We start from the raw sequence: 56,876 nt of genomic DNA on the forward strand, positions 1-56,876 counted from the left end.
AACAGCACTCCGCGAACGTTAGTGCCGAAAATCCGGTCAAACTGCTCTTCGGTGATCGCGCCCAGCGGCAGCATATCGCCGCCACCGGCGTTGGCGAACAGGATATCAAGACGGCCTTCATCTTTGGCTATCCGGGCATAAACCTCATCCAGATCGGCAAGCTTTGAGACGTCCGCGCGAATGCCCGTTGCGGTTGAAGCAATTTCCGCCACCGCCGCGTCCAGCTCGGCCTGGCGACGCCCGGTGATGTACACCTTCGCGCCCTGCGCCGCCAGCTCCTGCGCCGTGGCAAGACCAATGCCGGTGCTGCCGCCGGTGACCAGTGCAATTTTTCCTGAAAGAGTCGTGTTCATGTCATTTACCTTTTGTTGGGTTTGCGTTGGAAAAACTTTAGCCCTTGCGGCATTAGTGAAAAACGGGCAAAAATGAAAATGACTATTCACAAACAGAAATAATCGGAGGTCATCATGGACCAGCTCATGGCGATGCGCGCCTTTACGCGGGTCGTGGAATCCGGCAGCTTTACCCGCGCGGCGGACTCGCTGAATATGCCGATCGCCACGCTGAGCAAGCTGGTTAAATCGCTAGAGTCGCACCTGGAGATACGCCTTCTGCACCGCACCACTCGCCGGGTGGTCGCGACGCCTGAAGGGATGGAATACTATGAAAAAGCGCTCAGGGTACTGATTGATATCGAAGATATCGACACCTCGTTTCGCGTTTCCCGCGCGACGCCAAAAGGGCATTTGCGGGTTGACGTGGGCGGCTCCACCGCCCGGGACGTGCTCATCCCCCTGCTTCCGGAATTTATGCAGCGCTACCCGGAGATCCGCATCGATCTGGGCGTGGCCGACCGGCCGGTCGATCTCATCAGCGGTAACGTAGACTGCGTGATCCGCGGCGGGCCGCTGGACGACTCAACCCTCATCGCCCGTCATCTCGGTAACGCCGAAATGGTCACCTGCGCGACGCCGGGTTACCTGAAAAATCACGGCGTCCCGGCCTATCCGCAGGAGCTGCGCAACGGCCACAAGCTGATTAGCTATCTCTCGCCCGTCACCGGACGGCCGTTTCCGTTTCGCTTCCGGCAGAACGGCGAGGCGCTGAAAATCAACATTCCGCACTATCTCGGCGTCAATGAAAGTAATGCCCATCTGGCGGCTGCCGCGGCGGGGCTGGGGATCGTTCAAACCTTTGAGTATTCGGCAAAGTCGTATTTGCAGGCGGGCACGCTGGCGGCGATCCTGGGCGACTGGCGCCCTGCCGCGTATCCGTTTCATGTGGTTTACCCGCAGAACCGGCATTTGACGCACAGACTAAAGGTATTTATCGCCTGGCTGGCGGAGGTGTTCCCCGCCGCGCTGAAGGGGTAGCCGGGCGCAAACCCGGCTGTGGCTTAATTGAGCTTATAGTCCAGCGTAATCTCAGCTTTCAGGAGCTGCGAGACCGGACAGCCCGCTTTTGCTTTCTGAATAATGCCGTCGAACTGCTGCGGGGCGATGCCTGGAACGGTCACCTTGCTTTTCAGGGCAACCTTAGTGATGGCAAAGCCGCCGTCGGTTTTATCCAGAGAGACGTCCGCCGTGGTATCAATGGAATCGGCGGTATAGCCCGCTTCACCGAGCATCAGCGACAGCGCCATCGAGAAGCAGGCCGCATGTGCCGCGCCAATCAGCTCTTCGGGGTTGGTCCCCTTTTCGCCCTCAAAGCGGGTATTGAAACCATAAGGCTGCTGATTGAGAACGCCGCTCTCGGTGGAAACCGTTCCTTTTCCGCGCTTAATGTCGCCAGACCAGTGTGCCGAACCGTGCTTATGAATAGTCATTCTTGCTCTCCTTTTGGCTTACAAAGGGTTAAGTATAGACTACGCATCTGACCCTCCCTGGAACACAGACAATTCCAGGACTTTCACCTGCTGTACCGACAAAAAGGATAATGATATGGCGCTAAAAATCAGGATGGCCGTTGCCGTCACCACGCTGGCTCTGTCGCTCTCTTCACTGGCGAAAACGCCGGAGAACTTTATCTATACCAGCTCGGGCGATCTCGACGCGGCGTTTCCGCTTGTTGCGCGAAGCGATATCGGCGGCGTGCAGATCGTTTACAACTGGCGCCAGCTGGAACCCGAGAAGGACAGCTATGACTTCTCGCGGATTGAACAGGATCTGGCGCGCGTTAAGGCCGCCGGAAAAAAACTCTTTATTCAAATCCAGGATCGTTTCTTTGAGCCGGACGCCCGCTACGTTCCGGACTATCTGATGCGCGACACGCAGTACGGTGGCGGGATTGCGCCGCAGTTCGATAACCCCGGCGAAGGCAAGCCGGTCGGTTCAGGATGGGTGGCGCGTCAGTGGGATCCCGCCGTGCGCCAGCGCTACCAGGCACTGCTGGCCGCACTCGCGAAACGCTTTGATGGCGAGGTGTATGGGGTAAACCTGCCCGAAACCGCCATTGATCTCGACGAAAAAAATCCGCCCGTCGGGTTTACCTGCGACAGCTATTTCGCGGGTGAAATGGAAAACCTGGCCTTTGCGCGTAAGGCTTTTCAGAAATCACACGTGGTGCAGTACGTGAACTTCTGGCCGTGCGAATGGGATAACGACCACAACTATATGGGGCGTCTGTTTGCGTATGCCAGCGCTAACAATATCGGCCTGGGTGGGCCGGACATTGTTCCTAACCGCAAGGCACACATGAAGAATGCCTATCCCTTCTTCCATAAAAATAAACAGACGCTGCCGCTCATCGCCATGGCGGTTCAGGAGCCGACCCTGACCTATAAGGATCCTCAGACCGGAAAACCGTTCACCAAAGCGGAATTTGTCCGCTTCGGCGAAAGTTATCTCGGTGCCGATATTATTTTCTGGAGCACGACGTCTCCCTGGCTAAAGGCGAAGTAATCCTTTCTTATGCCAGGTAGCGCGACAGTTCGTCAAGGAACACGCGCAGCGCGGCAGGCTGGTATTCCCGGGACTGATAAATGCCATGGATGGCAAGCGGTTTCGGTTCAAGCGCCTCCAGTACCGGCACCAGCAATCCCTGTTCCAGAGCGGCAGACGCTTCGCGCTCCGGCAGCATGGCGATACCGCAGTGCTTAATCGCCGCGTCCATCAACAGCGAAGAGATGCTGGCGCTCAGGTTGCCGCCGACGGCCACGCTCAGGCTTTCCCCTTCCGGCGTCAGAAAGTGCCAGGATTGCCCGGCAAAAAAGCTGTAGTGCAGACAGTTGTGCTGCGCTAATTCTTCAGGGCTGACGGGGATACCGTGCTGTGCCAGATACGCCGGCGAGGCGCAGAGCACCGAGCGACACTCCCCCAGCCGTCGGGCAATCATGCCGGGTTCGGGGTTGTCGGTAATGCGCACGGCGACGTCAATGCGCTCTCCCACCAGGCTGACCGGGTGGTTATTCACGTCCAGCTCGATGCGCAGCTGCGGGTAGCGCAAGAGCAGACCGGGCAGGACCGGCGCAATCAGGTGCATGGCGGTAAAATGGGCGCAGGCCACCCGCAGCGTGCCGGACGGCAGATCTTTCTCCGACTGGCCCTCGATTTCCTGCGAAATCTGCGAGAGCGTCCGCGTTTTTTGCAGCACCTTTTCCCCTGCCGCGGTCAGCGTCAGCTTGCGCGTGGAGCGGTTTACCAGCCGCGTTCCCGCCCACTTCTCCATTTGTTCAAGGTAGCGGCTCACCATCGGTCGGGAAATGCCCAACGCGCGGGCCGCCGCGCTCAAACTGCCCAGCTCGCATATCCGGTTGTAGACCTGAGCGGCGATAACGCGATCCATATAAGCTCCATTTGCTCGATTTATGAAACTAAGCATGTCTTGTTTCAGGAATTCTGGCAAATGAGAATACCCGTACAATAGACATATTCCTGAACAACAGAGACAACAGCATGAAATTCACTCACCTTGCCCTGCTTTCCACCCTTTTCACTCCGGCGGTTTTTGCCGCGCCGTTGACCATTGATACCTATAACCCGCAGGAAAAAGGCATTTTCCCGGTCTCCTCCACGCTGGTTTCCGGTCCGAAAGAGGCGGTGCTGTTTGACGCGCAGTTCAGCGTGAAGGATGGCGAAGCGCTGGTAGAGAAAATTCGCCGCAGCGGTAAAACCCTGAACAAGATTGTGATCACCTCCGGCGATCCGGATTTCTATTTTGGCCTGCAGCCGCTGGTCAAAGCCTTCCCGAATGCCAAAGTGGTGGCCACGCAGCATGTGGTTGACCATATTAAAGCCACCAAAGACGCCAAGCTCGCCTTCTGGGGGCCGCAGATGAAGGACGGCGCGCCAACGGAGCTGGTCGTCCCGCAGGTACTTGCCTCCACCACGTTCATGGTTGACGGGGAAAAGATCGATATCGAACAGCCAGACAGCTACGCGGCCTATGTGTGGATCCCGTCAGCAAAAACGATCCTCGGCGGCACCGGGGTAGCCTGGGGTATTCACGTCTGGACGGCAGACACCCAGACGCCGGAAAGCCGCAAGCAGTGGCAGGAAACGCTGGAGAATATGGCCGCGCACAAACCTGAGCGCGTGATCCCGGGCCACTATCTGGGCACCCCACCAGCGGGCACTGGCGCGATTGAGTTTACCCGCGACTATCTGCAGCGCTTTGAAAAGGCTTTAGCCGCGCATAAAGATTCCGCAGGCGTTATCAATACCCTGAAAAAACAGTATCCGGGCCTGGCTGATGAAAGCTCGCTGGAATTAAGCGCCAAAGTGAATACTGGCGAAATGAAGTGGTAATTTAAAAACGGCTCCTGCTATATTTTTGCGATAGCAGGAGCACCGCAAAAATATCCCCGCCGTTACCCGTCGATATAGCCACACCTTTTAAAAGCGCATAAAAGCATGCACTTATGTCATTTTTATTTCTAAGATGAATCTGAACCACAACCGGGAAAATATTTGCCATTCTGTTTATGAATTAAATTTTTTGCGAGCCGTACCATTAAACAGACAACGACACGGAGGCAGCATGTTTACTTATTACCCGGCTAATACTGCAGCAGCACAACCTGAACTCGTTAACGCGATTGCGCAGGGTCTTCACGCCGAGCACGGTGCTGTGACTGAAGATGACATTTTGATGGAACTGACCAAATGGGTGGAATCCACGGATAATGACATCCTCAGTGACATCTACCAGCAGACCATTAACTACGTCGTCAGCGGGCAAAACGCACCCTTGTAAAAACCTGCTAAGCTGGATCTGCAACCTAAGGGGTTACATTTCGTTTGCGTGAGCAAACTGGTCCTTAAAACTATCAACAGGATTGAGGAGTTAACATGAAATCGAACCGTCAGGCACGCCATATTCTGGGACTGAACTACAAGCTTTCAAATCAGCGTAAAGTGGTGATTGAAGGCGACCACGAAACGCAGGTCACTCACGCCACCGGCAGAAAACGCCACGCGGGCAAGTAAGTTCCAGACTGAGATCCAGAACACCATCGGTAATCCCGATGGTGTTTTTGTTTATGTGTTGCGGTAATTAATATTTAGCTCCTTTATAATACCGCCTGACCGCACCCCATCGCACAGGCCAGAAAGATGACAAACAGCAGTGTCAGGGACGGATCTTCATAAAAAGAGTGAGTGACATGGACAATAAACTGAAAAAACATCGTTCCTTATACATCCCATACGCCGGACCGGTTTTACTCGAATTCCCCCTGCTCAACAAAGGCAGCGCCTTCAGCATGGAAGAGCGCAGCAGCTTTAACCTGCTGGGTTTACTGCCCGAAGTGGTTGAAACCATTGAAGAACAGGCGGAGCGCGCGTGGATCCAGTATCAGGGTTTCAAAACCGAAATCGACAAGCACATCTACCTGCGCAACATTCAGGACACCAATGAAACCCTCTTCTATCGCCTGGTGCAGAACCATCTCGAAGAGATGATGCCGGTGATCTACACCCCGACGGTGGGTGCGGCCTGCGAGCGTTTCTCAGAGATCTACCGTCGTTCACGCGGGGTATTCATCTCCTATCAGAACCGTCACAACATGGACGATATTCTGCAGAACGTGCCAAACCACAATATCAAAGTGATTGTGGTGACCGACGGCGAACGTATTCTCGGCCTCGGCGACCAGGGCATTGGCGGGATGGGGATCCCTATCGGTAAACTCTCTCTCTACACCGCCTGCGGCGGCATCAGCCCGGCGTATACCCTGCCGGTGGTGCTGGACGTCGGGACCAACAACCAGCAGTTGCTCAACGATCCGCTCTACATGGGCTGGCGCCATCCGCGCATCACCGACGACGAGTACTATCAGTTTGTCGACGACTTCATCCAGGCCGTGAAGCACCGCTGGCCGGACGTTCTGCTGCAGTTTGAAGACTTCGCGCAGAAAAACGCGATGCCGCTGCTGAACCGCTATCGCGATGAGATCTGCTCCTTTAACGACGACATCCAGGGCACCGCGGCCGTGACCGTGGGTACGCTTATCGCTGCCAGCCGCGCAGCCGGCAGCCAGCTGAGCTACCAGAAAATCGTCTTCCTGGGCGCAGGCTCTGCGGGCTGTGGTATCGCCGAGCAGATCATCGCCCAGACGCAGCGCGAAGGCTTAAGCGAAGAGCTGGCCCGCTCCCGCGTCTTTATGGTTGACCGTTTCGGCCTGCTGACCGACGCTATGCCGAACCTGCTGCCGTTCCAGAACAAGCTGGTGCAGAAGCGCGATAACCTGAAAAACTGGGATACCGACAACGAAGTCCTTTCCCTGCTGGACGTGGTGCGCAACGTGAAGCCGGATATTCTGATCGGCGTTTCCGGGCAAACAGGCCTCTTTACCGAAGAGATCATTCGCGAGATGCACAAGCACTGCGAACGCCCTATCGTAATGCCGCTTTCCAACCCGACCTCCCGCGTGGAAGCGACCCCGCAGGACATCATCGCCTGGACCGAAGGTAACGCGCTGGTCGCGACCGGCAGCCCGTTCGACCCGGTGGTGTGGAAGGATAAAACCTATCCGATCGCCCAGTGCAACAACTCTTACATCTTCCCGGGGATTGGTCTGGGCGTGATCGCCTCCGGCGCGTCCCGCATTACCGACGAAATGCTGATGTCGGCGAGCGAAACCCTCGCGGGCTACTCGCCGCTGGTCAACAACGGTGAAGGGCTGGTGCTGCCGGAGCTGAAAGACATTCACAAGGTGTCGCGCGCTATCGCGTTCGCGGTAGGTAAAATGGCGCAGCAGCAGGGCGTGGCGGTGAAAACCTCTGCCGACGCGCTGCAGCAGGCCATCGACGACAACTTCTGGAAACCTGAATACCGCAGCTATCGTCGTACCTCGATTTAATCCGCTCCGACCGGTCCCTCTCCCTTCGGGAGAGGGACTTTCAATAAATTCATTAACCAGTAGCGATTCAGATTCTCGAAGCGAAATGATTAACTTGCAGCCACGCCCTGGTCCGGCTGTAAATCGCCGAGGCGTTTCCTGCAGGCCGGGGCGAGGCGCAGGGATGCGCCGAGAGGGCGGGCTTTACAGGGATGTTACCTCCGCCCATCCCCGATAAGCCGGAAGGAATAAGCCGAGGGCACCGCGAAGCGGCGATTTACCGCCGGGAGCCCGGGTCGCCAGGGTGGTGGCGACTGAGCCACCCTGGCACGTTCACAGGTCATGTCGTTACAGAGTAGCAAGGAACATAAAGTGAACGGAATGACCACTACAGCCGTATGTTCCCCTCACCCTAACCCTCTCCCAAAGGGAGAGGGAATTAGATTCGCCCCCCTAGCCAAACCCCTTTTCCCCCGCTACACTCCTTTCACCCATTAACCTACTGAATATATAAGGAGGCCAATTATGCTGTACTGTGAAATTTTCAATGTTTCACATACATTTGGTGATCGCACCAGCTCAAGCGTTATCGGTATCGTGCTGCGATAACTTCTGCTTGAGCGAAGACACCAACCCCTGAAATCCCTTCTCTCGGGCTTACTGAGTTATCGTCAGCGATGTTTGACGAGGCATAAACATGCCTGTAACTCTTGGGTAAGCAACAATGAGCACTTTACTCACTGCACAATCTTTACGCGTTGATACGGCGTTTGGCACGCTCTTCGACTCGCTCTCCTTTACGCTGAAAAAAGGCGACCGCATTGGCCTGCTGGGCGACAACGGCTGCGGCAAAAGCACGCTGCTGAAGGTGCTGGACGGCACTGACTCCCCCGCCGCCGGAACGGTCGCGCTGGCCGGGCACTGCCTGATGGCGCGCGTGGAGCAACATCTCCCGGACGCCATTTTCCCGTTGACCATGCTGGATGCCGTACTCGCACAGCTGCCTTTAGCCGAGCGCGATAGCCTGCGCTGGAAAGCCGAAACGCTGCTGGCAGGCATGGGCTTCACGCCGCAGGATATGGCGCTGCAATCCGCCACGCTGAGCGGCGGGCAGCACACCCGCCTGCTGCTGGCGCGGGCGCTGATTCATGAGCCGGATCTGCTCCTGCTCGATGAACCCAGCAACCACCTTGATTTGCCGACCATGCTCTGGCTGGAACACTTTCTGCAGAACTGGTCAGGCAGCTTCGTGCTGGTCTCGCACGACCGACAGCTGCTGGATGCCGTCACTAACGGCAGCTGGATCCTGCGCGATAAAACGCTGCACTACTTCGCCCTTCCCTGCACGGCCGCCCGCAAGGCGCTAGAAGCAAAGGATGAGAGCGACGCGCAGCGCCACAAGGCGGAGCAAAAGGAGATCGACCGCGTGACTGCCAGCGCCAAGCGGCTGGCGACCTGGGGCAAGGTTTACGACAACGAAGACCTGGCCCGCAAAGCCAAACAGATGGAAAAACAGGTCGAACGGCTGAAGGAGAGCCAGACGGCGCTCACGGCAGGCAGCCCGTGGACGTTAACCCTGCGCGGCGACGCGCTGCGGGCCGACCGTTTGCTGGAAATGGAAAATCTCGACGTACCTCCTGCACCTGGCCTGCCGGCGTTGTTCAGCATCGAAATGGCGCGGCTAAAAAGCGGCGATCGCGTGGCGATTGTCGGTCGTAACGGCTGCGGCAAATCGTCGCTGATGAGGCTTATCTGGCAACAGTTTGCCGATGAGACCACAGACAGCGGGTTGAAAATCCATCCGCGCGTGTCGCCAGGCTATTACGACCAGACGCTTCACCAGCTTGCGGACAACGCCACGCTGCTCGACGCGCTGGAGCCTTTCGCGCCGGATCCGCAGAACCGCAAAATGGCGCTGATAAGCGCGGGTTTCCCGTGGGCGCGTCACGGGCAAACGGTCAGCACGCTCAGCGGCGGCGAGCGCTCGCGCCTGCTGTTCGTTGGCCTGACGCTTGCCCGCTACAGCCTGCTGATGCTGGATGAGCCGACCAACCACCTCGACATGGAAGGCAAAGAGGCGCTGGCGCAAACCCTTCAGCAGTTTGAAGGCGGCGTTCTGCTGGTCAGCCACGACCGTCAGTTAATTAGCCAAAGCTGCAACCGTTTCTGGCTGATTGAAGAGGGAAAGCTGAGCGAGTGGCACGATGCAGAAGCGGTGTTTGAGCGCCTGCGTGAAAGCGCGGGGCTGGCGACATCCACCGCGCCCACCATCGACGCGGCGACGGTTCAACCCTCGCCGTATGACGATCTGCTCGAACGGCTGGTCGCGCTGGAAACGCTGCTGGAAGACGATCTGGCGCGTAAGCCGAAGCATCAAAAGCCGCAGCTGCAGGCGCAATGGCGTAAAGAGATTGAGGAGATAGAGGCACAGCTGTAAGTCTGCGCCCGGCGAGTCTCTCGTCGGGCCAGTATTTTCCCCCTAAATTATTAGAGGAACGCCGTATTCTTATTCTGAAAATGGATTAAATAATGACATTATGTTGCCGTTGCCTTGCATTACAGCGCCAAACCACTAATCCTTGAGGGGTATTACACCTGCTATGCAGATACTCATCATGAACAAGGAGATACACATGAAGGCTGCTGTTGTCACTCAGGATCATCAGGTCAATATCACCGAAAAAACCTTACGCCCGCTAAAGCACGGGGAGGCCCTGCTGAAGATGGAATGCTGTGGCGTATGCCATACCGATCTCCACGTGAAGAACGGTGATTTTGGCGATAAAACCGGGGTTATCCTGGGCCACGAAGGGATTGGTATCGTAAAAGAAGTCGGCCCCGGCGTGAAGTCGCTGAAAGTCGGCGATCGTGCAAGCGTGGCCTGGTTTTTTGAAGGCTGTGGCCACTGCGAATACTGTAATACCGGCAACGAAACCCTGTGCCGCGACGTGAAAAATGCCGGTTACTCCGTTGATGGCGGCATGGCGGAAGAGTGCATCGTCACCGCGGATTACGCGGTAAAAGTGCCGGACGGTCTGGAATCCGCTGCTGCCAGCAGCATCACCTGTGCCGGCGTTACCACCTACAAAGCGGTGAAGGTGTCCGAAATCAAACCAGGCCAGTGGATCGCGATTTACGGTCTGGGCGGGCTGGGCAACCTCGCGCTGCAATATGCCAAAAACGTCTTTAACGCCAAAGTCATCGCTCTCGACGTTAACGACGAACAGCTGAAGCTGGCTGCCAGCATGGGTGCAGATTTAACCATCAACTCCCGCAGCGAAGACGCCGCGAAAATTGTGCAGGAGAAAACCGGCGGCGCGCATGCCGCAGTCGTTACTGCCGTCGCAAAAGCCGCATTCAACTCAGCCGTTGACGCCGTGCGTGCCGGTGGCCGCGTGGTCGCCGTTGGCCTGCCGCCGGAAGCGATGAGCCTCGACATTCCGCGTCTGGTGCTGGACGGCATCCAGGTGGTGGGTTCCCTGGTCGGCACCCGTCAGGATCTGCAGGAAGCCTTCCAGTTCGCCGCTGAAGGTAAGGTGGTGCCGAAAGTCACGATGCGTCCAATCGAGGACATCAACGCCATTTTTAAAGAGATGGAACAGGGCCAGATCCGCGGCCGTATGGTGATCGACCTACGTTCATAATCGTTCATCTTTCATTACCGCTCCTCGCTGGGGCGGTTTTTTTATAGCCATTTTCCGGCAATCCTTATCTTAATTCCTTGGTTCCCTTGTTTTCCCCCGCGCCCGATGATGAATCCGACGCTAACAAGAAGATAACAAAGGAATTCACCATGCAAACCCCATTTCGTCTGCCGCTGCTGACGGCGCTGATTCTGGCGACAACCGCAGCCTGGGCCGCAGATGCGCCCGTCAAAGGCGGCACGCTGATTTATCTGGAGCAACAGGCGCACACCAACCTCTATCCGCCTGCCGGTGGCTTTTACCCGAACGGCGGCATTCTGAATCAAATCACCGACAAACTGACGTGGCAGAACCCAAAAACGCTGCAGGTGGAACCCTGGGTGGCCGAAAGCTGGACCACCAACGCCGATAAAACCGAATACACCTTTAAGCTTCGTCCCGGCATCACCTTCTCCGACGGCACGCCGCTGGACGCCAACGCCGTGGCGAAAAACTTTGATACCTACGGTTTAGGCAATAAGGCGCAGCGCCTGCCGGTGTCAGAAGTGATCAATAACTACGATCGCAGCGAAGTCATCGACCCGCTGACCGTGAAGTTCTACTTCAAAAAACCGTCGCCGGGGTTCCTGCAGGGCACCGCCACCATTGGCTCGGGTCTGGTCTCGCTCAGCACGCTGAAGCGCAACTTCGAAGAGCTGGGAGATGCCCGCCACATCATTGGTTCCGGCCCGTTTGTGGTGAAGGACGAGAAGCTGGGTCGTGAAGTGACGCTCGAAGCGCGCAAAGACTACCAGTGGGGGCCGAAAAATCTGGCGCAGCAGGGGCCAGCCAATCTCGACGGCATCAAGTTTATCGTGACCCAGGAAGACAGCGTGCGCGTGGGCGCCCTGCTGGCCGGTCAGGCCGACTTTATTCGCCAGGTGCAGGCGTATGACGAAAAGCAGGCGACCGATCGGGGCTATAAGATCTACGCCGCCCCGACGCGCGGGGTGAACGACAGCATCAGCTTCCGCCCGGATAACCCGCTGGTCTCCGATATTCGCGTTCGCCAGGCGCTGCTGCATGCCACCAATGCAAAACAGGTGGTCGAGACCCTCTTCTCGGCCAACTATCCGCAGGCGAAGTCCGTGATTGCCGGTTCCGCCGCAGGCTTTGTCGATCTCAGCGACAAATTGACCTTTGACCCGGCAAAAGCCAACCAGCTGCTGGACGAGGCGGGCTGGAAAGCAGGCGGCGACGGGATCCGCGCCAAAGACGGCCAGCGTCTGGCGCTGACGGTGTATGAATCCCTGCCGCAGCCGCAAAACAAAGAGGTTCTGCAGCTGGTTGCCCAGCAGTGGCGCCAGGTGGGCGTGGCGCTGAGCGTCAAAGCCGGAGACGCAGGCAGCCGCACGCTGGATAACCTTGACCCGCTGAAAACCCCGTTAACCGTCTCCGAAGTGGGCCGCGCCGATCCGGACGTGGTGAAAAGCATGTTCTACCCGGCTAACCGCGACGCGCTGCTGCAAAAAGGCGGATCCAGCGACAAGGTCAAAAACTTCCGTGACGACAGGCTGAATGCGCTGCTGGTGAACATTTCGGCTGAGGTCGACCCGCAAAAACGCCTGCAGCTGGCGGGGGACGCCCAGCGCTACCTGCTGGATAACGCCTACGTCATTCCGATTTTCGAAGAGCCGCAGGTCTTTGCCGGTGCGCCGTGGCTGAAAGGCGTCAATTTTGAAGCGGTAGGCCGCCCGTCGTTCTACGGCGCGTGGATTGAGAAACACTGAGGAGCTGACGATGCGCCACGCACTTCTTCAACGCTTTGGGCACGGGCTGCTGGTACTGTGGGCCGCCTTTACCCTCTCGTTCGTGTTGCTCCAGGTGCTGCCGGGCGACGCGGTGCTGATTAAATTTCAGAACCCGGACCTGGGCTTAAGCCCGGCGCAAATCGAGGAGATGCGCGTGGCCTACGGCGCGGACAGCCCGCTGTGGCAGCAATACGGCCACACGCTGCTGGCAATGCTGCGCGGGGATTTCGGCTATTCGCTACAGGCAGGCGTGCCGGTCAGCGAGCTGATTGCCAGCAATCTGCCGGATACCCTGAGCCTCGCCCTGCCCGCGTTTGTACTCGCGGTCCTGCTGGCCTTTGCGCTGGCCTTTGCATCGCGTCTGCCGGGTCTGCGCTGGCTGAGCAATACCCTTCAGTCTCTGCCGGTCCTTTTTATCTCCTTACCGACGTTCTGGCTGGGGATTGCCCTCATCCAGCTCTTTTCTTTTCAGCTGCGGCTGATCCCGGTGATTAACCCGACGCCGCTGCAGGGGCTGATCCTGCCGATCGTGACCGTCGCGATCCCGATCTCCGCCCCGCTGGCGCAAATTCTGATGCGCAGTCTGGACCAGGTGGCGACGCAGCCTTTTGTCGCCGTCGCCCGTGCCAAAGGGCTGAGTGAAACCGCCGTCCTGTGGCGTCACGTGACCGGCAACGCCCTGCTGCCGGTCCTGAACATTGCCGGGCTGCTGCTGGGCGAGCTGATTGCCGGGGCGCTGATCACCGAAACCGTTTTTGGCCGCAGCGGGCTCGGACAGCTGACCCAGCAGGCGGTGAATAACCAGGATATCGCCGTACTTCAGGCGGTAGTGATGATTTCCGCCCTCGGTTTTGTCCTGATCAATCTGCTGGTGGATCTGCTGATGCCGCTGCTGGATCCCCGTCTGCAAACCGTTACCGGAGGTGCATCATGAGTCTGGTCGATTACGCTGCCGCCGCGCGAAAACGCGTTCCAGCCTGGCAGGCCGTGGAATGGCAACCGGGACTGTGGCTGGCGTGGGGGGTGATTATTCTCGCCGCTTTTGCCGCCGTAGCGCCCGGCCTGTTAACCCACTACAGCCCGATTGAGGGCATCGCCGGGGCACAGCGCCTGGCACCGCAGGCGGGACACTGGCTCGGCACCGATCAGCTTGGCCGCGATGTTTACACGCGTATTGTCTACGGTGCATCACACTCCCTGAGCGCGGCGCTGGCCGCCGTGACGATGGGGCTGGTGGTCGGCACCGGCTTAGGGGTGATCGCCGGGGCGTTCGCCGGGCGCGTCGAGTCTCTGCTGATGCGCTTCGTCGACGTGTTGCTCTCCATCCCGTCTCTGCTGCTCTCGCTGACGGTGATTATTCTGCTCGGTTTTGGCACCGTTAACGCCGCGATTGCCGTCGGCGTTGCCTCCATTGCCAGCTTCGCCCGCCTCGCGCGCGGTGAAGTCGTGCGTATCCGCCATACGGATTATGTCGAAGCGGCGTTCGGCAGCGGCGGGACGTTTTTCGCCGTGCTGTGGCGACACATCCTGCCCAACGCGTTAACCGCCGTCCTCGCCTTTGCCACGCTGCAGTTTGGTCAGGCAATCCTGGCGCTCTCCACGCTGAGCTTTCTCGGCTACGGCACCCCGCCGCCCGTGCCGGAATGGGGCTTACTGATTGCCGAAGGCCGTAACTATCTCTCTACCGCCTGGTGGCTCACCACCTTCCCCGGCGTGGTCGTCATCGCCGTGGTGCTGGCCACCAACCGTATCAGCCAACAGTTCAGCGGAGGTCGCTAATGACCGTTCTCTCAGTGGAAAATTTGACGATTAGCTACCGTTCCGCTCGCCAGTGGCGAGAGGTGGTGCATAACGTCAGCTTCACGCTCGGACGAGGGGAAATGCTGGCGTTCGTCGGCGAATCCGGATCCGGCAAGACGACCACGGCGCAGGCGATCATTGGCCTGCTGGCCGATAACGCCCGGCGCGATGCGGGAAAAATATCGCTCAACGGCGAGGAGATTAGCCGATGGTCCGCGAAGCGCCTCGATACCCTTCGCGGCGCGCGAATTAGCCTGGTACCGCAGGATCCGGGTAATTCGCTCAACCCGGTGAAGACCATCGGGGCGCAGGTCGGAGAGATCGTTCAGCTCCACCAGAAGGTGACCCGCGCCGAGCGCGACGAGCAGGTGCTCGCCCTGCTGACAAAGGTCGGCCTGAGCCACCCCGAACAGCGCATGACGCAGTATCCCCATCAGCTCTCCGGCGGGATGAAACAGCGCGTGCTGATTGCCATCGCGATAGCGCTGCGCCCGGACGTGATCGTTGCCGATGAGCCCACCAGCGCGCTGGATGTGACGGTGCAAAAACGTATTCTCGATCTGCTGGATATCCTGCGCCGGGAGTCGGGTACCGCCGTTCTGTTTGTCACCCACGATCTGGCGCTGGCCGCACAGCGCGCGGACAGGCTGCTGGTGTTTCGCGATGGCGAGGTTCAGGAACAGGGCAACACCGGCGATATCGTCCGCACGCCGCAGCACGCCTACACCCGCCAGCTGTTGAGCGATCTCCAGGGCCAGCGCCTGACCATCGCCCCGGTAGCCGGTCTCCCGCTCGCGTCGCCGGCCATTCGCGCCCGCGCCATCAGCAAGCAATTCTCCCTGGGCAAAGGTCATCAGCTTCAGGCGCTGGATCGGGTGACGTTTGACGTCAGGCGCGGCAGCACGCATGCGCTGGTCGGTGAATCCGGCTCCGGGAAAACCACCCTCGCCCGTATTTTGCTGGGTTTTGAACAGGCCGACAGCGGACAGGTCATCATTGATGATATTGATGCCACCACGCTCAGCCGCGAGGCCCGCCGTCAGTTGCGCCAGAAGATCCAGTTCGTCTACCAGAACCCGTTTGCCTCTCTCGACCCGCGACAGACGCTGTTCGAGATCATCGAGGAGCCCCTGAAGAACTTTTCTCGACTCAGTAAGGCGCAGCGAAAGCTCCGGGTGGAGACGGTGGCGCAGCGGGTTGCCCTGCCCGTCGAATTCCTGACCCGCACCGCCCGGGAGCTTTCAGGCGGACAGCGCCAGCGCGTTGCCATTGCCCGGGCGCTGATCCTGGAGCCGACCATTCTGGTGCTGGACGAAGCCACCTCCGCGCTGGACGTCACCGTGCAGGCGCAGATCCTGGCTCTGCTTCAGCAGCTGCAGCAGCAGCTGGGATTGACCTACCTCTTTATCACGCACGATCTGTCAACTGTCCGCCGGATCGCCCACAGCGTCACGGTGCTGCGCGGCGGTCAGGTGGTCGAACAGGGCGACGTCGGAACCTTATTCGCGTCGCCGCAGAACGACTATACCCGCGAGCTGATTGACGCCATTCCCCATTTTTCACCCGCTACGGAGGAGTTCGCATGACGCGAAAACGCCTGGGATTTTTCACCCGCCTGCTTGACGACGCTGCGCCGAAGGAGCGCTATCGTCTGGCAACTGAACAGATCCGCCACGCCGAACGCCACGGTTTTGACAGCGCCTGGATTGCCCAGCACCACTTCCACGAAAGTGAAGGCGGCCTGCCGTCGCCGCTGCTGTTTCTGGCGCACGTCGCCGCGCATACCGAAACCATCCGTCTGGGCACGGCCATCATTACCCTGCCGATGGAAAACCCGCTGCGCGTCGCGGAAGATGCCGCCGTGCTCGATTTACTCGCCGATGGTCGTCTTGAGGTCGGTTTTGGTTCGGGCGGCACACCGACCTCATTTCTGCCGTTCGGCCTGACGTTCGAGGAGCGCGGCGCGGCCTTTGCTGACCATTTGCATGTGATCCAGAGCGCCTGGCGCGGGGATTCGCTTACCCATCCGGATAACCACCTTTACCCGCCTGCGCCACAGCTGGCCGACCGTATCTGGATTGCCACCTTCTCTGTTGACGGAGCCGTTCGCGCCGCCCGGGCCGGACACGGTTTAATGCTCTCCCGCACGCAGCCGCGCCCGGCAGATCGGCTGGATTTAACGCTCGACGAGATCCAGAACCCGATTGTGGATGCCTACCTTGAGGCGCTGCCTGCGGGCATCGCACCGCGCATTCTGGCCTCCCGTACGGCGTTCGTCGCCGACAGCGACGACTATGCGCTCAGGGTCGCAACGCCGGGCCTCACGAAACAGGCCCAGCAGCATCGCGCTGCCGGGCACGTGGTTAAAGGTGACAACGTCACTGATTATCGCCGCCAGTTTGACGCGCATATTGGTTCGCCCGACACGGTGCTGCATTCGCTGAATGCTGACTCCATTCTCAGGCGCGCCACGGATATCTCATTCCAGGTCCATTCGGTCGAACCCACGCATCGCGACACGCTGCGGTCCATCGAACTGATCGCCGAACGTATTGCCCCCCACATCCTTTGAGGAGACACCTATGTCGTTAAGTCAGGACATTCTCGCCGAGCTGGCGGAAATTAAACCCGGTTCCCCTCTGGCAGAGGCGCGCGCCACGCGTGATGCCGCCACGCGCCACGCGCAGGGCAGCTACGAAATTCTCTTTAGCCAGCAGAATGCTGATTTTGCACTCGACGAGCGCTTCGCCGTGGCGGCAAAAGTCGCCAGGTGGCACAGCGCTGAGGCGCTGGCCGCGCACTATGCGGGGTTTGGCCTGGCCGACCCCACCTCAGAACGCCTGACCCCGGCGCTGAATTTCGCGCGGCTGCTGACGTTCTCCCCCGTCGAAGCGACGCCCGCAGCGTTAAGGGCGCTGACCCAGGCGGGATGGAGCAAGGAAGGCATTGTTACCCTGGCGCAGCTTATTGCGTTTGTGAGCTTCCAGAGCCGACTCATCACCGGGCTGCGGCTGCTGAATGACAGGCCCGTCGCCAAAAGCGATGCGCCGGTGGCGGCAGGCATCTGGCACACGACCGCAACAACGGTCACCGGAAAGGCGGCCCCCGTCGCGTTCACCCAGCAGGAGCTGGGATGGGAACCGTGGATAGCGGCCAAACCGCTGGCGGATTTCAGTGACGATGAGGTTGCCATCCTGGCGAAATTTGGCCATACCGATTCCGAGTACTTCCGCCTGCTGGCGCGCAACCTGCCGGTGCTTGAACAGCGCACGTTAACGGATAAAGGCATTTTTTATACATCGGGGGGATTGCCGCGCGCCGAGCGCGAGCTGGCCGCAACGGTCGCCAGTAAAATCAACGGCTGCATTTACTGCGCATCTGTCCATGCGCGTAAAGCCAGCCAGCTGTCAAAGGATGACGCGGCGGTAGAAGCCCTGCTGGCCGTGAGGCCGGGGCGGTCCCTGAGCGAGGGGCAATCCGCACGCTGGCAGGCGGAAATCGATTTTGCGGCGGCGCTGTCGGTCACGCCGCCTGCCGCCTCGCCGCTGCACCTTGCCGCGCTGGAAAAAGAGGGGCTGGATACCTTAGCGCAGCTCGATCTGGTGCAATCCGCCGCGTTCTTCGCCTGGGCCAACCGCCTGATGCTGACCCTGGGTGAGCCCTGGCTTGCCTGAAGCCTGTCAGGCTAGCGCGCGAGCGTTAGCCTGAGCCCGTCTGGCCCGCAGGTGACCATAGATCAGCAGTGCACTCATGGCCGAGAAAGAAAGTATTGCCGCCGGCAGCGTGACGTAACGCCAGCTAAAGCCGAGGACAATCATCATTCCGCCAAAGTACGCGCCAATCGCACTGCCGAGATTAAACGCCATCTGTCCCCCTGCCGCACCCAGCATCTCACCGCCCTTCGCATTTTGCAGAAGCAGAATTTGTAGCGGCGCAGAGAGCGCGAACAGCCCGGCACAGCAGATAAAGCCCATGATCAGCGAGGCCGTTTTCAGTTCACCAAAGGCGAAAAGCAGCAGCAGCGAGGCGACAATCACCATGTCGGTGGTGGCCGCAATGCGCAGCGGGCTAAAACGCCCCGAGAGCTTACCGCTCAGCAGATTGCCCAACACCATGCCAAGCCCCATCAGCATCATGATGGCCGTCATCATCCCTTCTGAAAAACCGGAGACGTTGACCATAAACGGCTTAACGAAGCTAAACCACGCGAACACCCCGGCGTTGCCAAACATCGTGGCGGCAAAAATCAGCCAGGGTTCTGGTTTTTTCAAAAAGTGGAACTGCTCGGTCAATTTAATTTCTGATTTGTCATGGATGTCCGGCACCCAGAGCAGCACTGAAAGGATCACCAACGCATTGAACACGGCAATCAGGAAAAAGGTATAGCGCCAGCTGAACTGGTGCCCAAGCCAGGTGCCCAGCGGAACGCCCACCAGGTTAGCCACGGTCATACCGGCGATCATCCCCGCCACCGCGACCGTCACCTTACCCGGCGGCGCAATTTTGGAGAGGATAATCGCCCCGACGCCAAAAATGGCCCCGTGCGGAAAACCGGAAATCAACCGTCCCAGCGCCAGCCAGAAGTACGACGTTGAGAACGTAAACAGGCCGTTGCCGACAGCGGACATCGCCACCAGAAACAGCAGCGTGGTTTTTAACGAGAACTTGCCTGAGAACAGCGCCACAATCGGGGCGCCAATCACCACCCCGAACGCATAAAACGAGATCATATTCCCGGCAGAAGGAATCGAAATACCGGTGTCATGTGCCAGTTCGGTGAGCACGCCCATAATGCCAAATTCAGCCATTCCGAGGCCAAAGGTGCCAAGCGCCAACGAAAAAATTGTCTTTTTCATACTTCAACCACTGGTTAATCACTCGCGACGGGCATTATTGAATAATCTTGTATGGTGAGCCAGTTCAAATCCGTTGGCTGGCAGGTTAATCCATTAATTCAGGTGGATTACACTTCATAGTGCGGCCTCGCTTTTTTCCGCGCCGGACAATCTGAGGATGACCATCATGGGAAGCAAAAAGAAAACCAGTGTCGCTGTTGATGTCGTAAAGAATGCTCCGTTAAAGACCAAAGAGTATGAACAAGAGCTACGTCGCCTCCACGTTGAACTGGTTAAGCTCCAGCAGTGGGTCGTCGCCAAAGGGCTAAAAGTGTGTATTGTTTTTGAAGGACGCGACGGAGCGGGTAAAGGTGGCACCATTAAAGCGATCACCGAGCGCGTCAGCCCTCGCGTGTTTCGCGTTGTTGCCCTCCCTGCACCCACCGAGAAAGAGAAAACCCAGCTCTATTTTCAGCGTTATGTTCCCCATCTGCCTGCCGCCGGGGAGATCGTCATTTTCGACCGCAGCTGGTACAACCGCGCGGGTGTCGAGCGGGTAATGGGATTCTGCACCCCCGAGCAGGTTGAGAAGTTTCTTGATGGTGCGCCGGTGATGGAAAAAGCGATGGTGGATGCCGGGATTATCTTGCTGAAATACTGGCTGGAGGTCACGCCTAAAGAGCAGGAGCGCCGCCTGCGCGACCGTATTAACGATGGTCGTAAAATCTGGAAGCTATCGCCGATGGATATTAAGTCCTTTAACCTGTGGGACGAGTATACCCTCGCGCGCGACGCCATGTTTGAAGCGACAGATACCGCCTGGGCGCCGTGGTTTGTAGCGCGTTCAGAAGATAAAAAACGCGTGCGCCTGAATATTATTTCGCACCTGCTCACACAAATTCCCTATAAAGAAATTCACGTCGAAAAAGTGGATTTACCGAAACGTAAAATAGGCAAAGCCAAACCCACAAAATATCCATTCCGGTATGTGGAGGAGCGGTTCTGAAATTACTGGAATACGCCTCGCAGAATGTAGATTACCAGGGGATACGGTATTGTTTTTTGTTGGCTGCGGTTGATAATGACCGCACCAACAAAGGAGATACAAATGAAGCCAAACCGAAGCAAAGACTATGGCAAAAGGGAGAGCATAGCGAGTGGAGTCTCCCGTGAAGCCCGGACGCCAGAGACTCGAAGACGAGATCATCAGCAAGATAAAGAATTCATAAAAGCCATAAATGAATTTACGGCTAAAGCGGGATTATTATCAGACGATCCTTTCTTTGGAGGGATTTAATGTGCTTTCAGTTTGACATTTACCGTAACCCTTCAGAAAGAACACGGGACTACCAGCCTTATTTTATGATAATTCAACATGACTATTATGATGATTTATCAACAAGACTGATTATTCCATTGAGCTACCATAGCTATCTACGTGGACATATCAATGCCGCGATGCCTTTAGTGAATATTAATTTCGAGCGATATTTCCTTAACACCGCTGGCATAACACACGTGGAAAAACAGAAACTAAATAATAAAGATTATGTATGTAACCTTCGCAGCGCGAGAAGTACTGTTATCGCGGCGATAGATGCGTTAGTGACCAATACATAACGTAGGCCCGCGCAAGCGCAGCGCCGTCGGGCAAAGCCGACGGCGCAGGTCTTACTTCATTCCTTCCGTGCTTTCCTGTTTCGCTTCCAGTCGTTCCACATCACGATACCAGCGCGGGTGGTGTTTCTGCGCCCAGCGGCGGCTCACCTTCCCTTCAATCATCCCTTTAATCGATCCCTTTACCCAGAACGCCATATACATATGGATCAGGATGGCGTGGATCAGAATGATGGCCGAGGTGGCGTGGATCAGCAGCGCGTAGCGAATCACCTGAATCGGAAAATAGTGCGCAAAATACGGACGCCAGATAATCACGCCGGTCACCAGAAGCACAAAAATCATGCTCATGATGGTCCAGAACATCATCTTCTGCCCGGCGTTGTATTTCCCCACCTTCGCGACCTTATGCTCGTTGCCCTTCAGGACTTCGACGATCCCTTTCACCCACGGGATATCCTGCCTGTCCGGGATGTTGTGGTGGACAAAGCGCACGAACATAAACATCAGCACCACGAAAATCAGCACGCCGAAGAACGGATGCAGAATGCGCCCCATCTGCGGCGTGCCGAAGGTTTCGGTCAGCCACTGCAGCGTCGGGAAGAAGAACGAAATCCCCGACACCGCCACCAGGAAGAAGCAAATCACGACCGTCCAGTGACAGGCGCGGTCAACAAACTTCGTGCGCACGATCGTTTTCGACTTACTCATGATGCTCCTCCTCGTCCTCATCCACCTCTTTGTTTGGCCCGATACCGATGTAGTGATAAATCAGCCCGGCAAAGGTGGCGATAAAGCCCGCCGCCAAGAGCGGCTTAAGCGCCCCTTTCCAGAGGTTGATGGAGGTATCGATCGCCGGATCCTTCGGCAGGTTGTGGTACAGCTCCGGCTGGTCGTTATGGTGCAGCACATACATCACGTGCGTACCGCCCACGCCCTGCGGGTTATAAATGCCCGCATTCTCGTAGCCGCGCGCTTTCAGCTTGTCCACGCGCTGTTGCGCCACGTCCAGCATCTCTTTTTTGGTGCCGAAGTGGATCGCCCCTGTCGGGCAGGTTTTCACACACGCAGGCTCCTGCCCGACGCTGACGCGGTCCACGCACAGGGTGCATTTGTATACCCGGTTATCCTCTTTATTGAGGCGCGGGATATTAAACGGACAGCCCGCGATGCAGTACCCGCAGCCGATGCAGTTGTCCTGCTGGAAGTCGACGATACCGTTGGCGTACTGAATAATCGCGCCGGCAGACGGGCACGCCTTCAGGCAGCCCGGATCTTCACAGTGCATGCAACCGTCTTTACGGATGAGCCATTCCAGCCTGCCGTTCTGGTCGGTTTCGCTAAAGCGCATCACCGTCCAGGATTTGGCGCTCAGATCCGCCGGATTGTCGTAGACCCCCACGCAGTGCCCCACCTCGTCGCGGATATCGTTCCACTCCGAGCAGGCCACCTGGCAGGCCTTACAGCCCACGCAGGAGGAGACGTCGATAAGCTTAGCGACCTCTGCCTTGTAGTCCCGCGCGCGGGGCGCGGGGGTAATCGGGTTTGTCGCGGAGCGTTTGATAACGTCTTGTGTTTCCATCGCCATTGAATCGCTCCTTACGCTTTCTCGATGTTGACCAGAAACGCCTTGTACTCCGGCGTTTGCGAGTTGGAATCGCCGACGTTTGGCGTCAGGGTATTGGCGATGTAGCCTTTCTGCGCCACGCCCTCAAAGCCCCAGTGCAGCGGGATCCCGACGGTTTCCACCTGCTGGCCGTGCACGTTCAGGCATTGAAGACGACGGGTCACCACCGCCACCGCGCGAATAAAGCCGCGCTTGCTGCTTACCTTCACGCGGTCGCCGTTGGCGATGCCTTTCGCCTTCGCCAGCGTCTCGCTGATCTCCACAAACTGTTCCGGCTGCGCGATGGCGTTAAGCCGCGCGTGCTTGGTCCAGGTGTGGAAATGCTCGGTCAGGCGATAGGTCGTCCCTACGTACGGGAACTTGTCCTTTTTACCTAAGCGCAGGACGTCGTCTTCGTAGATACGCACCACCGGGCTGGAGACCACGTTCGGGTGCAGCGGGTTGGTGCCGAGCGGCGTTTCCATCGGCTCGTAGTGTTCCGGGAACGGCCCTTCCGCCAGCTTGTTGAGGGCAAACAGGCGTCCCAGCCCTTCCGGCTGCATGATGAATGGCCCGGTGTTGCTGCCCGGCGCGGCGGTGTTGTAGTCCGGGATATCGTTCCCCGCCCACTTCGCCCCGTTCCACTGGATCAGCATGCGTTTCGGATCCCACGGCTTGCCGTTTACGTCTGCAGACGCGCGGTTGTACAGCACGCGACGGTTCAGCGGCCACGCCCATGCCCAGCCCAGCGTATTGCCCAGCCCGGACGGGTCGGCGTTGTCGCGGTTGGCCATCTGGTTGCCCTGCTCCGTCCAGCTGCCGGTGTAGATCCAGCATGACGACGCCGTCGTGCCGTCATCGCGCAGCAGCGCGAAGCTGTTCAGCAGCTGGCCTTTCTTCGCCACCAGGTTGCCGCTGGCGTCATAGAGATCCGCCAGCGCCACGCCGTTGTTCTCTTTGGCGACTTCCTCTGACTCAGGATGGTCAGGCTGCCTGTAGCTCCAGCCCATCTTCAGCAGCGGCTCAGCGCCCTTGCCGCCTTCGGTGCGGTACATTTCGCGCAGGCGATGGTAAATCCCGGCCAGGATTTCGCCGTCGTTACGCGCTTCGCCCGGCGCATCCTGGCCTTTCCAGTGCCACTGCAGCCAGCGGCCGGAGTTGGCAATCGAACCGTCCTCTTCCGCAAAGCAGGTGGACGGCAGGCGGAACACTTCGGTTTGAATCGACGCCGGATCGACATCGTTCGATTCCCCGTGGTTCTGCCAGAAGGTGGACGTTTCGGTCACCAGCGGATCGATAACCACCATGTACTTCAGCTTGCTCAGGCTGCGAACGACTTTGTTCTTGTCCGGGAAGGAGGCCACCGGGTTAAAGCCCTGGCAGATATACCCCGTGACGTCGCCCTTATCCATCATGTTGAAGTACTTGATGACGTCGTACGCCTGGTCCCACTTCGGCAGCCACTCAAAGCCCCAGTCGTTCTCCTTCTGCGCCGCGTCGCCGTAGAAGGATTTCATCAGGCTGACGTAGAACTTCGGATAGTTGCTCCAGTAGTTCACCTGATCCGGCAGCGTCGCTTTCGGCGTATTGGCCTCAAGATACGTTTGCAGATCCGCCTGCTTTTCCGACGGCAGCGTCAGGTAGCCGGGCAAGCTGGTGGAGAGCAGACCGAGGTCGGTCAGCCCCTGAATGTTGGAGTGACCGCGCAGCGCGTTTACGCCGCCCCCCGCCATGCCCATGTTGCCGAGCAGCAGTTGGATCATCGCCATGGTGCGGATGTTCTGCGCGCCGACGGTGTGCTGCGTCCAGCCCAGCGCGTAGAGGAACGTGGTGGTTCTGTCGGCGGCGCTGGTGGAGGCCAGCACTTCACACACCTTCAGGAAGTCCGCTTTCGGCGTGCCGCAGATGTTTTCCACCACCTCCGGCGTGTAGCGGGAAACGTGCTGTTTCAGCAGGTTCCACACGCAGCGCGGGTGCGTCAGTGTTTCATCACGCAGCGCATAGCCGTTTTCATCGAACTGATAGTTCCAGGACGTTTTATCGTACTGGCGTTTTTCGGCGTCATAGCCGCTAAACAACCCGTCATCGAAGGCAAAATCATCCCGCACCAGCAGGTTCGCGTTGGTGTAGTGCTTAACGTATTCCGCGTTAATTTTGTTGTTTTCGATCAGGTACAGCAGCACGCCGGACAGGAACGTAATGTCCGTACCGGAGCGGATTGGCGCATAGATATCGGCCACCGATGCCGTACGCGTAAAGCGCGGATCGACGACGATAAGCGTCGCATCGTTGTTATTTTTCGCTTCCATCGCCCAGCGGAACCCCACCGGATGAGCTTCAGCGGCGTTACCGCCCATCACCACCACGACGTTAGCGTTTTTGATATCAACCCAGTGGTTGGTCATCGCACCGCGACCAAATGTTGGAGCAAGACTTGCTACCGTTGGTCCGTGTCAGACGCGCGCCTGGTTGTCTACCGCCAGCATGCCGAGAGAGCGCACAAATTTTTGCGTCAGCATGCCGGTTTCATTACTCGCCGCAGACGCGCACAGCATCCCGGTGGAAAGCCAGCGGTTAACCGTTACGCCCTGGGCGTTCTTTTCAATAAAGTTGGCGTCGCGGTCGGCTTTCATTAATTTGGCAATACGGGAGAAGGCCTCATCCCAGGAGATACGCTGCCACTTGTCGGAACCCGGCGCGCGATATTCCGGGTAGCGCAGGCGGTTTTCGCTGTGAACGTAGTCCAGCAGCCCCGCCCCTTTCGGGCAAAGCGCCCCGCGGCTCACCGGATGATCCGGGTCCCCTTCAATATGGTAAATCGCTTCTCTGGCGTTCTTCGCGCCATCGCCCAGGCTATACATCAAAAGCCCACAACCTACGGAGCAGTATGTGCAGGTGTTACGGATCTCTTTTGCGCGCAGCAGCTTATAGTTGCGTGCCTGAGCCAGCGCCATTTTGGGAGCAAATCCCAGCATGGCTGCCGTTGTTCCGGCCATACCGCCCGCGCAGATTTTAAAAAATTGTCTGCGGCTGACGTCCATTGTTGTCCTCGTTTTCATATAAGACTTCGCGCCGCAAACTAACAGCAAAGCCCCTGTTTTTTTTGCGTCAAATCAAGGTCATCTGCCTTCACCCCCTTAATAGTCACCCCCGGAACCTTTAAATACTCCTTTTTGATTAACGGTTTAAGAGAATAATTGGCGACAGCGTCAGGATGAATGCGATACATTTTTCCTCTGATTTTTATTGCAATGGCGAAGTAATGGACAGAAAGAGAGCAACGCTTATTGGGCTGGCGGCAATACTGTTATGGAGCACCATGGTCGGCCTTATTCGCAGCGTGAGTGAGGGACTGGGCCCGGTAGGCGGTGCGGCGATGATCTACACGCTGAGCGGATTACTGTGTCTGGTGACGGTAGGATTTCCTGATATCAGGCGGTTTTCACCCCGCTATCTTATTGCCGGCAGCGTTTTATTTGTCAGCTACGAAATATGCCTGGCGCTGTCGCTGGGCTATGCCGCAACGCGATCGCAGGCTATTGAAGTGGGCATGGTCAATTACCTTTGGCCGAGCCTGACTATTGTGTTTGCCATCTTGTTCAACGGGCAGAAATCGACCCTGTGGGTGATCCCCGGCTTAGCCGTCTCATTGCTGGGCGTATGCTGGGTATTGGGCGGTGAACAGGGTTTACATCTCGATGAAATAACCCGCAACATCGTTTCCAGCCCGCTGAGCTACGCGCTGGCGTTTGCCGGCGCCTTTATCTGGGCCGCCTACTGCACGGTCACCAGCAAATTTGCGAAAGGACAAAACGGCATTACCCTGTTTGTTTTGCTGACCGCGCTGAGCCTGTGGGTGAAATATTTCCTGAGCGATCAGCCCGAGATGGTGTTCACGCTTCCTGTGGTCGTGAAACTCGTCATGTGCGGTATTGCGCTTGGGTTTGGTTACGCCGCATGGAATATTGGCATCCTTCACGGTAACGTCACGGTACTCGCTGCCGTATCCTATTTTACCCCTGTCCTCTCCGCCGCGCTTGCCGCCGCAGTGCTGAGTTCGCCCCTCTCATTCTCGTTCTGGCAAGGCGCGCTGATGGTCTGCGCCGGGTCGTTGCTCTGCTGGTACGCAACAAGAAAATAATGCTTCTCTAACGGCCGGGCGAATTTCAGCCCGGCAACATAATTAACATTAATTTAAAGTGTGATGGCTCCTCAGAATATTTATCATAATTATCGCATTTCCGTTTAAATTCGGTTTATATTCACCGCCTTCTGTAAACGGCAGAAAAGATAATTGACACAAACTGACAACACTATGGAATTAATTAACTGCGAATATTAACGTCATGGATAGCATTGAGTGCAATAATTCATTTCTGACGTGTTCATGACAATATTCGCAATATACGTTGTAATTTACCCCTAACCTATTGTTATTAAGTCAAAACAGTAATAACAACCCCCTCAAAACATCGACAATACCGAAATCTAACGCAATAGACTAAAACACGCAGAAATTATAGCGATAGCAATAGTCCCGCAGAACACATAATTATTAATCGTATGAAATTCGATCGCATTGTTTGAATAATCGCCTTTTTGCACGATCGAGATCACACTAATTGAAATTATCTCTAATGTTTTGAAACTTATTATTGAAATAAGACTACGAGATTTTTAAAAATAGCATGCCATTGACGAGCAGCCTCGTTTAGAAATCGTTCACAGTGGTTCAGGAAATACTCAAAAAAAATTATAAGGAACATTTAAGATGAAACTTAAATTAGTTGCAGTGGCAGTCACTTCCATGCTGGCAGCAGGCGTTGTTAACGCTGCCGAAATTTACAACAAAGACGGTAACAAGCTGGATCTGTACGGTAAAGTAACAGGTCTGCACTATTTCTCTGATGACGCTGGCGCAGATGGCGATAAAACCTACATGCGTATCGGCTTCAAGGGCGAAACTCAGGTTAACGACCAGCTGTCCGGCTACGGCCAGTGGGAATACCAGATTCAGGGCAACCAGGAAGAAGGCGACAACAAGTCCTGGACCCGTGTGGCGTTTGCCGGTCTGAAGTTTGCGGAAGCAGGCTCCTTTGATTACGGTCGTAACTACGGCGTAATTTACGACGTGACCTCCTGGACCGACGTCCTGCCAGAATTCGGCGGCGACACCTACGGTGCCGACAACTTCCTGCAGTCTCGTGCAAACGGCGTTGCGACCTACCGTAACCAGGACTTCTTTGGTCTGGTTGACGGCCTGAACTTTGCTCTGCAGTATCAGGGCAAAAACGGCAGCGTAAGCGGTGAAAACACCAGCGGTCGCAGCCTGCTGAACCAGAACGGCGACGGTTACGGCGCGTCCCTGACTTACGATCTGGGTGAAGGCTTCAGCGTGGGTGGCGCAATGTCCTCTTCACGTCGTACCGCTGACCAGAATGCGGCTGGCGTATACGGTGAAGGCGACCGCGCTGAAGTGTACAGCGGTGGCGTGAAATACGACGCGAACAACATTTACCTTGCTGCACAGTATTCTCAGACCTATAACGCAACCCGCTTCGGTACCTCTAACGGTAATCGCAGCGACATCTACGGTTTTGCAAACAAGGCGCAAAACTTCGAAGTTGTGGCTCAGTATCAGTTCGACTTTGGCCTGCGCCCATCCATTGCTTACCTGCAGTCTAAAGGTAAAGACATCGAGAACTTCGGCGACCAGGATCTGGTTAAATACATCGATGTTGGCACGACCTACTATTTTAACAAAAACATGTCCACCTACGTGGATTACAAAATCAACCTGCTCGACGACAACCAGTTCACTCGCCAGGCAGGCATCGGTACCGACAACATCGTTGCGCTGGGTCTGACCTACCAGTTCTAAATCTTGTCTGTACAAAAGCCAGCTGAATAAGCTGGCTTTTTTTTATCCGTCACTTTTACCCGGCTGACGGCTCCCCGCTCGCCGCCCGACGCAGCCAGTTTTGCAGCAACTTACCGTCCTCGGTCATCTCTGAATCCGAACGCACGCAGAGGTGATAGTCGCGCCCGTCATCAATGGCTAAGTCAAATATCTTCACCAGCTCGCCGCTCTCAAGATAAGGCGCGATCAGCGGCTCGCGCATCAGCGCGCAGCCCAGCCCGGCCTGCACGCCCGCCAGCGTTAACAGCCCGTCTTCAAACAGGGGGCCGCTGCGCCGAAGAGGACGTTTTACCCCCTGCAGCAGAAACCACTGCGGCCACGTGGTGCGCTCTTCATCATGCAGCAGCGGCATTTGCAGCAGTTGCTCAGGCGTGTCGATATGGCCATGAATGCGCAAAAACGCGCGGCTGCACACCGGCACCATCTGTCCGGAAATCAGCTTTTCGCTCTGATAGCCCGCCCACTGGCCGTTACCAAAACGAATCGACATATCCGATGCATCGCTCAGATAGTTACGGTGGTTGGCATACACTACGTTGATCTCGGTCTGCGGATTGGCACGCATAAAATCAGGCAGACGCGGGATAAACCACCCCATGCCAAAAAGCGGGATCAGGCTGATGGTGACCTGACGCGTTTGCGCCTGCCCGGCCAGATGCTCCGTTGCCTGGCGCAGGACGTTAAACGCCGCACGGATCGAACGGTAATATTCCCGTCCGTGCTGGCTCAGCACCAGCCTGCGCCCCTGACGCTCCGTTAGCGGCATTTGCAGATACCCTTCGAGCACCTTGAGCTGATGGCTGACCGCCGACGGTGAGATATCCAGCTCCTGCGCGGCCAGCGTAACGCTGCCCAGCCGGGCGATGGCCTCAAAGGCACGGACGGCCCGAAGCGGCGGATCGTTTGCCAGGCGACTGTCTGCATACGCAGGCAAACCCGCCGATTGTTCTGTTTTATTCATATATTGATTTCTTTAGGCTTTTCACCAGAGAACGCGATTACATTATCTTTATATAAATCATTAAGATAAAACAATAGCGGTTTATCATAAGAAATAATATATGTGTATTTTACAATTAAATTCATTTATCGGATGGTAGCCGCAGAAAGAAGACTTTGCGGGAACAGACGTTGGATACACTCATACAACAACTGATCAACGGTGTGATGCTGGGCAGCATTTACGCGCTGATCGCGCTGGGCTATACCATGGTGTATGGCATCTTGCGCATTATTAACTTTGCTCACGGCGATATTCTGATGGTCGGTGCGCTCACCACCCTTTCCGCCATTAACGCCCTGAACGCCACCTTTCCTCACATGCCGCTGCTGTTGCAGCTTGGCGTTGCCCTGGCGATTGCCATGGCCGTTTGCGCCCTGCTGGCAATGGCCGTAGAGCGCTTTGCCTACCGTCGACTGCGCAACGCCCCGCGCCTGGCACCGCTTATCTCAGGTATCGGCGTCTCGGTCCTGCTGCAAACCGTGGCGATGATTATCTGGACGCGCAATCCGCTGATGTTCCCACAGATCCTGCCCATGGAACCGATCGCCGTGACGTCAGGAAGTGAACAACATCCCCCCGCCATTGTGACCGTCACCGGCATTGTTACCGTGGCGCTGGCGCTTGCGGTGATGACGGGGCTATGGCTGCTGGTGGAATACACCCGCCTGGGGCGCGGCATGCGCGCCGTGGCGGAAAACCCGCGCGTGGCCACGCTGATGGGGGTTAACCCCAATGCCATTATTACCCTGACGTTCGCCATCGGCGGCGTATTTGCCGCGCTGGCAGGCGTCATGATGGCCAGCAACTACGGCAACGCCAGCTTCTCGATGGGCTTTTTACCCGGGATCAAAGCCTTTACCGCCGCCGTGCTGGGAGGCATTGGCAACATTCGTGGCGCCATGATTGGCGGGATCCTGCTCGGCATTATCGAAGCGCTGGGCGCAGGTTACCTGGGTGAACTGACCCACGGCGTCTTTGGCAGTAACTATCAGGACGTCTTTGCCTTCATGGTCCTGATTCTGGTGCTGGTCTTCCGTCCGGCAGGCCTGCTGGGCGAGCGCGTAGCGCACAGGGCGTGAGGGAAACAATGACAACGCTTCAACTACAAACCCCGGCGGCGACGCGCAAATTCTGGTCAGGCATGGTCCTGTTCTGCCTCGCGCTGCTGGTTGCTCCCGTTGTGGCCACGCAGCTTGGCGGCAACTACTGGGTGCGCGTTATTGACTTCGCCCTGCTCTACATCATGCTGGCGCTGGGACTCAATATTGTGGTGGGCTATACCGGCCTGCTGGATATGGGGTTTATCGCCTTTTACGCGGTCGGCGCCTATCTCGCCGCGCTGATGGCGTCGCCACACCTGCTGGAGGTTTTCCCGATCCTCAACGTCTGGTTCCCGGACGGGCTGCACACCTCATATCTGCTGATTATTCCGCTGGCGGCGCTCGTCGCTGCGGTCTGCGGCATTTTACTGGGCGCTCCCACGCTGAAGCTGCGCGGGGACTACCTGGCGATAGTGACCCTCGGCTTTGGCGAAATCATCCGCATCCTGATGCGCAACCTTGACCGTCCGGTGAACATCACCAACGGTGCAAAGGGCATTACCGGGGTGGATACGCTGAATCTGTTCGGCCTGAAGTTTAGCGGCGTATACCACTGGTTTGGTTTCAAAGTGCCCGCCCTGTGGCTGTGGTACTACCTGCTGATGCTGGTGATTGTGGCGATTATTTTTGTCTGCCTGCGCCTGCAGCATTCCCGTATTGGCCGCGCCTGGCACGCCATCCGTGAAGATGAGGATGTGGCCCGCTCGATGGGCATCAACGTGCGTAACTATAAGCTGCTGGCCTTTGCGATGGGTGCCTCTTTTGGCGGCGTGGCGGGTGCCCTGTTCGGCGCGTTCCAGGGCTTTGTCTCCCCGGAATCCTTCACGTTACAGGAATCCATTGCCGTGCTGGCGATGGTGGTGCTGGGCGGGATGGGACACATTCCGGGCGTGATCCTCGGCGCGATACTGCTTACCGCCCTGCCGGAACTGCTGCGCAGTCAGGCAGCTCCGGTTCAGCAGGCGCTGTTCGGTACGGTACTGATTGACCCGGAAGTGCTGCGTCAGCTGTTCTACGGCCTGGCGCTGGTGCTGGTCATGCTGGTGCGTCCTGCCGGGATCTGGCCGGTACGCCACAAGGAGGTGAATACATGAGTCTGTTAACCGTACGCAACATGTCCAAACGCTTCGGCGGGCTTACCGCCGTGGATGACGTTTCGATCGCCGTGAACAAGGGCGAGATCTACGGCCTGATTGGTCCTAACGGGGCGGGAAAAACCACCTGTTTTAACCTGATCACCGGGCTTTATCCGGCGGACAGCGGTGAATTTTCCATTGCCGATAAGCCCTATTTCCCAAAGCACATTGAGAAAGTCACCGCCGCCGGGATCGCGCGCACCTTCCAGAACGTGCGCCTCTTTAACGACATGTCGGTGCTGGAAAACGTGATGGTGGGCCGCCACGTGCGCACCCGTAACGGCCTGTGGGCCGCGCTGAGCCGTCACAAACGCGCTCGCGAAGAAGAGAAACAGACCCGGGAGCTGGCCTGGCACTGGCTGGAGTACACCGGCATTGCGAAGTTCGCCCACTACCGCGCCTGCGATCTGGCCTATGGCCACCAGCGCCGTCTGGAGATTGCCCGCGCGCTGGCAACGGATCCGCTGCTGCTGGCGCTGGACGAACCCGCCGCCGGGATGAACGCAGCGGAAAAAGTGGCGCTCGGCGAGCTGCTCATCCGCCTGCGCGATGACGGCAAAACCCTGCTGATGATTGAACATGACGTCAAGCTGGTGATGGGCATCTGCGATCGCCTGACGGTGCTTGATTACGGCAAAACGCTCGCCAGCGGCACGCCGGAGAGCGTGCGTCGCGACCCGGCAGTGATCGCCGCCTGGCTTGGAGGCAACGCCCATGTCTGAATTACTGAAGGTGGAACGCGTGGACGTGCATTACGGCGGCATTCAGGCCGTACGCGATGTCTCTTTTACCCTGCACGAGGGCGAACAGGCAACGCTGATCGGTGCTAACGGCGCGGGGAAAAGCTCCACCGTGCGCGCCATTACCGGGCTGGAAAGCTTTAGCGGCCGTATTGAATTCAACGGTAAAGCGGTGCGTAAGCACAGGCCCGAAACCCTGCTCCGTGACGGTCTGGTGATGGTCCCGGAAGGCCGGGGGATCTTCTCCCGAATGACGGTGCTGGAAAACCTGCAGATGGGCGCCTGGCTCAGGTGTGACACTGTCACCGTTAAGCGCGAGATGAACGAGATCTTCGAGCGCTTCCCGCGCCTGGGCGAACGCCAGCATCAGCTCGCCGGCCTGCTGTCCGGCGGTGAGCAACAGCTGCTGGCTCTTAACCGCGCCCTGCTCAGCCGCCCGCGCCTGCTGATCCTCGACGAACCCTCGATGGGCCTCGCCCCGAAGATGGTAGAAAACATTTTTGCCGTCATTGCCGGCCTGCGCGAGCGCGGCGTTGCCCTGCTGCTCATCGAACAAAACGCCCGTCTCGCGCTGGAGGTGACCGACAGCGCGTGGGTGATGGACAGCGGCAGCATCGTCCATCATGGCGAATCGAAAGCGCTGCTCAATGACGACCAGATTGCACAGATTTATTTGGGCGAAATGCCCGTTTAACAACACCAGCCAACATCAGGGAAATACAATGAAAACAGTAAAAATCAGTGCGCTTAGCGCCGCTATCCTCCTCGGCAGCTTTGCCTCTACCGGAGCCTGGGCCGCCGACGGCGAAACCGTGGTTATCGGTCTGGCAGGCCCGCTCACCGGCCCGTCTGCCCGTATCGGTAAGGATCTGGAGAACGGCGCGCAGCTGGCCATTGACGACATTAACAAGCTGCACCCGACCATCGGTGGCAAAGCGGTGACCTTCAAACTGCAGTCCGAAGACGATCAGTCCGACCCGCGCACCGCCGTGGCCGTGGCGCAGCGTCTGGTGGATAGCGGCGTGGCGGGCGTTGTGGGTCACTGGAACACCGGTACCAGCATTCCTGCCGCACGTATCTATCACGATGCGGGCATCGCACAGGTGGCACCGGTCGCGACCGGTCACGCCTATACCAGGCAGGGTTTTGATACCAGCTTCCGCGTGATGGGCCACGACGACGACGGCGGTCAGCTAGCCGGTCAGTACGCGGTCAATACGCTGAAAGCCAAACGCATTGCGGTGATCGACGACCGTACCGCCTTTGGTCAGGGACTGGCGGACCAGTTTATTAAATCCCTTGAAGCGCAGGGCGTGAAGGTTGTCGATCGTCAGTACGTTGATGACAAAACGGTGGACTTCAGCGCCGTGCTGACCGCCATCCGAAGTAAAAACGCCGATCTGATCTTCTTCGGCGGCGTCGACAGCCAGGCCGCACCGCTGGCGCGTCGTATCAAACAGCTGGGCATGAACGCCACCCTGATGGGCGCAGGCGGATTTGTCAGCCAGACGTTCCTGCAGCTGGCGCAGAAAGAAGGCGAAGGCGTGGTGGCGCTGGAGCCGGGTCTGCCCGTTGACCAGATGCCGGGTGGAAAGGCATTCGAACAGGCCTATCAGTCCCGCTACCACACCCATATCGAACTGCACGCCCCGTTCGCCTATGACGCCACCCGCGTGCTGATTGCGGCGATGGAAAAAGCAGACTCCGTTGAGCCATCCGACTATCTGCCCGCCCTGCGCGCCATCAGCTACTCCGGCGTCACCGGCCAGATCGCGTTTGATAAAGAAGGTAACCTGAAATCGCCGTCCTTCACCGTTTACAAAGTTGTCGACGGCAAATGGCAGCCGCAGACCGTGCTGGGTGGCGCAAAAGCGAAGTAACGCAGCGAGGGCAATGTGATGAGTGATAATAACGAGCTGGGCATTCTCGCCCGCCGCAAAATTGAAGCAGAAATTATAAAGCCAATTTATGAAATCCTGGTGCGCGAGATAGGGAAAACCCGCGCCCAGGCGGTCATTGGCGAGGCCATTGAGCAGGCCGCGATTGACGCTGGCAAAGCGTTTGCCAGCAAAGAACCCAACGGCGCGGACGTAAAGAGCTTCATCGCCCTGCAGTATCTGTGGGAGAAAGATAACGCCCTGGACGTGAAGGTGATCGACGCCGACGACCAGCAGTACAACTACAACGTGACCCGCTGTCGTTACGCGGAGATGTATCACGAAATGGGGCTGGGCGAGATTGGTCATCTGCTCTCCTGCGCGCGCGATGAAAAATTCATCGTTGGCTATGCGCCTGACGTGAAGCTGACCCGCACGACCACCATCATGCAGGGCGGTTCGTGCTGTGATTTCCGCTACCGCAGCAGTAAGGACAAAACATGATCCGCGTCAACGCCGCACGGCTGTGGTCAACGCTTGAGATGATGGCGCAGATCGGCGGCACGCCCGCCGGAGGCGTGACCCGCCTGGCGCTGAGCGAGGAGGATCGTATTGCGCGTAACCTGCTGCGCGACTGGGCGCTGGACGCGGGTTTCAGCTGCGACGTCGACAGCATGGGCAATATGTTTATCCGTCGCGCGGGGAAAAACCCGCAGCTTGCCCCGGTCATGACGGGTTCACATGTGGATACCCAGCCGCTGGGCGGTAACTACGACGGTGTTTACGGCGTGCTGGCCGGGCTGGAGCTGCTGCGAACCCTTAACGACCATAACGTTGAGACTGAACGTGACGTTGTGCTGGTGAACTGGACTAACGAAGAGGGCGCGCGCTTTGCGCCAGCCATGCTCTCTTCGGGGGTCTGGACGGGACAGTTTAGCGAAGCGTACGCCCATGCCCGCGCGGATAACGATGGTATCACCGTGGGCGAAGCGCTGGATAGCATTGGCTACCGGGGTGAAGCCCCTGCCCGCGCGTTTCAGGTTCACGCCTGCTACGAACTGCACATCGAACAGGGCCCGATCCTGGAAGATGAAGCCATTGATATCGGGTTAGTCCGCGCGGCAATGGGCCAGCGCTGGTTTACCCTGACGCTGGACGGATTCGCCGCCCACGCGGGCACGACGCCGATGCACAGCCGCCGCGACGCGCTGACCGCCTTCGCAGAGCTGGCGCTGAAGGTGGAAGAGATTGGCTACCGGCATGCGCCGGACGGACGCGCGACGATCGGTATGGCGAAGGTTACGCCAAACTCGCGCAACGTCGTGCCGTCTCGCGTGGAATGCAGCGTTGAGTTTCGCCATCCTATGCAGCAGGCGCTGGAAGCCATGGAAGCTGCGCTGCATAAGGTGGCTGAAAGCCTCAGCCTGCGCGGCGTCGCGGCTGCCGTTGAGCGTATTTTCGACTACGCGCCCATCGCGTTTGACGCCGAATGCCTGGCGCGTTCGGAGAAGGCCGTGGCGGAACTGGGCTATTCGTCGAAACCGATGGTCTCCGGTGCGGGACATGACGCCTGCTATGTCAGCAAAATGGCGCCCGCCAGCATGATCTTTATCCCCTGCGTGAAAGGCATCAGCCATAACGAAGCGGAAAGGATCCTGTCAGAGTGGGCGGAGAAAGGGGCGAACGTGTTATTGCATAGCGTCCTGTCCGCGTCCCTTGAGAGATAAATCTGTGCGAAAGCAGAGGACCTCTGCTTTCGCCAGAGTCTACACGGCAACGCGTCGGCTGATTTCGACAACCCGATCGCTGGGAAGGTGATAGTGGTTGATGACGTGCGTGCAGTTGCGCTTCATGAACGCAAAGATGTGCCGTTGCCAGGCCGCCATCCCTGCCTCACCCTCGCCTGCCACAATGGTTTCATGCCCGACATACCAGGTGGCGTCATCCGTGGCGAAAAGCGCGTTAATCTCGCTGACACCCTGCAGCAAACGCGGGATGTCCGGATGTTCCATAAAGCCATACTGCGCCACGCCGTGCCAGTAGCCCGGCGCGCGCTGCTCTACCCTGATGCGTTGTTCTTCCCCCACGTAGGGCACATTCAGAATATCAATGGTAAGCGACAACACATCCTGCTGTAGCGCCCGGTTTCGCGCGACGTGCCAGCGCATGACCGGCGGGATATTGTTTTGTGTCCGGGTCAAAAAGACGGCGGAGCCCGCCACTCTGGGCACCGTCTTTTGCTGAAGCTGGGCAAAGAACGCATCCACGCTGACGCCCTTCTCGCCCACCGATGCGGATACCGCCTTAACGCCGCGGTGCCAGATCAGCATCACCGTACAAATAGCGGCGGCCATCAGCAGCGGAATATAGCCGCCCTCCAGGACCTTAATCAGATTGGCAAACAAGAAGGTGGCATCAATCACCAGGAAACAGAGGGCAATCACCGCGCTACTGGCCAGGCTCCAGCGCCACACTTCGCGCATCGCCACAAACAGCAGCCCCGTGGTCATCAGCATGGTTAACGACACGGCAATGCCGTACGCGGCGGCGAGCTTATCGGAGGATTTAAAGAACACCACCAGCCCGATGGTCACCCCCATCAGCAGCCAGTTGATTATTCCGATATAAATCTGGCCGTAGCTTTCCGCCGCCGTCTGCTTGATGCGTAATCGGGGTAACCAGCCAAGCTGTATGGCCTGGCGCGTCATGGAAAAAGCGCCGGTAATAATCGCCTGACTGGCGATGATCGTCGCCAGCGCGGCAAGAATGATGAGCGGAACCTGCAGCACCGGCGGACAGAGCGTATAGAAAAGGTTTTGTTTGCTGTCGGCACCGGCCAGAATCAGCGCTGACTGGCCGGCATAGTTGAGCAGCAGCGAAGGAAAGACGATGCCGTACCAGGCAAGCCAGATGGGCTTTTTGCCAAAATGCCCCATGTCTGCATACAGGGCCTCGGCCCCCGTCACGCAGAGAAAAACGCCGCCCAGGACCAGGAAACTGGTGTACCCGTTCGAAAACAAAAACGCGATGCCGTACGCAGGGTTGAGGGCCAGCAATACCGAGGGGTGTTGAACGATCCCCCGCACGCCCAGGGCAGCAATCGCCAAAAACCAAACCGCCATAACCGGGCCAAATATTTTCCCTATTCGCGCAGTCCCAAAAGGCTGAAGAAGAAACAGCGCCAGCAGAACCGCCACCGTCAGGGGCAATATGTACGGCTGAGATTCAGGAATGACCATCTCCAGCCCTTCAAGGGCAGAAAGCACGGAGATTGCCGGGGTTATCGCGCCGTCACCGTAAATTAAAGCGGCACCGATCAGGGCGGAAAAAATAACCCAGCGCCCGCCTTTGCCTTTCTCCACCAGAAGCGACATTAAGGCCATGATGCCCCCCTCGCCATGATTATCAATTCGCATGGCAAAGGCGGCATATTTTATGGACGTTACCAGGATGAGTGTCCAGGTAATCAGGGAGAGCAGGCCCAGTATGACGCCGGGCGTAGGGTCATGCTCAGAGAGCGAAAGCACCGTGCGGAAGGTATAGAGCGGGCTGGTGCCGATATCACCAAAAACGACGCCCAGCGCGCCCCCTGCAAGCAGGGTTAACCGGGAGAGCGGTTGGGACGGTTCACTGCTGTGGCGAGGGCGCATATTTTCCAGCAAGAGTCTGATAATCCTTTAAAAAACATAGCCCATCTGCCCCACCCGCGCCAACCGCGCGCCCTGTATTACTGCGGCCTGGCCTTCGCCAGGCTGAACCAGATCCCCACTGCCAGCAACAGCAGCATTCCGCCCGCGCTGCCCAGCGCCACGCTGTGCGAGGTGATAAACGCGCTTTTCGCCGCCTCAATCACCGATTCCGCCAGCGTCGGGGTCAGATCCTGCGCCACCTTCATCGCCTCGCCAATGGATGACGAGGCTTTATCTGCGAGCGAGGCGTTCAGCCCCTGCGGCAGGTCAATCGACGCCGAGAAGCTGCGGGTCAACAGCAGACCAAAGATGGCGATCCCCAGCCCTGCGCCCAGTTCATAGGACATGGTTTCAATCGCCCCTGCCGCGGCGGCTTTCTCTTTCGGCGCAGCGGCCATAATCGCCGAGGTCGAGGCCAGCAGCGCGCTGGCGGCGCTAAAGCCGAGCAGAACCATCAGGGCAGAAGCCAGCAGCTGCTGCGTGCTGAAATCAAGCATCGACAGGCCGATAAAGCTCACGGCGCTGAGCCCCATTCCGCCAGCCGCGACGATGCGTAGCCCTAATCGCCCGACCAGCACACCCGCGATCGGACCGCTAAACCCGCTCGCCACCATCAGCGGCAGCATGAACATTCCCGCTTCAAACGGCGTAAAGCCGTGAACAAACTGCAGCTCCTGGGCCATCAGCAGCTCAAACCCGACCAGGGCAATCATGGCGGTCATCGCCATCACCACGCCGCTCAAAATGATGCGATGGCAGAACAGACGCATGTCGATCATCGGCACGCGGGCGCGGAGCTGAATACGCACGAAGATAAACAGCAGCACCGAGCCGGTAACCAGCGCGGACGCGACCACCCACGGCGACAGTGCGCCTTTGAGGGCTGTTTTTGCGCTGTAGACCAGCAGCAAAATCGCCACAATCAGCATAATGGCATGGCTGATATTCAGCGGCTGCTCCGGGCGGCCCTGCTGAGGAGGCACAAAACGCGCGGCCAGCGAAACCACCACCAGCACGATCGGTACGTTGATTAAAAACACCGAGCCCCAGTAGAAATGCTCGAGCAGCATACCGCCAATCAGCGGGCCAAACGCCGCGCCACCGGACCCCACCGCGGCCCAGACGCCGAGCGCAATATTACGATCCCGCGCGTTGGTAAACAGCGTACGAATCCCAGCCAGCGTGGCCGGAATAATCATCGCCGCGCCGATTGCCAGCGAGGCGCGCGCCGCAATCAGCCACCCTGCTGACGGGGCAAACGCTGCCGCCAGCGACGACAGGCCAAACAGCGTGCTGCCAATCATGAGCAGTCGTTTAAAACCAATGCGGTCACCCAGGGCGCCCATCGGCAGCACCATTCCCGCCATCACCAGCGAGTAAATATCGATGATCCACAGCAATTCATTGCCGCTGGCGCCCAGCGTCATGCTCAATGTCGGCGCCGCCACGTGCAGCACCGTCGCGTCGATCGCCACCGGGATATACACCAGCACGATAATCACTAACGCTAACCACTGACGAAACATAAATTTCCTTTTCTTTTAAAGCATGGACACATGTCCAGGATGCGATCCTACGTAAAGTTGAACACATGTCCAGCTTTTTGTTACACTCGTTTCATTCCCATTGAGAGTGAGTAAACATGCGATATCTGAGCAAGGATGAACGGCGGGAAGCCATCTTACAGGCCGCCATGCGCGTGGCGCTGGCTGAAGGACTGGCGGCAATGACGGTACGCCGTATTGCTGCCGAGGCCGGAGTCGCCACCGGCCAGGTGCATCATCATTTTACGTCCGGCGGCGAACTAAAATCGCTGGCCTTCGTACGGCTAATTCGCGAGCTGCTGGATGCGGATGTCGCGGGTAAACAGGCCGGCTGGCGGGAACAGCTTCATGCCATGCTCGGCAGCGATGACGGGAGGTTTGAGCCCTATATTCGCCTGTGGCGTGAAGCGCAGATCCTGGCCAGCCGCGATGCCGACATCAAAGGTGCCTATGTGATGACCATGGAGATGTGGCACCAGGAAACGGTGGCGCTTATCAAAGCGGGAACGGAGGCCGGGGCATTAAATCCGGGCGATCGGGCGGAAAATATTGCCTGGCGCTTGATTGGTCTGGTGTGCGGCCTTGACGGAATGTATATCTTAAATATGCCCGAAATGGACGACGCGGCATTTAATAAGCATCTCGATAAGCTTATTTCCCTCGAATTATTTTAATACTCCAAACGCCTGGTGCACGTGTGGAGCGCACCGTTTGAGTAGTTCACGCGTCGGTACCAGGTGGTGAGATCGCGCCGCTGACTGTGTCGGGTGGCGGCTTCGCCTTACCCGACCTACGTTCGAACCCTGTAGGCCCGGTAAGGCGTAGCCGCCCCCGGTCTATAAGGTCAGAACGGAGTGCTTCCGCTTATGATTGAAACAACTAACATCAGGAGCAAAACCGCAACGATAAGACCAAAAGCCAGTAACGCCGCATGAAAAGCGATCGTGGCTCCGGAAAAAAAGAGTGCCCCACTCACGGTCCATTTGTTCTCTTTACGCAGGCCACTAATGAAAGCAAGTCCCAACGCCATGACAGATAACATTATTCCGCTAGCGATCAGTAACCGGTCAATATCTACCGGTTCCTTTTTCTTCTCAACGGTCGGCTGCTCTCCTTTTATACCAGCCATTATTCCTTTTTTTAACGCCGAAACCTTTTCAGCCACAACAACTTCAAGCGCTGTCGACTTTGAAGAAAACGGACCGAGGGTGAACTGAGCTAATGAGAGAAGCAGTGCAATAACCCCGAGCAACATTCCCACTGAACTGAATTTATTCCGAATCAAGATTTCCATATCAGTATACCTTTGATATTGTCGGGTGGCGGCTACGCCTTACCCGACCTACGTTCGAGCCCTTGTAGGCCCGGTAAGGCGTAGCCGTCACCGGGCTATTTTCCTGCCTGCGGATGCGTATCAAACCCTGCCATCACCGCCGTCAATTCTGACAGTGTAAAGCCGTGCTTCGGATCGTCAACCCCCAGCCCAAAGCGTTCCTGCATCAGCTGGTAAAGCGCCTCAGCATCCGGCAAATGGATCTGCTCTTCTACGTGACCGTTCTGCCAGTGGGTAAAGTTGAAGTTGGTTAGCGTCAGCTTGCCGCCGTCCGGCAGATGGCGACACATCAGCAGATGATGACGGAAATGCGACTGCGGCCAGTGCGCCGACCAGAAATTCCCCATCACGTAATCGCTGAAATACTGCGTCGTCAGGTCAAACTGGTACATCGACTGCCAGTGCTCGTGGTGACGGAACTGCAGCACCCAGTCGTTCCCCTCGCTCAGCAGACGATACAGCCCGTGCGGCGTCTCCTGTTCTTCATTAGCGAGCAGTCGAATCGGCGCCGTCAGCGTCTGGCCGCCAAACCCCACATCGGCTATCCAGCGCTCACCGTTAAGCTCAACCAGCAGCAGACGGTGCGTGCGCGGCGGCATTTGTGGCGGATTCGCTAATACCACACGTCCCAGCACGCTACGCACCGTAAACCCGACTTCACGCAGGACGCGCTCGAACAGGCCGTTTTGCTCAAAGCAATACCCTCCGCGACGTGCGGTGACCAGCTTGTCGACCAGACACCGATCGTCAAGCTGGATTTCGCGTGGCAGAACGACATCAATATTCTCAAAAGGGATCGCACAGTTGTGATGTAAATGCAGCGCGCGCAGGGTATCGATATCCACCCGCGTCGGTTGCGCCCAGCCGATGCGGGCAAAATAGGCGGTCAGAAATGGGGACATGCATCAGTTTCCTTTGATTGAGATGTTCTGTTTATAAACTAATTTTACGCATCCACTTTGATTTCCGTGCTTTTTCGTCATACTCATCGGTGTAGATGAGGAGATACTATGAGCCACTTTCGCCCCGTTGAATTACGTCATGCCAGCCGTCTGCTGAACCACGGCCCTACTGTGCTTATCACCAGTCGGGATGAAAGCCTCGACAGACGCAACGTGATGGCCGCCGCATGGTCAATGCCCGTTGAGTTTGAACCGCCGCGCATCGCAATAGTCGTGGATAAAAGCACATGGTCGCGCGAGCTGATTGAGCGCAGCGGGAAGTTTGGCATCGTCATCCCAGGCGTGGCGGCGGCCAACTGGACATACGCGGTCGGTAGCGTCAGCGGGCGCGATGAGGACAAATTCAACTGCTACGGGATCCCGGTCGTGAACGGTCCTGAACTTGGCCTGCCGGTGATTGAGGAAAAATGTCTGGCGTGGATGGAGTGTCGGTTATTACCCGTGACCTCCGCGGCTGAGAAATACGATACCCTGTTTGGGGAAGTGGTTTCAGCGGCAGCCGATGAACGCGCGTTTATCGCCGGGCGCTGGCAGTTTGACGGGTATAAGCTGAATACGCTGCATCATCTTGGTGCCGGGACGTTTGTGGCGAGCGGGAAGATGGTGAAGGCGCTGGATTGAGAAAACCCTCCCCCAATTGGGAGAGGGTGACCGTATTACTTCGCACGTCGTGAAATAATCTCATCCGCAACATTCCGCGGTGCTTCCGCAAAATGATGGAACTCCATCGTATACGTCGCGCGACCCTGGGACATCGAGCGCAATGTCGTGGCATAACCAAACATCTCTGCCAGCGGCACGTCAGCGCGAATAATCTGGCTTCCGTACTGCTCTGCCATCCCCTGCACCATGCCGCGGCGGGAGGAGAGATCGCCCATAATGTTACCGGCGTACTCTTCCGGCGTTTCCACCTCCACGTGCATGATCGGTTCGAGAATCACCGGATCCGCCCTGCGGGCGCCCTCTTTGAAACCGAGGATCGCCGCCATGCGGAACGCCATCTCCGAGGAGTCGACGTCGTGATACGAGCCAAACGTCAGCGTCGCTTTGACATCGACGACCGGATAGCCCGCCAGCACGCCGCTGTTCATCGCTTCCCGCAGCCCTTTCTCAACGGACGGGATATACTCGCGCGGTACCACGCCGCCCTTGGTGGCATCTTCAAATTTAAAGCCACTTCCGGGCTCCAGCGGCTCCAGGCTCAGCACCACATGGCCGTACTGCCCTTTACCGCCGGACTGACGGACAAATTTGCCTTCGATATCCTTCACCGTTTTACGCAGGGTTTCACGGTAGGTTACCTGTGGGCGGCCAATGTTCGCCTCAACGCCAAACTCGCGCTTCATGCGGTCGACGATGATCTCAAGGTGTAGCTCACCCATCCCGGAGATAATGGTCTGGCCGGACTCTTCATCAGTATGCAGGCGGAAAGACGGATCTTCCGCCGCCAGACGCTGCAGCGCGATCCCCATTTTCTCCTGATCGCCTTTTGTTTTCGGCTCGATCGCCAGCGAGATAACCGGGTCCGGGAACTCCATGCGTTCAAGCGTGATCACGGCGTTCGGATCGGTGAGCGTGTCGCCGGTGGTCACATCCTTCAGACCCACGCAGGCCGCGATGTCTCCGGCGCGCAGTTCGTCCACCTCGTGGCGATCGTTGGCATGCATCAGCACGATACGCCCGATGCGCTCTTTCTTCCCTTTCACCGGGTTGTACACCGCGTCGCCTTTGCGCAGCACGCCAGAGTACACCCGGATAAAGGTCAGTTGACCGACGTACGGGTCGCTCATCAGCTTGAATGCCAGGGCCGAGAACGGCTCATCATCGCTTGGATGACGCTCCGCGTGCTGCCCTTTTTCATCCACGCCATCAATGGCAGGCACGTCCAGCGGCGATGGCATGAGCTCAATGACCGCATCGAGCATGCGCTGCACGCCTTTATTTTTGAACGCGCTGCCGCACAGCATCGGCTGAATTTCACCCGAGATGGTGCGAATACGCAGCCCTTTGATAATTTCCGCTTCCGTCAGGTCGCCGGTTTCCAGGTATTTGTCCATCAGCTCGTCGCTGGCTTCCGCCGCCGCAGAGACCATTTTTTCCCGCCATTCCTGGGCGGTACTGACCAAATCGTCCGGCACGGGCGCATAGGTGAATACCATGCCCTGCGTCGCGTCGTCCCACAGAATGGTGCGCATCTTGATGAGATCCACCACGCCGGTGAAATGATCTTCTGCACCCACCGGGATGACAATCGGCACCGGATTGGCCTTCAGGCGCTCCTGCATCATCCGTACGACGCGGAAGAAATCGGCACCCGGACGGTCCATTTTGTTGACGAAGGCCAGTCGCGGAACGTGATATTTATTGGCCTGACGCCAGACGGTTTCCGACTGCGGCTGCACGCCGCCCACGGAGTCATACACCATCACAGCGCCGTCGAGCACGCGCATGGAACGTTCCACCTCAATGGTGAAATCCACGTGGCCCGGGGTGTCGATGATGTTGATCCGGTGCGGCTCATAGCCTCTGTCCATACCCGGCCAGAAGCAGCTGACGGCCGCGGAGGTAATCGTGATCCCGCGCTCTTGCTCCTGCGCCATCCAGTCAGTGGTTGCCGCGCCATCGTGTACTTCACCCAGCTTGTGGCTCATCCCGGTGTAAAACAGGATGCGCTCAGTGGTGGTGGTTTTACCGGCATCGATATGCGCGGAGATACCGATGTTGCGATAACGTTCGAGAGGGATGGGTCGGGGCATGATATTTCCTTAGTCACTATGACTTGTCTGTGACGACCAGGATGGTCGTGCATTCGTTCGTTTGCTATAATAGTCCTATTGTACGAGTATTATCGAACTATTTTTTAACGGTTGACCTATTGTTGATATAGCTCAATCTGACGCCAAACGCAGGAAAACGATGATCCCAAACCACCCTGAAACTGAACAAATACTGCTGGAAAATGTGCTGTTTGCCCTCGGCAACCCGCTCCGGCTTGCGATCATTCGCCGGCTGGCCGATGGCAGCGAACTCAGCTGTAACGCGCTGCGCCCGGAGGATGTAGTGAAATCGACAATGACCCACCACTGGCGCGTACTGCGCGACAGCGGCGTTATCTGGCAGCGCCCGCAGGGGCGGGAGAACATGATTTCGTTGCGAAGAGAGGATCTGGATGCCCGTTTTCCAGGGCTGATGGAGATACTTTTACAAGCTAAATCATAAGGATATACCTGTTATCCCCTGAAAAATGCCCCGTAAAGATGTAAGGGGCATAATGTCAGCAGAGGGATTTATCTTACGTGCATACGATATTCAATCATTCCACTTTTCTTCGCAATCCAGTCGTACAATCGTTGCCCGCGATAGTTGGCTTCATGCGTATGCCAGTAAAGGTGACTGGCATGATGTTTTCTGGCTTCTCTCTGAACATATTCTATTAACTGTTTGCCAATGTGTTTGCCCCTTACGGCTTCGCAGACGTATAAATCTTCGAGGTAGCAGTAATCGCTCTCAGCCCATGTCGAACGGTGAAAAAGATAATGCGCAAAACCTACTACGTCTCCATTACATCGTGCCACCACGCAGAATAGCGGCTCAACGGGGCTGAAAAATCGTTGCCAGGTTCGTTCAGTAATGGTCCCGGACAGATCGACGTTGTAAAACGCCTGATATTTTCCCCATAGCGGCATCCAGCTTTCAAAATCACGTTCTTTAACTGCCTCAATTATCACGCTCGTATTATTCATATTGCCTCTTTGCTCACCCGTTTATTCGTTTCAGGAAGAGTGTATTCGCTGAATGGCACGTTTTGCCCCGCCAATTCTCGCCATCAAGGCAGACCAATTTTTCATCCTGCTGCGTGCACTATTGCTTTAGAATCAAGAGATACAGAGGGAAAGTGGACAACGTAATGTTTAAGCACGCGCAGCTAGAAACGGTTAAGACATGGATTATCGACCCCGCTAACGGATCGCTACCGCTTCATGAAAGGATCCAGAGAGCAATACGGACGCTGATACTGGAAGGAGTGCTATCTCACGGTAAGGCCCTTCCTGCTTCACGCGCGCTGGCGACGTCTCTCGGCGTTTCCCGGGACACCATTGAAGCGGCCTACTCCAGCCTGCATGCCGAAGGTTTTATTGAGAGACAAACAGGCAGAGGGAGCTTCGTCTCTTCCAGCGCGCGTTTTTTAAAACCCCGTCCTCGACAGCATCAGCCAACCGCTGAGATACGAAAAGCAAAACTCAGCGTCCGGGGAAAGATCGTTTATGAAAGCGGCGGGATCCGCGAGTTTTCTTCACCTCGCCCCCTTGCGCCCGGCATTCCTGAAACCCGCATGTTTCCCCTTCCGATCTGGGAGCGTCTTCAGCGACAGGTACTGAAGGAGTTTCAGCACCAGGCGTTAGAGCAAAGTCCACCCCAGGGTATAGAGCGCCTGCGACGGGCAATTGCGGAATATGTCAATCTTGAGCGCGGAACGCGTGCGAGGGCAGAACAGGTCATCGTTCTGACAAGTTCTCAACAGGCGCTTGCGCTCTGTTCCCACGTGCTGATGGACGCCGAGGATGGCATTGTCATTGAAGATCCCTCCTATCAAGGGGCACACAAAGCGTTCAACGCTGCAGGGCTTCGCTGTATTCCGGTTCCTCTTGATGAAAAAGGCATCTCGGTTGACGGGCTTAATTCTCTGACCGAGCCTGCCAGGGCGATCTACCTTACGCCTTCTCATCAGTACCCCACCGGGGTGACGCTCTCTCTTGACCGACGACTGGCAGTTGTTAAATGGGCAAACCGTTACGGAGCCTGGATTATTGAGGATGACTATGACAGCGAGTTTCACTACGAAGGTAAGCCTATGGCCAGTCTTCAGGGGCTTGATACGTATAACCGGACAATTTATATCGGCACGTTCACTAAGTCTCTGTTCCCTGGGCTGCGAATTGCCTACATGATCGTTCCCTCAGAATTGACAGAGCCCTTTACCATGGCGAGGACATTAATGGATGGTCACACCGCCTCAATAACCCAGCTGACGCTGGCTAAATTTCTGGAGGGAGGCCATTTTGGCGCCTATGTTCGTAAGATGCGGAGTATTTATGTTGCTCGTCGCGACACGCTGGCAAGCATGATGGACGAATATCTCTCCGAATATGTTACCTGTGAAACGCCTGCGGGGGGAATGCAAATGCCTTGTCACCTGAAGCACGGCATATCCGAGAAAGAAATAGCCACCGCCGCCCGACGCGCGGGTGTTGATATACTTGGTCTTACCGATTTATATGCAGGTCCCCCCGCGTCCACCGGTTTTTTGATGGGATTTGCTGCTTACACGGAAATGGAAATAGAAGACGCTGTAAAAAAACTGGCCGCAATTTTCCGTCATGTTTGATGCCGTCGACCGGTCAGCGGCGAATACTCATTCCGGGCGAGCAAGGCTATAAACAGGGATCCGCCGGGTTGTTTTGGTCAGCGTATCAAACACCTCGGCGTCGGACGTCGCGATCCTCATTCCCGTTTTGCGTAATCTCTGCACATCGGCCGCGATGCGCTGAATGCCAAACCAGAAAAGCCCGTCGAGTGCCGTCACCGACAGCCCGTTTTCCAGCGCCAGCCTGAGGCGTTCCTTCGGGGCTTTAACCTGCTGGGCAATTTGTCGGTAAGGCAGTTCATTGCATCCTGTCGCGTCACTGCGCTGGATACGCGTTTTCAACTGATAGGTAAATTCGTCAGGTATTCCGTCGAGATCCCTTTTCAGGCTATAGACGCAGCCAAATCGCTTGCCGTTAAACAGAACATTTTTCTGACTGAGCTGCAGCTCTTTTCTGACAACGTCTATCAGCTGGGGCGCACGGGTAAGGAGCAGCCTGAAGGGCAGCTCGAAGCTGGTGACGTAATCCACATTGAGCAACGCGAGACGCAGCCGCTCCTCTGCACCGGACTTTTGCTCACGACACTCCTCCATCACCTCTGCCCACTGGCGCGTCAGGCGCTCCGGCTCGGCGGCTTCGGTAAGGAGATATTTTTCAATTTGATAATCAACTCTTCCGGTCATCGTGTGGTATCCCGTCGCTGTGGGTGCGGTAATTCTATACAGCGCGGTGAGTTTTATAAAGGACTGAACCGCAGCGGCACCCTGAAAATGTCGTTGCGATTCAGCATCCTGACGTTTCGGATCAGTGCGCCATTATCCAGCCCATCAGCAGCGTGGCGAAAATCACCGTCGACGCGCCGCCGATGCGGGTGGCGATCTGCGCGAACGGCATCAGCGACATCCGGTTAGACGCGGACAAAATGGCCACGTCCCCCGTTCCGCCCAGCCCGCTGTGGCAGCAGGTCACAATGGCCGCTTCCACAGGATACATATTCAGACGCGACGCGATAAAGTAGCCGCTCAGCGCCATCGCAATCACGACCGAACCGCATACCACCACGTATCCCACCGAGAAGACCGACACCACGCTCTCAAGCGGCACGTATAACATCCCGAGGCCGATCATCAGCGGCCAGACCAGCGCAGCCGAGACGAATTTATAGCAGCTGTGCGCGCCCTGCTCCATTGAGGCCGGGATCACCCTGAAGTATTTACACAGAACGGCAATCAGGATCATCAGCACCGGGCCGGGAATGTGGACCAGTTTTTCAAACAATCCGCCGACGATGAAAAACGCGCACACCATTAGCAATCCGCCCCCCATCAGATGAAAATCCGTCTGCTGCGTGCTTTGCGCCCCGGCAAACAGGCTGGCGTCGTCTTTACTCCGCGTAAGCATGCCATTTCCCGAAAGCGCAGGACGTTTCGCGCCGAGACGCGCCAGCGATCCCGCACAAATAATGGCGAAGATATTCCCGACGACCGCAGCGGGTGCCAGCTGCGCAACGTAGACGTCCGGCGTCTGCCCCAGTATTGCCGAATAGGCCAGGGACAGCGGCAAAATCCCCTCGCCAATCCCGCCGCCGATGATGGGCACAATGATGAAGAAGAAGGTGTGGTAAGGCATATAACCAAACAGTGAGCCCACAATGAGGCCGCTCAGCACGGCCATGCATGTCCCCGCCACCAGCGGTACAAACATGCGCATCATCCCCTGGATCAGCAGCACCCGGTTCATCCCCAGAATGCTGCCGACCACCAGGCAGGCGATGACGAAATAGAGCAGATTCGCCTCTTTCATCAGCAGATGCACGGTATCAAGGGTATGTTTCCCGAATACGCCAAAATAGACCAGCACGGAGGGGACCATCAGGCACAGGATCGCCGGGCCGCCGATATCTTTCAGCACCGGGATTTGACGCCCTACTTTGGCAAACGCGAAGCCGAGGGTCATGATGACCGCGAGTCCACCAATCATATTTTTTGGCAGCAGCCCTGCCCAGGCGGACGTCGCCACAATCGCGGCGATCCCGACGAACAGCATCAACGGGACCGTGCCCACCTCGGTATTGTTGAGCCCAAAGGCAAAACGCGAGGTCGACAGTTCAGAAGTCGGTACAGGATTATCTTTCATATAATCACCTGAATTTGTGTTCGGATAAACAGAGAAAGGAATAACTGAAACTATTCCTGATACGAATAAATGATCTTAAATATAAATAAAGACTTAGATGGCCTTTTCTAAAAACAGGCTCAACATGAAATTAGCACGGGCCTGCCGGAAGAAATGTGAACAATTCGGCTCTTTGCTTTTAAATAACTTAATTCAGCATTAAGTAATTAAAGTTATTTATGGCGGCCGTTGTCGCTTTCTTGCGTCTTATCAATATTTGACGAAAGTATTAGTTATCCAACTAATGCAATCTTTTTGAAATTAATAAAACCAGAGAGAGTGTGACCCTTGTCACTCCTGCCCTGCTTTCTAAGCGCTAGATTAGCGCTGCAATAAAACACATAAAATACCCTACAGGAAATACTATGCCTTCATTACTATTACAGTCACTGTTTCCGCTCGTCTTTATAATGTTACTTGGATGGCTAAGTGGAAAGCTGGGATATTCCCGGCGAGAAGATGCAAACGTTATGGCAACCGTGGTGATTCGTTTCGCCCTTCCTTTCCATCTTTTTATAGGCGCATTGCATACCGACCCGAATAAAATTAAGAACCTGACCTTTATGGCCGTTTTAGTTGTCGGTTTAATGGGGTCGTATTTACTGACGCTATTTATTTCGCGCTACGTTTTTCGCCACGATATCAAAACCAGCGCCATTCAGTCTCTGGTTTGCGCCTTTCCGGATATGGCCTACTTTGGCGCACCGGTCCTGGCGGTATTGATTGGGCCGGAAGGATTTATCGGCGTGCTGATTGGCAATATTATTACCAGCGTTATCATGATCCCTCTGACTATCGTCCTGATTCGTATGGGTGATAAAAACGGTCAAGATGGCCTGGAGGCACTGCACCCGGGCGCGATGATCGTGCAAAACCTCATCAAGGCGGCACGCAATCCTATCGTCTGGATCCCGGTCTCCGGCGTATTGCTCAGTCTGGCAGGCGTGCAAATTCCTTCTATTCTCAGCATGCCTATTGAGATGGTTGGAAAGGTTTCAGGCGGGCTGTCCCTGTTTGCCCTCGGCCTGTTGTTTTACGGTGAACGTCCAAAACTGAACGTGCAGACGTTTACCAACATCAGTATTAAAAACCTTATTCAGCCGGCAATGATGGCCGCCGCGGGGATCGCCTTTGGCCTGAGCCATACCTTACTGCAGCAAGTTGTGATTATTGGCGCAACGCCCTCCGCTATCGCCGCGGGGATGTTTGCCTTACGCAGCGATACCTATATTGATACCGCATCCTCTTCCATATTAATTGGCACTGCCGTCGGAGTCGTGACCGAAGGCATTATGATCTATTTTATTTCTTAATCTGCTTTATATAAAAAATTCAGGAGTTAACCATGTCCCGGAAAGAAGTTCTGTACACCCCCTATAACGGGGCCGTATTGCTGGAAAACCCGCTGTTAAATAAAGGGCTCGCATTTATTAAAGAAGAGCGTGACAATTTTAATCTGCATGGGTTATTGCCGCACAACGTTGAAACGATTGAGGAACAAACCGAGCGCGCCTGGGTGCAGTTCTGTCATTTCAAAAGCGATATTTCGCGTCATGTATACCTGCGAAATATTCAGGACACCAATGAAACTCTTTTTTATAACCTCCTGCGTTCGCACCTGAAAGAGACGTTACCGATTATCTATACCCCGACGGTCGGTGAAGCCTGCGAGCATTTCTCTACGATTTATCGACGCGCGCGCGGCCTGTTTATTTCATGGCCGAATCGCCATCGTATTGATGAGATGCTGCAAAGCTTTTCGCGCAACGACGTTCGCGTGATTGTGGTGACGGACGGGGAACGTATTTTAGGGCTTGGCGATCAGGGTATCGGCGGAATGGGCATCCCAATTGGCAAGCTGTCGCTGTATACCGCCTGTGGAGGGATCCATCCGGCCTCTACCCTGCCGATTATGCTGGATGTTGGCACCAATAATCAGCAACACCTCGACGACCCGATGTACATGGGCTGGCGCCACCCGCGCATCAGCGACGACCAGTACGCTGAGTTTATGGATATGTTTGTCAGCACCGTTAAAGCGCGCTGGCCCAATGTGCTCCTGCAATTTGAAGACTTCGCGCAGAAAAACGCCACCAGGCTGCTCCAGCGCTACCGCGACCAGCTGTGCTGCTTCAATGATGATATCCAGGGCACGGCGGCCGTCACCGCCGGTACGCTGATGGCGGCGGCGCATGCGGCGGGCACGCGCATTCGAGACCAGCGCGTGGTCTTCCTGGGCAGCGGTTCTGCCGGATGCGGGATAGCTGAAAAAATTGTGGCGCTGATGGTGGATGACGGTCTGACCGAGCCGGAAGCGCGCAGACGGATCTTTATGGTCGATCGCTTCGGCCTGCTGACCGACGACATGACCAACCTGCTCGATTTCCAGAAAAACCTGCTTACCGCGCGCGACGCCGTTTGCAGCTGGCAGGTTGACGCGAAGAACATTTCCCTGCTGGACGTGGTGAAGAACGCGCATCCTACGGTGATGATAGGCGTTTCGGGCCAGCCGGGGCTGTTCAGCGAAGAGATTGTCAAAGAGATGCATCGCCACTGTCCACGCCCGATCATCATGCCGCTCTCGAACCCGACCTCGCGGGCGGAAGCCCAGCCGCAGGATCTTATCGTCTGGACCCAGGGTGCCGCGCTGGTGGCCACCGGCAGCCCGTTCGCCCCGGTATTCTGGGAGAATGAACACTACGAGATCGCCCAGTGTAACAACGCCTATATTTTCCCGGGCCTGGGGCTGGGCGTGCTGGCCTGCAACGCGCGCCGGGTGACGGAAGAGATGCTAATGGCAGCAAGCCGCAGCCTGGCCGCGCAGTCTCCGCTGGTCACCACGGAAAAAGGCGGATTGCTGCCGCCGGTAGATCAGATTGAAACGGTTTCACGCCAGATTGCCGTCGCCGTCGCCCGGGCCGCGATTGAACAGGGCGTGGCTCCGGCGATAGATGATGAGACGCTGATGGCGCGTATTGAGAAGACCTGGTGGCAGGCGGACTATGCGCCGTACCGCAGGTCTGCGCTGTAAGCCTCGATCCAGCCCTCACTGCACGGTGAGGGCTGGATTGCTGCCTCAGTGCTGGACGCCCGACCGGTCGGAAAGATCCGCGGCGGACAGGATATCAGCCCGCGGTGCCACGCTCTTGCGGCGGGCATACCGGTCAGGCTGACCTTCAGGACGCGTTTTGAAGCGCCGGTGCAGCCACATATACTGTTCTGGCGCCATCCGTACCGCCTGCTCAATCGCCCTGTTCATCTGCGTCGCAACAGATTCTTTATCGCCCCCCTGCAGCGCCTCGCTGATATCCTCCAGAATAATCAGTTCGTAGCCGGTGCCGTCCGCCCTGCGGCGCGGCACAAAGGGAATGACGGCAGGCTTGGCGCTTTTGACCAGCATATAGCTTCCAGCGGTCGTGGCGGCATCCGCAACCGCAAAGAACGGCACAAAGACGCTATTGGTTTTGCCGTAGTCATGATCCGGGGCGTACCACAAAATCTCATTCTGCTTCAGCGAGCGGATCATGCCCTTTAAATCATGACGATCGAGCATGGTTTTATTTGAGCGCAGGCGTCCGCGCGTCTGAAGCCAGTCCAGCAGCGCGTTATTATTCGGACGATACACCCCAATGCCGGGATTAAGCATGCCAAAGATCCGCGCGCCCAGCTCAAGGGTGAGAAAATGCATGCCAACGAGCACCACGCCATTTCCCTTTGCCCGCGCCTTTTCCATGTGCTCATAACCCGTCACGGTAAAGCATTTCTTCACCCGCCACGCAGGCCAGAACCATGCCATCCCGGTTTCGATTACCCCCATTCCTACCGATTCAAAATTACGCTGTAGCAGTGACTCTCGCTCCGCCTTTTTCATCTCCGGAAAACAGAGCTCCAGGTTGCGGCGGGCAATCTCAACGCGGCGCGGAAGCAGGCGCATCGCCAGCCGTCCAAGACTGTGGCCGATTCGGAACAGCAGCGGATAAGGGAGCAGCATGATGAGCCACAGCGCGGCGATGCCAGCCCAGCTTAGCCAGTAACGAGGGTGAAGAAAGGCGAGTGAAAAACGGGGTAATTTTGTCATGAGAAAATTATCCTTTAGCGTGTCTGTCCTTAACTGATTCTGTTTGAGATCTTTCCTAAGGATTGATGGGCTGTCAGCCAGAAACGTAAAGTGTAACGGATAAGATAAAACGCATTTTTATCGATTTTTGCGAAAAAGCGGGAAGATGAGGCGGGGAAAAACCGGGGAGAAGAGTTCCCCCCGGCAATTGCGCTTACATTGAATAGCCTGGCTTTTTGATTAATTCGTCCAGCTTCGGTCCTATTTCGGTATCCCAGACCTGCGCTTTCCAGTCCTCCTGGTTCACCTGATTCAACGCAACGGACACCGAGCTGTCTTTGCTGTTGAAATGGCGAATAATGACCTCAGCAATATCCTCGGCCAGTGCGGTTTTTTGTTCGTCGTTCAAATCGCGGGGAAAACATTTGATATCTACGTGTGGCATATGCAGGCTTCCAGTTGTGAGTCAGGGCTCCACGTTATCAGATAATACCGTTGGCCTTTAACACCTTGTGCAGTTCCGGCAGCTGACATACGGTATCTGCGATGGCCGTCAGTTTCGGCGTATTGGCCGCAAACCAGTCATGGCGTGGCCCCCAGGTTCGCGCCACCGCGATATAAACATCCAGCAGCGTCAGCCGTTCACCCAGCGCAAACGGGGCGGCCTTGAGCTGAGTTTCGAACCACAAATAGAGAGATTTCCGGTATTCGATGCAGTTTTTCTGCAGCTGTTCAGGCGCATCCGGCGCCCAGCGCTCGGGATAGTCCGCATACGTAAACGTGGGATAGACGTTGGCCACAAACCAGATCAGCAGACGCTGAAACTGCTGGCGTTCGGCCTGCCCCACGGGCGGAGCGAGATCGGGACATCTGTCGAGCACCATCAGGGCAATCGCCGCCGTTTCGGTCATGATGGCGCCATTTTCCAGCTCCAGCGTGGGCACCTGACACAGCGGGTTAAGCTTTTGCAGCAGCTCGCGCTGCGGGCCGGGCTGGTCAAACCCGTCCACGTTGATAAATTGATAAGGGATATCGGCCAGGGTTAGCATCACTTCACCGATCGCCGAGCCCCAGCCGGGTACGCCATAGAGTTTAATCATGTTGCCTCCGCAGGGATGAAAACCCTAAGTGTATACCCGTCATACTTCAAGTTGCAGGTGCGTTGGCTGCACTCACTCACCCCAGTCACGTACTTGTGTACGCTCCCGGGGATTCGTTCCCTTGCCGCCTTCCTGCAACTCGAATTATTTTGGGTATAGAGCACCATTAGTAGGTTATCCCAGGCGGGTTGACCTCCGACTGCGCCACCGCTTCGCCCTGCTCGCCCCAGCGCGCCAGCACCTTCTGGTAATCACCCCGCTTAATCGCGCCGTCCAGCGCGGCCTGCAGCGCGTACACCAGCTCATTGCCCTTTTTGGTGGTGGTCGCGACATAGGCTTTTTTCGGCCCTAAACCGACGACGCGGGTTTTGCCCGTGAGCGCAGCCTTATAGGCCGATACCGACTGCGGACCAAAGAACACGTCCGCCCTGCCGGACTGAATATAGAGATTGCCCGAGGCATCGTCGTGGAGATAGACCGGCAGCGCAGGCGTTCGCCCGGCCTTTTTGTTCTCTTCGTTCCAGCCCAAAAGGATGCGTTCCTGATTGGTACCGGAGCCAACAATCACCTTTTTCCCTGCCAGATCTTCCGCGCTTTTGATTGACTGGATCTCGCTGGTGGATTTCACTGAAAACGCCAGCGAATCGACCCGGTAGGTCGCAAAATCAAACTTCTCTTTACGCTGTTCGGTCACCGCAATGTTCACTAGCGCCACGTCGTAGCGCCCGGAGGCGATCCCGAGCGGCCAGTCTTCCCACGCCGTCGGCACCAGCTTCAGCTTTAGCCCCAGGCTGCCCGCCAGCAGGCGGGCGATATCCGGGTCGCTGCCGATGCGCGTGCGGTTATCGCTGGCCAGCAGCGCCAGCGGCGGAGAATTCAGCGCCGAAACGGCGACCGTCAGCGTACCCGGCTCAACGAATTTGTAATTGGCGGGGATCTTCGCCACGGCCTGCCGATCCACCGTCACCGGCAGCGGCTGCTCGTTGGCTTTCAAATCAATGCTGGCGTGGCTCGCCGTCGTGAAGACCAGCCCCGCCAGAAGTCCATATTTCATTGGCACTCCTTACAAGACTTTGGAGAGAAACTGGCGCGTTCGCGCATGTGACGGACGGTTTAATACCTCGTCACTGCTTCCCTGCTCGACGATTTTTCCGTCGACCATAAACACCACCTGATCCGCCACTTCACGGGCAAAGCCGATCTCGTGGGTCACTACCACCAGCGTGGTGCCGGACCGGGCCAGCTTTTTGATCACGTCTAACACTTCCCCCACCAGCTCCGGGTCCAGCGCCGAGGTGGGCTCATCAAACAGCATCACGCGGGGACGCAGCGCCAGCGCGCGGGCAATGGCAATACGCTGCTGCTGCCCGCCGGAGAGATGACGAGACCAGGCATCGGCTTTGTCCCGCAGCCCGACCACGTCCAGCAGGCTGTACGCCCTTTCCACCGCCTCTTTTTTGCTGAGCTTTTTATGCGCGATGGGCGCCTCAATCAGGTTTTCCAGCACCGTGAGGTGCGGAAAGAGATTGAAGTTCTGAAACACGTAGCCCACGTTGACACGCTGCTTGAGGATCTCCTTCTCCTTCAGCTCATACAGCCTGTCGCCCTCACGGCGATAGCCAATGTAGTCTCCGTCGATCTTAATAAAACCTTCATCGACGCGCTCCAGGTGGTTAATGGTGCGCAGCAGCGTCGATTTGCCGGAGCCGGACGGCCCGAGGATCACCGTCACGGACCCGGGCGGGATCTCCAGCGAAACGTTGTCGAGCGCCTTATGGCGACCGAAATACTTGCTGACGCCGGTAATCGAAATATGTCCTTCAGGAGAGGCTTGCATGGACGGGCTCCTGTGCTGGCGTGGTGGTGACAGAACGGGTGCGACGGACGGCACGGTTCTGGTTAACGGCAGAGCGGCGTTCGCTGCGGGCAAGCGCGCGCTCGACGCCATACTGGATAGCGGACAGGACGGTGGTGATCGCCAGGTACCAAGCGGCACCGACCATCAGCAGCGGGATCACCTCCTGCGTGCGGTTGTAGATCATCTGGATGGTATAGAACAGCTCCGGCATCGCCAGGACGTATACCATCGCCGTACCCTTGGCGAGGCTGATGATTTCATTGAACCCCGACGGCAGAATGGTGCGCAGCGCCTGAGGCAAAATGATGCGCACCGTGCGTCGCCAGGCCGGCAGACCGAGCGCGGCGGCGGCCTCATACTGGCCGTGATCGACCCCGAGGAATCCGCCGCGAACGATCTCGGCGGTATAGGCGCTCTGCACCAGGGTGAGCCCCACCACGGCGGT

54 protein-coding genes (2 of these 54 cut by a window edge) are annotated in these 56,876 nt (G+C 57.1%); 32 read left to right on the forward strand and 22 right to left on the reverse strand.

Going from position 1 to position 56,876, the window contains the following annotated elements; translation table 11 throughout:
• A protein-coding gene (locus NI40_RS11545; RefSeq protein ID WP_039262810.1) for an SDR family NAD(P)-dependent oxidoreductase crosses the window boundary here: on the reverse strand, positions 1–353 show its start. The gene continues 397 nt to the left of window position 1, outside the view; only the first 353 of its 750 coding nucleotides appear in the window; its start codon is at positions 351–353; the stop codon falls past the left edge of the window.
• Positions 354–467: 114 nt separating this feature from the next.
• Here NI40_RS11545 and NI40_RS11550 point away from each other — a divergent pair, with 114 nt between their 5' ends.
• On the forward strand, positions 468–1,373 hold the full coding sequence (locus NI40_RS11550; RefSeq protein ID WP_039262812.1) for a LysR family transcriptional regulator: 906 nt from the start codon (positions 468–470) through the stop codon (positions 1,371–1,373).
• A gap of 23 nt (positions 1,374–1,396) precedes the next feature.
• Here NI40_RS11550 and NI40_RS11555 read toward each other — a convergent pair whose 3' ends face one another.
• Positions 1,397–1,825 carry an OsmC family protein gene (locus NI40_RS11555; protein ID WP_023311893.1) on the reverse strand — a complete coding sequence of 143 codons (429 nt, stop codon included), beginning with the start codon at positions 1,823–1,825 and terminating at the stop codon, positions 1,397–1,399.
• Between the two features lie 115 nt (positions 1,826–1,940).
• On the opposite strand from NI40_RS11555, the gene NI40_RS11560 reads away from it, so the two are divergent.
• Positions 1,941–2,900 (forward strand): hypothetical protein, encoded by a 960-nt coding sequence (locus NI40_RS11560; protein WP_039262814.1) that lies wholly within the window; start codon positions 1,941–1,943, stop codon positions 2,898–2,900.
• A gap of 7 nt (positions 2,901–2,907) precedes the next feature.
• Here the strand turns inward: NI40_RS11560 and NI40_RS11565 are convergent, their stop codons facing one another.
• Complete coding sequence (locus NI40_RS11565) at positions 2,908–3,783, reverse strand: LysR family transcriptional regulator (protein WP_039262815.1); 876 nt, start codon at positions 3,781–3,783, stop codon at positions 2,908–2,910.
• A 110-nt stretch (positions 3,784–3,893) separates the two neighbouring features.
• Between NI40_RS11565 and NI40_RS11570 the strand changes: the two genes are divergently transcribed.
• The 12 genes from NI40_RS11570 (at position 3,894) to NI40_RS11625 (ending at position 18,187) form a co-directional block, all read left to right on the forward strand.
• Positions 3,894–4,745: a Vmh family MBL fold metallo-hydrolase gene (locus tag NI40_RS11570; protein WP_039262817.1), complete on the forward strand. Its 852-nt coding sequence runs from the start codon at positions 3,894–3,896 to the stop codon at positions 4,743–4,745.
• A gap of 232 nt (positions 4,746–4,977) precedes the next feature.
• The gene (gene bdm, locus NI40_RS11575) at positions 4,978–5,193 is read left to right on the forward strand and encodes a biofilm-dependent modulation protein (RefSeq protein ID WP_013096534.1); all 216 of its coding nucleotides are present in this window, start codon (positions 4,978–4,980) and stop codon (positions 5,191–5,193) included.
• 95 nt (positions 5,194–5,288) lie between these two features.
• Positions 5,289–5,426 (forward strand): stationary-phase-induced ribosome-associated protein, encoded by a 138-nt coding sequence (gene sra, locus NI40_RS11580; RefSeq protein WP_008501714.1) that lies wholly within the window; start codon positions 5,289–5,291, stop codon positions 5,424–5,426.
• Positions 5,427–5,602: 176 nt separating this feature from the next.
• On the forward strand, positions 5,603–7,300 hold the full coding sequence (locus NI40_RS11585) for an NAD-dependent malic enzyme (protein ID WP_039262819.1): 1,698 nt from the start codon (positions 5,603–5,605) through the stop codon (positions 7,298–7,300).
• Between the two features lie 703 nt (positions 7,301–8,003).
• Entirely contained in the window at positions 8,004–9,716 is a 1,713-nt protein-coding gene (locus tag NI40_RS11590; RefSeq protein ID WP_039262821.1) for an ABC-F family ATP-binding cassette domain-containing protein, read from the forward strand.
• A gap of 196 nt (positions 9,717–9,912) precedes the next feature.
• Complete coding sequence (adhP, locus tag NI40_RS11595) at positions 9,913–10,923, forward strand: alcohol dehydrogenase AdhP (protein ID WP_039262822.1); 1,011 nt, start codon at positions 9,913–9,915, stop codon at positions 10,921–10,923.
• 149 nt (positions 10,924–11,072) lie between these two features.
• On the forward strand, positions 11,073–12,692 hold the full coding sequence (locus tag NI40_RS11600; RefSeq protein WP_039262824.1) for a TIGR04028 family ABC transporter substrate-binding protein: 1,620 nt from the start codon (positions 11,073–11,075) through the stop codon (positions 12,690–12,692).
• A 10-nt stretch (positions 12,693–12,702) separates the two neighbouring features.
• Positions 12,703–13,647, forward strand: coding sequence for an ABC transporter permease (locus NI40_RS11605; RefSeq protein WP_024909556.1), 945 nt, complete (start codon positions 12,703–12,705; stop codon positions 13,645–13,647).
• Positions 13,644–14,492 carry an ABC transporter permease gene (locus tag NI40_RS11610; RefSeq protein WP_039262825.1) on the forward strand — a complete coding sequence of 283 codons (849 nt, stop codon included), beginning with the start codon at positions 13,644–13,646 and terminating at the stop codon, positions 14,490–14,492. Before NI40_RS11605 ends, NI40_RS11610 begins: the two co-directional genes overlap by 4 nt.
• Positions 14,492–16,099, forward strand: a complete 1,608-nt coding sequence (locus NI40_RS11615) for a dipeptide ABC transporter ATP-binding protein (protein ID WP_039262827.1) — start codon at positions 14,492–14,494, stop codon at positions 16,097–16,099. Before NI40_RS11610 ends, NI40_RS11615 begins: the two co-directional genes overlap by 1 nt.
• Positions 16,096–17,085 (forward strand): putative FMN-dependent luciferase-like monooxygenase, encoded by a 990-nt coding sequence (locus NI40_RS11620; RefSeq protein WP_033145634.1) that lies wholly within the window; start codon positions 16,096–16,098, stop codon positions 17,083–17,085. Before NI40_RS11615 ends, NI40_RS11620 begins: the two co-directional genes overlap by 4 nt.
• A 10-nt stretch (positions 17,086–17,095) precedes the next feature.
• Positions 17,096–18,187, forward strand: a complete 1,092-nt coding sequence (locus tag NI40_RS11625) for an alkylhydroperoxidase domain protein (RefSeq protein WP_039262828.1) — start codon at positions 17,096–17,098, stop codon at positions 18,185–18,187.
• Positions 18,188–18,193: 6 nt separating this feature from the next.
• Here NI40_RS11625 and araJ read toward each other — a convergent pair whose 3' ends face one another.
• Complete coding sequence (araJ, locus tag NI40_RS11630) at positions 18,194–19,369, reverse strand: MFS transporter AraJ (RefSeq protein ID WP_039262829.1); 1,176 nt, start codon at positions 19,367–19,369, stop codon at positions 18,194–18,196.
• 166 nt (positions 19,370–19,535) lie between these two features.
• Between araJ and ppk2 the strand changes: the two genes are divergently transcribed.
• From ppk2 to NI40_RS22815, 3 genes are all read left to right on the forward strand, one after another.
• On the forward strand, positions 19,536–20,354 hold the full coding sequence (gene ppk2 / locus NI40_RS11635; protein WP_032656920.1) for a polyphosphate kinase 2: 819 nt from the start codon (positions 19,536–19,538) through the stop codon (positions 20,352–20,354).
• Between the two features lie 102 nt (positions 20,355–20,456).
• On the forward strand, positions 20,457–20,645 hold the full coding sequence (locus NI40_RS11640) for a hypothetical protein (RefSeq protein ID WP_039262830.1): 189 nt from the start codon (positions 20,457–20,459) through the stop codon (positions 20,643–20,645).
• Entirely contained in the window at positions 20,645–20,968 is a 324-nt protein-coding gene (locus tag NI40_RS22815) for a CcdB family protein (protein ID WP_045899529.1), read from the forward strand. The genes NI40_RS11640 and NI40_RS22815 overlap by 1 nt, the downstream gene beginning before the upstream one ends.
• A 51-nt stretch (positions 20,969–21,019) precedes the next feature.
• Here the strand turns inward: NI40_RS22815 and fdnI are convergent, their stop codons facing one another.
• The 3 genes from fdnI to fdnG are packed head-to-tail and all read right to left on the reverse strand — an operon-like array spanning position 21,020 to position 25,612.
• Entirely contained in the window at positions 21,020–21,676 is a 657-nt protein-coding gene (gene fdnI, locus NI40_RS11645) for a formate dehydrogenase-N subunit gamma (protein ID WP_039262831.1), read from the reverse strand.
• The gene (gene fdxH, locus NI40_RS11650) at positions 21,669–22,553 is read right to left on the reverse strand and encodes a formate dehydrogenase subunit beta (RefSeq protein WP_039262832.1); all 885 of its coding nucleotides are present in this window, start codon (positions 22,551–22,553) and stop codon (positions 21,669–21,671) included. Before fdxH ends, fdnI begins: the two co-directional genes overlap by 8 nt.
• Positions 22,554–22,564: 11 nt before the next feature.
• A complete protein-coding gene (gene fdnG, locus NI40_RS11655; RefSeq protein WP_139152916.1) occupies positions 22,565–25,612 on the reverse strand; it encodes a formate dehydrogenase-N subunit alpha in 3,048 nt (1,015 codons plus the stop codon).
• Positions 25,613–25,833: 221 nt separating this feature from the next.
• On the opposite strand from fdnG, the gene yddG reads away from it, so the two are divergent.
• A complete protein-coding gene (gene yddG, locus NI40_RS11665) occupies positions 25,834–26,712 on the forward strand; it encodes an aromatic amino acid DMT transporter YddG (protein ID WP_033145645.1) in 879 nt (292 codons plus the stop codon).
• A gap of 630 nt (positions 26,713–27,342) precedes the next feature.
• Positions 27,343–28,452 (forward strand): porin OmpC, encoded by a 1,110-nt coding sequence (locus NI40_RS11670; protein ID WP_039262834.1) that lies wholly within the window; start codon positions 27,343–27,345, stop codon positions 28,450–28,452.
• Between the two features lie 55 nt (positions 28,453–28,507).
• On the opposite strand, the gene NI40_RS11675 is transcribed toward NI40_RS11670, so the two are convergent.
• A complete protein-coding gene (locus NI40_RS11675) occupies positions 28,508–29,452 on the reverse strand; it encodes a LysR substrate-binding domain-containing protein (RefSeq protein WP_039262835.1) in 945 nt (314 codons plus the stop codon).
• A gap of 170 nt (positions 29,453–29,622) precedes the next feature.
• Here NI40_RS11675 and NI40_RS11680 point away from each other — a divergent pair, with 170 nt between their 5' ends.
• The 7 genes from NI40_RS11680 to NI40_RS11710 are packed head-to-tail and all read left to right on the forward strand — an operon-like array spanning position 29,623 to position 36,074.
• Positions 29,623–30,573, forward strand: coding sequence for a branched-chain amino acid ABC transporter permease (locus tag NI40_RS11680; protein ID WP_039262836.1), 951 nt, complete (start codon positions 29,623–29,625; stop codon positions 30,571–30,573).
• A gap of 8 nt (positions 30,574–30,581) precedes the next feature.
• Entirely contained in the window at positions 30,582–31,688 is a 1,107-nt protein-coding gene (locus tag NI40_RS11685; RefSeq protein WP_039262837.1) for a branched-chain amino acid ABC transporter permease, read from the forward strand.
• Positions 31,685–32,452, forward strand: a complete 768-nt coding sequence (locus NI40_RS11690) for an ABC transporter ATP-binding protein (protein WP_039262838.1) — start codon at positions 31,685–31,687, stop codon at positions 32,450–32,452. Before NI40_RS11685 ends, NI40_RS11690 begins: the two co-directional genes overlap by 4 nt.
• The gene (locus tag NI40_RS11695) at positions 32,445–33,164 is read left to right on the forward strand and encodes an ABC transporter ATP-binding protein (RefSeq protein WP_039262839.1); all 720 of its coding nucleotides are present in this window, start codon (positions 32,445–32,447) and stop codon (positions 33,162–33,164) included. Before NI40_RS11690 ends, NI40_RS11695 begins: the two co-directional genes overlap by 8 nt.
• A 28-nt stretch (positions 33,165–33,192) precedes the next feature.
• Entirely contained in the window at positions 33,193–34,350 is a 1,158-nt protein-coding gene (locus NI40_RS11700) for a branched-chain amino acid ABC transporter substrate-binding protein (RefSeq protein ID WP_039262840.1), read from the forward strand.
• 18 nt (positions 34,351–34,368) lie between these two features.
• Positions 34,369–34,851 carry an L-2-amino-thiazoline-4-carboxylic acid hydrolase gene (locus NI40_RS11705; protein WP_032656897.1) on the forward strand — a complete coding sequence of 161 codons (483 nt, stop codon included), beginning with the start codon at positions 34,369–34,371 and terminating at the stop codon, positions 34,849–34,851.
• The gene (locus NI40_RS11710; RefSeq protein ID WP_039262841.1) at positions 34,848–36,074 is read left to right on the forward strand and encodes a Zn-dependent hydrolase; all 1,227 of its coding nucleotides are present in this window, start codon (positions 34,848–34,850) and stop codon (positions 36,072–36,074) included. The genes NI40_RS11705 and NI40_RS11710 overlap by 4 nt, the downstream gene beginning before the upstream one ends.
• A 39-nt stretch (positions 36,075–36,113) precedes the next feature.
• On the opposite strand, the gene NI40_RS11715 is transcribed toward NI40_RS11710, so the two are convergent.
• Both NI40_RS11715 and NI40_RS11720 read right to left on the reverse strand, forming a co-directional pair.
• On the reverse strand, positions 36,114–37,997 hold the full coding sequence (locus NI40_RS11715; RefSeq protein WP_039262984.1) for a potassium transporter Kup: 1,884 nt from the start codon (positions 37,995–37,997) through the stop codon (positions 36,114–36,116).
• A gap of 77 nt (positions 37,998–38,074) precedes the next feature.
• Positions 38,075–39,562 (reverse strand): MFS transporter, encoded by a 1,488-nt coding sequence (locus NI40_RS11720; RefSeq protein ID WP_039262842.1) that lies wholly within the window; start codon positions 39,560–39,562, stop codon positions 38,075–38,077.
• A gap of 116 nt (positions 39,563–39,678) precedes the next feature.
• Here NI40_RS11720 and NI40_RS11725 point away from each other — a divergent pair, with 116 nt between their 5' ends.
• A complete protein-coding gene (locus NI40_RS11725; RefSeq protein ID WP_039262843.1) occupies positions 39,679–40,254 on the forward strand; it encodes a TetR family transcriptional regulator in 576 nt (191 codons plus the stop codon).
• A 170-nt stretch (positions 40,255–40,424) separates the two neighbouring features.
• Here NI40_RS11725 and NI40_RS11730 read toward each other — a convergent pair whose 3' ends face one another.
• Together NI40_RS11730 and nhoA are read right to left on the reverse strand one after the other, a co-directional pair.
• A complete protein-coding gene (locus NI40_RS11730) occupies positions 40,425–40,874 on the reverse strand; it encodes a hypothetical protein (protein ID WP_039262844.1) in 450 nt (149 codons plus the stop codon).
• A 95-nt stretch (positions 40,875–40,969) separates the two neighbouring features.
• Positions 40,970–41,815, reverse strand: a complete 846-nt coding sequence (nhoA, locus tag NI40_RS11735; protein WP_039262845.1) for an N-hydroxyarylamine O-acetyltransferase — start codon at positions 41,813–41,815, stop codon at positions 40,970–40,972.
• Between the two features lie 108 nt (positions 41,816–41,923).
• On the opposite strand from nhoA, the gene NI40_RS11740 reads away from it, so the two are divergent.
• The gene (locus NI40_RS11740) at positions 41,924–42,496 is read left to right on the forward strand and encodes a flavin reductase family protein (protein ID WP_039262846.1); all 573 of its coding nucleotides are present in this window, start codon (positions 41,924–41,926) and stop codon (positions 42,494–42,496) included.
• A gap of 35 nt (positions 42,497–42,531) precedes the next feature.
• Here the strand turns inward: NI40_RS11740 and fusA are convergent, their stop codons facing one another.
• On the reverse strand, positions 42,532–44,631 hold the full coding sequence (gene fusA, locus NI40_RS11745; protein ID WP_039262847.1) for an elongation factor G: 2,100 nt from the start codon (positions 44,629–44,631) through the stop codon (positions 42,532–42,534).
• A gap of 160 nt (positions 44,632–44,791) precedes the next feature.
• On the opposite strand from fusA, the gene NI40_RS11750 reads away from it, so the two are divergent.
• Positions 44,792–45,094 carry an ArsR/SmtB family transcription factor gene (locus NI40_RS11750; RefSeq protein ID WP_033145659.1) on the forward strand — a complete coding sequence of 101 codons (303 nt, stop codon included), beginning with the start codon at positions 44,792–44,794 and terminating at the stop codon, positions 45,092–45,094.
• Positions 45,095–45,162: 68 nt separating this feature from the next.
• Here the strand turns inward: NI40_RS11750 and NI40_RS11755 are convergent, their stop codons facing one another.
• Positions 45,163–45,618 (reverse strand): GNAT family N-acetyltransferase, encoded by a 456-nt coding sequence (locus NI40_RS11755; RefSeq protein ID WP_033145660.1) that lies wholly within the window; start codon positions 45,616–45,618, stop codon positions 45,163–45,165.
• 164 nt (positions 45,619–45,782) lie between these two features.
• On the opposite strand from NI40_RS11755, the gene pdxR reads away from it, so the two are divergent.
• On the forward strand, positions 45,783–47,261 hold the full coding sequence (gene pdxR, locus NI40_RS11760; RefSeq protein ID WP_039262848.1) for a MocR-like pyridoxine biosynthesis transcription factor PdxR: 1,479 nt from the start codon (positions 45,783–45,785) through the stop codon (positions 47,259–47,261).
• A 27-nt stretch (positions 47,262–47,288) separates the two neighbouring features.
• On the opposite strand, the gene NI40_RS11765 is transcribed toward pdxR, so the two are convergent.
• Together NI40_RS11765 and NI40_RS11770 are read right to left on the reverse strand one after the other, a co-directional pair.
• Positions 47,289–47,924, reverse strand: a complete 636-nt coding sequence (locus NI40_RS11765) for a helix-turn-helix domain-containing protein (protein ID WP_039262849.1) — start codon at positions 47,922–47,924, stop codon at positions 47,289–47,291.
• Positions 47,925–48,045: 121 nt separating this feature from the next.
• Positions 48,046–49,377 carry a 2-hydroxycarboxylate transporter family protein gene (locus NI40_RS11770; protein WP_039262850.1) on the reverse strand — a complete coding sequence of 444 codons (1,332 nt, stop codon included), beginning with the start codon at positions 49,375–49,377 and terminating at the stop codon, positions 48,046–48,048.
• Between the two features lie 404 nt (positions 49,378–49,781).
• Between NI40_RS11770 and NI40_RS11775 the strand changes: the two genes are divergently transcribed.
• Both NI40_RS11775 and NI40_RS11780 read left to right on the forward strand, forming a co-directional pair.
• A complete protein-coding gene (locus NI40_RS11775) occupies positions 49,782–50,729 on the forward strand; it encodes an AEC family transporter (RefSeq protein WP_023311961.1) in 948 nt (315 codons plus the stop codon).
• Between the two features lie 32 nt (positions 50,730–50,761).
• Positions 50,762–52,447 (forward strand): NAD-dependent malic enzyme, encoded by a 1,686-nt coding sequence (locus NI40_RS11780; RefSeq protein WP_045143080.1) that lies wholly within the window; start codon positions 50,762–50,764, stop codon positions 52,445–52,447.
• A 45-nt stretch (positions 52,448–52,492) separates the two neighbouring features.
• Here NI40_RS11780 and NI40_RS11785 read toward each other — a convergent pair whose 3' ends face one another.
• The 6 genes from NI40_RS11785 to NI40_RS11810 all read right to left on the reverse strand — a co-directional run.
• Positions 52,493–53,494, reverse strand: a complete 1,002-nt coding sequence (locus NI40_RS11785) for a Kdo(2)-lipid IV(A) acyltransferase (protein WP_039262853.1) — start codon at positions 53,492–53,494, stop codon at positions 52,493–52,495.
• Positions 53,495–53,687: 193 nt separating this feature from the next.
• A complete protein-coding gene (gene pptA / locus NI40_RS11790; RefSeq protein ID WP_023335848.1) occupies positions 53,688–53,918 on the reverse strand; it encodes a tautomerase PptA in 231 nt (76 codons plus the stop codon).
• 37 nt (positions 53,919–53,955) lie between these two features.
• On the reverse strand, positions 53,956–54,573 hold the full coding sequence (locus NI40_RS11795) for a glutathione S-transferase family protein (protein ID WP_039262854.1): 618 nt from the start codon (positions 54,571–54,573) through the stop codon (positions 53,956–53,958).
• 166 nt (positions 54,574–54,739) lie between these two features.
• A complete protein-coding gene (locus NI40_RS11800; RefSeq protein ID WP_039262855.1) occupies positions 54,740–55,627 on the reverse strand; it encodes an ABC transporter substrate-binding protein in 888 nt (295 codons plus the stop codon).
• A 9-nt stretch (positions 55,628–55,636) separates the two neighbouring features.
• Entirely contained in the window at positions 55,637–56,410 is a 774-nt protein-coding gene (locus NI40_RS11805; RefSeq protein WP_039262856.1) for an amino acid ABC transporter ATP-binding protein, read from the reverse strand.
• Positions 56,394–56,876, reverse strand: the 3' portion of a protein-coding gene (locus NI40_RS11810) for an amino acid ABC transporter permease (RefSeq protein ID WP_039262857.1). It continues 444 nt past the right edge of the window; only the last 483 of its 927 coding nucleotides appear in the window; the start codon falls outside the window, past its right edge; it ends in the stop codon at positions 56,394–56,396. Before NI40_RS11810 ends, NI40_RS11805 begins: the two co-directional genes overlap by 17 nt.

The sequence above is a fragment of the Enterobacter sp. E20 genome, from assembly GCF_000801755.2.
Taxonomy (GTDB): Bacteria; Pseudomonadota; Gammaproteobacteria; order Enterobacterales; family Enterobacteriaceae; genus Enterobacter; species Enterobacter asburiae_B.

What these genes read in the sequence shown, in the direction of transcription:
- yddG (WP_033145645.1), top strand. Translation starts at nt 25,834, where the DNA reads ATGGACAGAAAGAGAGCAACGCTTATTGGGCTGGCGGCAATACTGTTA.
- NI40_RS11715 (WP_039262984.1), bottom strand. Translation starts at nt 37,997, where the DNA reads ATGCGCCCTCGCCACAGCAGTGAACCGTCCCAACCGCTCTCCCGGTTA.
- NI40_RS11780 (WP_045143080.1), top strand. Translation starts at nt 50,762, where the DNA reads ATGTCCCGGAAAGAAGTTCTGTACACCCCCTATAACGGGGCCGTATTG.
- NI40_RS11570 (WP_039262817.1), top strand. Translation starts at nt 3,894, where the DNA reads ATGAAATTCACTCACCTTGCCCTGCTTTCCACCCTTTTCACTCCGGCG.
- NI40_RS11695 (WP_039262839.1), top strand. Translation starts at nt 32,445, where the DNA reads ATGTCTGAATTACTGAAGGTGGAACGCGTGGACGTGCATTACGGCGGC.
- NI40_RS11615 (WP_039262827.1), top strand. Translation starts at nt 14,492, where the DNA reads ATGACCGTTCTCTCAGTGGAAAATTTGACGATTAGCTACCGTTCCGCT.
- NI40_RS11750 (WP_033145659.1), top strand. Translation starts at nt 44,792, where the DNA reads ATGATCCCAAACCACCCTGAAACTGAACAAATACTGCTGGAAAATGTG.
- NI40_RS11700 (WP_039262840.1), top strand. Translation starts at nt 33,193, where the DNA reads ATGAAAACAGTAAAAATCAGTGCGCTTAGCGCCGCTATCCTCCTCGGC.
- NI40_RS11805 (WP_039262856.1), bottom strand. Translation starts at nt 56,410, where the DNA reads ATGCAAGCCTCTCCTGAAGGACATATTTCGATTACCGGCGTCAGCAAG.
- sra (WP_008501714.1), top strand. Translation starts at nt 5,289, where the DNA reads ATGAAATCGAACCGTCAGGCACGCCATATTCTGGGACTGAACTACAAG.
- NI40_RS11675 (WP_039262835.1), bottom strand. Translation starts at nt 29,452, where the DNA reads ATGAATAAAACAGAACAATCGGCGGGTTTGCCTGCGTATGCAGACAGT.
- NI40_RS11785 (WP_039262853.1), bottom strand. Translation starts at nt 53,494, where the DNA reads ATGACAAAATTACCCCGTTTTTCACTCGCCTTTCTTCACCCTCGTTAC.
- adhP (WP_039262822.1), top strand. Translation starts at nt 9,913, where the DNA reads ATGAAGGCTGCTGTTGTCACTCAGGATCATCAGGTCAATATCACCGAA.
- NI40_RS11585 (WP_039262819.1), top strand. Translation starts at nt 5,603, where the DNA reads ATGGACAATAAACTGAAAAAACATCGTTCCTTATACATCCCATACGCC.
- NI40_RS11800 (WP_039262855.1), bottom strand. Translation starts at nt 55,627, where the DNA reads ATGAAATATGGACTTCTGGCGGGGCTGGTCTTCACGACGGCGAGCCAC.
- NI40_RS11770 (WP_039262850.1), bottom strand. Translation starts at nt 49,377, where the DNA reads ATGAAAGATAATCCTGTACCGACTTCTGAACTGTCGACCTCGCGTTTT.
- ppk2 (WP_032656920.1), top strand. Translation starts at nt 19,536, where the DNA reads ATGGGAAGCAAAAAGAAAACCAGTGTCGCTGTTGATGTCGTAAAGAAT.
- NI40_RS11605 (WP_024909556.1), top strand. Translation starts at nt 12,703, where the DNA reads ATGCGCCACGCACTTCTTCAACGCTTTGGGCACGGGCTGCTGGTACTG.
- pptA (WP_023335848.1), bottom strand. Translation starts at nt 53,918, where the DNA reads ATGCCACACGTAGATATCAAATGTTTTCCCCGCGATTTGAACGACGAA.
- NI40_RS11560 (WP_039262814.1), top strand. Translation starts at nt 1,941, where the DNA reads ATGGCGCTAAAAATCAGGATGGCCGTTGCCGTCACCACGCTGGCTCTG.
- NI40_RS11555 (WP_023311893.1), bottom strand. Translation starts at nt 1,825, where the DNA reads ATGACTATTCATAAGCACGGTTCGGCACACTGGTCTGGCGACATTAAG.
- NI40_RS11600 (WP_039262824.1), top strand. Translation starts at nt 11,073, where the DNA reads ATGCAAACCCCATTTCGTCTGCCGCTGCTGACGGCGCTGATTCTGGCG.
- bdm (WP_013096534.1), top strand. Translation starts at nt 4,978, where the DNA reads ATGTTTACTTATTACCCGGCTAATACTGCAGCAGCACAACCTGAACTC.
- NI40_RS11710 (WP_039262841.1), top strand. Translation starts at nt 34,848, where the DNA reads ATGATCCGCGTCAACGCCGCACGGCTGTGGTCAACGCTTGAGATGATG.
- NI40_RS11740 (WP_039262846.1), top strand. Translation starts at nt 41,924, where the DNA reads ATGAGCCACTTTCGCCCCGTTGAATTACGTCATGCCAGCCGTCTGCTG.
- NI40_RS11765 (WP_039262849.1), bottom strand. Translation starts at nt 47,924, where the DNA reads ATGACCGGAAGAGTTGATTATCAAATTGAAAAATATCTCCTTACCGAA.
- nhoA (WP_039262845.1), bottom strand. Translation starts at nt 41,815, where the DNA reads ATGTCCCCATTTCTGACCGCCTATTTTGCCCGCATCGGCTGGGCGCAA.
- fdxH (WP_039262832.1), bottom strand. Translation starts at nt 22,553, where the DNA reads ATGGCGATGGAAACACAAGACGTTATCAAACGCTCCGCGACAAACCCG.
- NI40_RS11620 (WP_033145634.1), top strand. Translation starts at nt 16,096, where the DNA reads ATGACGCGAAAACGCCTGGGATTTTTCACCCGCCTGCTTGACGACGCT.
- NI40_RS11550 (WP_039262812.1), top strand. Translation starts at nt 468, where the DNA reads ATGGACCAGCTCATGGCGATGCGCGCCTTTACGCGGGTCGTGGAATCC.
- araJ (WP_039262829.1), bottom strand. Translation starts at nt 19,369, where the DNA reads ATGAAAAAGACAATTTTTTCGTTGGCGCTTGGCACCTTTGGCCTCGGA.
- NI40_RS11725 (WP_039262843.1), top strand. Translation starts at nt 39,679, where the DNA reads ATGCGATATCTGAGCAAGGATGAACGGCGGGAAGCCATCTTACAGGCC.
- NI40_RS11730 (WP_039262844.1), bottom strand. Translation starts at nt 40,874, where the DNA reads ATGGAAATCTTGATTCGGAATAAATTCAGTTCAGTGGGAATGTTGCTC.
- NI40_RS11690 (WP_039262838.1), top strand. Translation starts at nt 31,685, where the DNA reads ATGAGTCTGTTAACCGTACGCAACATGTCCAAACGCTTCGGCGGGCTT.
- NI40_RS22815 (WP_045899529.1), top strand. Translation starts at nt 20,645, where the DNA reads ATGTGCTTTCAGTTTGACATTTACCGTAACCCTTCAGAAAGAACACGG.
- NI40_RS11795 (WP_039262854.1), bottom strand. Translation starts at nt 54,573, where the DNA reads ATGATTAAACTCTATGGCGTACCCGGCTGGGGCTCGGCGATCGGTGAA.
- NI40_RS11705 (WP_032656897.1), top strand. Translation starts at nt 34,369, where the DNA reads ATGAGTGATAATAACGAGCTGGGCATTCTCGCCCGCCGCAAAATTGAA.
- fdnI (WP_039262831.1), bottom strand. Translation starts at nt 21,676, where the DNA reads ATGAGTAAGTCGAAAACGATCGTGCGCACGAAGTTTGTTGACCGCGCC.
- NI40_RS11720 (WP_039262842.1), bottom strand. Translation starts at nt 39,562, where the DNA reads ATGTTTCGTCAGTGGTTAGCGTTAGTGATTATCGTGCTGGTGTATATC.
- NI40_RS11670 (WP_039262834.1), top strand. Translation starts at nt 27,343, where the DNA reads ATGAAACTTAAATTAGTTGCAGTGGCAGTCACTTCCATGCTGGCAGCA.
- NI40_RS11755 (WP_033145660.1), bottom strand. Translation starts at nt 45,618, where the DNA reads ATGAATAATACGAGCGTGATAATTGAGGCAGTTAAAGAACGTGATTTT.
- NI40_RS11775 (WP_023311961.1), top strand. Translation starts at nt 49,782, where the DNA reads ATGCCTTCATTACTATTACAGTCACTGTTTCCGCTCGTCTTTATAATG.
- pdxR (WP_039262848.1), top strand. Translation starts at nt 45,783, where the DNA reads ATGTTTAAGCACGCGCAGCTAGAAACGGTTAAGACATGGATTATCGAC.
- NI40_RS11610 (WP_039262825.1), top strand. Translation starts at nt 13,644, where the DNA reads ATGAGTCTGGTCGATTACGCTGCCGCCGCGCGAAAACGCGTTCCAGCC.
- NI40_RS11625 (WP_039262828.1), top strand. Translation starts at nt 17,096, where the DNA reads ATGTCGTTAAGTCAGGACATTCTCGCCGAGCTGGCGGAAATTAAACCC.
- NI40_RS11565 (WP_039262815.1), bottom strand. Translation starts at nt 3,783, where the DNA reads ATGGATCGCGTTATCGCCGCTCAGGTCTACAACCGGATATGCGAGCTG.
- NI40_RS11640 (WP_039262830.1), top strand. Translation starts at nt 20,457, where the DNA reads ATGAAGCCAAACCGAAGCAAAGACTATGGCAAAAGGGAGAGCATAGCG.
- NI40_RS11590 (WP_039262821.1), top strand. Translation starts at nt 8,004, where the DNA reads ATGAGCACTTTACTCACTGCACAATCTTTACGCGTTGATACGGCGTTT.
- NI40_RS11685 (WP_039262837.1), top strand. Translation starts at nt 30,582, where the DNA reads ATGACAACGCTTCAACTACAAACCCCGGCGGCGACGCGCAAATTCTGG.
- fusA (WP_039262847.1), bottom strand. Translation starts at nt 44,631, where the DNA reads ATGCCCCGACCCATCCCTCTCGAACGTTATCGCAACATCGGTATCTCC.